At 63.5% G+C, this 55,691-nt stretch carries 52 protein-coding genes and 1 other RNA gene (1 of these 53 running past the window's edge); 28 read left to right on the forward strand and 25 right to left on the reverse strand.

The features are described 5' to 3' along the window. The first annotated feature begins 239 nt into the window (after window positions 1–239). Together edd and eda are read left to right on the forward strand one after the other, a co-directional pair. Entirely contained in the window at window positions 240–2,111 is a 1,872-nt protein-coding gene (gene edd / locus P3T23_RS18580) for a phosphogluconate dehydratase (protein WP_429317617.1), read from the forward strand. A gap of 2 nt (window positions 2,112–2,113) precedes the next feature. Next, window positions 2,114–2,755 (forward strand): bifunctional 4-hydroxy-2-oxoglutarate aldolase/2-dehydro-3-deoxy-phosphogluconate aldolase, encoded by a 642-nt coding sequence (gene eda, locus P3T23_RS18585; protein ID WP_429317618.1) that lies wholly within the window; start codon window positions 2,114–2,116, stop codon window positions 2,753–2,755. 209 nt (window positions 2,756–2,964) lie between these two features. On the opposite strand, the gene P3T23_RS18590 is transcribed toward eda, so the two are convergent. Then, a complete protein-coding gene (locus P3T23_RS18590; RefSeq protein ID WP_429317619.1) occupies window positions 2,965–4,698 on the reverse strand; it encodes a methyl-accepting chemotaxis protein in 1,734 nt (577 codons plus the stop codon). Window positions 4,699–5,443: 745 nt separating this feature from the next. Between P3T23_RS18590 and P3T23_RS18595 the strand changes: the two genes are divergently transcribed. Next, window positions 5,444–6,811 carry a GntP family permease gene (locus P3T23_RS18595; protein WP_429317620.1) on the forward strand — a complete coding sequence of 456 codons (1,368 nt, stop codon included), beginning with the start codon at window positions 5,444–5,446 and terminating at the stop codon, window positions 6,809–6,811. A gap of 10 nt (window positions 6,812–6,821) precedes the next feature. Beyond that, a complete protein-coding gene (locus tag P3T23_RS18600; RefSeq protein ID WP_429317621.1) occupies window positions 6,822–7,316 on the forward strand; it encodes a gluconokinase in 495 nt (164 codons plus the stop codon). Between the two features lie 92 nt (window positions 7,317–7,408). On the opposite strand, the gene purB is transcribed toward P3T23_RS18600, so the two are convergent. Next, entirely contained in the window at window positions 7,409–8,797 is a 1,389-nt protein-coding gene (gene purB / locus P3T23_RS18605) for an adenylosuccinate lyase (RefSeq protein WP_429317622.1), read from the reverse strand. 157 nt (window positions 8,798–8,954) lie between these two features. Here purB and P3T23_RS18610 point away from each other — a divergent pair, with 157 nt between their 5' ends. The 6 genes from P3T23_RS18610 to P3T23_RS18635 all read left to right on the forward strand — a co-directional run bounded on the left by P3T23_RS18610 (window position 8,955) and on the right by P3T23_RS18635 (window position 14,728). After that, window positions 8,955–9,911, forward strand: coding sequence for a LysR family transcriptional regulator (locus tag P3T23_RS18610; RefSeq protein WP_429317623.1), 957 nt, complete (start codon window positions 8,955–8,957; stop codon window positions 9,909–9,911). A gap of 183 nt (window positions 9,912–10,094) precedes the next feature. Then, window positions 10,095–11,399, forward strand: coding sequence for a Glu/Leu/Phe/Val family dehydrogenase (locus P3T23_RS18615; RefSeq protein WP_429317624.1), 1,305 nt, complete (start codon window positions 10,095–10,097; stop codon window positions 11,397–11,399). Window positions 11,400–11,604: 205 nt separating this feature from the next. Next, window positions 11,605–12,498: a glutamate/aspartate ABC transporter substrate-binding protein gene (locus tag P3T23_RS18620; RefSeq protein ID WP_429317625.1), complete on the forward strand. Its 894-nt coding sequence runs from the start codon at window positions 11,605–11,607 to the stop codon at window positions 12,496–12,498. Between the two features lie 90 nt (window positions 12,499–12,588). Continuing rightward, window positions 12,589–13,329, forward strand: coding sequence for an amino acid ABC transporter permease (locus P3T23_RS18625; RefSeq protein ID WP_429317626.1), 741 nt, complete (start codon window positions 12,589–12,591; stop codon window positions 13,327–13,329). Beyond that, window positions 13,329–14,006 carry a glutamate/aspartate ABC transporter permease GltK gene (gene gltK, locus P3T23_RS18630; protein ID WP_429317627.1) on the forward strand — a complete coding sequence of 226 codons (678 nt, stop codon included), beginning with the start codon at window positions 13,329–13,331 and terminating at the stop codon, window positions 14,004–14,006. The genes P3T23_RS18625 and gltK overlap by 1 nt, the downstream gene beginning before the upstream one ends. Beyond that, a complete protein-coding gene (locus tag P3T23_RS18635) occupies window positions 14,003–14,728 on the forward strand; it encodes an amino acid ABC transporter ATP-binding protein (RefSeq protein WP_429317628.1) in 726 nt (241 codons plus the stop codon). The genes gltK and P3T23_RS18635 overlap by 4 nt, the downstream gene beginning before the upstream one ends. 89 nt (window positions 14,729–14,817) lie before the next feature. On the opposite strand, the gene P3T23_RS18640 is transcribed toward P3T23_RS18635, so the two are convergent. Beyond that, window positions 14,818–15,729 (reverse strand): class II glutamine amidotransferase, encoded by a 912-nt coding sequence (locus P3T23_RS18640; RefSeq protein WP_429317629.1) that lies wholly within the window; start codon window positions 15,727–15,729, stop codon window positions 14,818–14,820. 180 nt (window positions 15,730–15,909) lie between these two features. Between P3T23_RS18640 and pyrC the strand changes: the two genes are divergently transcribed. The 3 genes from pyrC (at window position 15,910) to rnpB (ending at window position 18,373) form a co-directional block, all read left to right on the forward strand. Beyond that, entirely contained in the window at window positions 15,910–16,971 is a 1,062-nt protein-coding gene (gene pyrC / locus P3T23_RS18645) for a dihydroorotase (protein WP_429317630.1), read from the forward strand. Window positions 16,972–16,977: 6 nt separating this feature from the next. Next, entirely contained in the window at window positions 16,978–17,889 is a 912-nt protein-coding gene (locus P3T23_RS18650) for a DUF3025 domain-containing protein (protein ID WP_429317631.1), read from the forward strand. A gap of 69 nt (window positions 17,890–17,958) precedes the next feature. After that, an RNA gene (rnpB, locus tag P3T23_RS18655) (RNase P RNA component class A) lies at window positions 17,959–18,373 on the forward strand. Between the two features lie 85 nt (window positions 18,374–18,458). On the opposite strand, the gene P3T23_RS18660 is transcribed toward rnpB, so the two are convergent. Next, window positions 18,459–18,881 carry an OsmC family protein gene (locus tag P3T23_RS18660; protein WP_429317632.1) on the reverse strand — a complete coding sequence of 141 codons (423 nt, stop codon included), beginning with the start codon at window positions 18,879–18,881 and terminating at the stop codon, window positions 18,459–18,461. Between the two features lie 607 nt (window positions 18,882–19,488). On the opposite strand from P3T23_RS18660, the gene rplM reads away from it, so the two are divergent. From rplM to erpA, 3 genes are all read left to right on the forward strand, one after another. Next, window positions 19,489–19,917, forward strand: a complete 429-nt coding sequence (rplM, locus tag P3T23_RS18665) for a 50S ribosomal protein L13 (protein ID WP_075158980.1) — start codon at window positions 19,489–19,491, stop codon at window positions 19,915–19,917. Window positions 19,918–19,928: 11 nt separating this feature from the next. Further along, window positions 19,929–20,321 (forward strand): 30S ribosomal protein S9, encoded by a 393-nt coding sequence (gene rpsI, locus P3T23_RS18670; protein ID WP_133660959.1) that lies wholly within the window; start codon window positions 19,929–19,931, stop codon window positions 20,319–20,321. A 237-nt stretch (window positions 20,322–20,558) separates the two neighbouring features. Next, window positions 20,559–20,924: an iron-sulfur cluster insertion protein ErpA gene (gene erpA, locus P3T23_RS18675; RefSeq protein ID WP_429317633.1), complete on the forward strand. Its 366-nt coding sequence runs from the start codon at window positions 20,559–20,561 to the stop codon at window positions 20,922–20,924. 111 nt (window positions 20,925–21,035) lie between these two features. On the opposite strand, the gene P3T23_RS18680 is transcribed toward erpA, so the two are convergent. Continuing rightward, entirely contained in the window at window positions 21,036–22,169 is a 1,134-nt protein-coding gene (locus tag P3T23_RS18680; RefSeq protein ID WP_429317634.1) for an anhydro-N-acetylmuramic acid kinase, read from the reverse strand. Between the two features lie 186 nt (window positions 22,170–22,355). Between P3T23_RS18680 and tyrS the strand changes: the two genes are divergently transcribed. From tyrS to P3T23_RS18695, 3 genes are all read left to right on the forward strand, one after another. Next, the gene (tyrS, locus tag P3T23_RS18685) at window positions 22,356–23,603 is read left to right on the forward strand and encodes a tyrosine--tRNA ligase (protein ID WP_429317635.1); all 1,248 of its coding nucleotides are present in this window, start codon (window positions 22,356–22,358) and stop codon (window positions 23,601–23,603) included. A gap of 55 nt (window positions 23,604–23,658) precedes the next feature. Continuing rightward, window positions 23,659–24,117 (forward strand): D-aminoacyl-tRNA deacylase, encoded by a 459-nt coding sequence (dtd, locus tag P3T23_RS18690; RefSeq protein ID WP_429317636.1) that lies wholly within the window; start codon window positions 23,659–23,661, stop codon window positions 24,115–24,117. Window positions 24,118–24,187: 70 nt separating this feature from the next. Further along, window positions 24,188–24,859, forward strand: coding sequence for a histidine phosphatase family protein (locus P3T23_RS18695; RefSeq protein WP_429317637.1), 672 nt, complete (start codon window positions 24,188–24,190; stop codon window positions 24,857–24,859). A 52-nt stretch (window positions 24,860–24,911) separates the two neighbouring features. On the opposite strand, the gene P3T23_RS18700 is transcribed toward P3T23_RS18695, so the two are convergent. From P3T23_RS18700 to ruvA, 3 genes are all read right to left on the reverse strand, one after another. Then, a complete protein-coding gene (locus P3T23_RS18700) occupies window positions 24,912–25,844 on the reverse strand; it encodes an oxygenase MpaB family protein (protein WP_429317638.1) in 933 nt (310 codons plus the stop codon). Window positions 25,845–25,893: 49 nt separating this feature from the next. Further along, entirely contained in the window at window positions 25,894–26,958 is a 1,065-nt protein-coding gene (gene ruvB / locus P3T23_RS18705) for a Holliday junction branch migration DNA helicase RuvB (RefSeq protein ID WP_429317639.1), read from the reverse strand. Window positions 26,959–27,078: 120 nt separating this feature from the next. Further along, on the reverse strand, window positions 27,079–27,660 hold the full coding sequence (gene ruvA, locus P3T23_RS18710; RefSeq protein ID WP_429317640.1) for a Holliday junction branch migration protein RuvA: 582 nt from the start codon (window positions 27,658–27,660) through the stop codon (window positions 27,079–27,081). 180 nt (window positions 27,661–27,840) lie between these two features. Between ruvA and P3T23_RS18715 the strand changes: the two genes are divergently transcribed. Beyond that, window positions 27,841–28,485, forward strand: coding sequence for a LysE family translocator (locus P3T23_RS18715; protein WP_429317641.1), 645 nt, complete (start codon window positions 27,841–27,843; stop codon window positions 28,483–28,485). 87 nt (window positions 28,486–28,572) lie between these two features. On the opposite strand, the gene ruvC is transcribed toward P3T23_RS18715, so the two are convergent. Then, on the reverse strand, window positions 28,573–29,115 hold the full coding sequence (gene ruvC / locus P3T23_RS18720; protein WP_429317642.1) for a crossover junction endodeoxyribonuclease RuvC: 543 nt from the start codon (window positions 29,113–29,115) through the stop codon (window positions 28,573–28,575). A gap of 118 nt (window positions 29,116–29,233) precedes the next feature. Between ruvC and P3T23_RS18725 the strand changes: the two genes are divergently transcribed. Continuing rightward, the gene (locus P3T23_RS18725) at window positions 29,234–29,473 is read left to right on the forward strand and encodes a hypothetical protein (protein WP_429317643.1); all 240 of its coding nucleotides are present in this window, start codon (window positions 29,234–29,236) and stop codon (window positions 29,471–29,473) included. A 147-nt stretch (window positions 29,474–29,620) separates the two neighbouring features. On the opposite strand, the gene purH is transcribed toward P3T23_RS18725, so the two are convergent. The 5 genes from purH to P3T23_RS18750 all read right to left on the reverse strand — a co-directional run bounded on the left by purH (window position 29,621) and on the right by P3T23_RS18750 (window position 35,386). Continuing rightward, complete coding sequence (gene purH, locus P3T23_RS18730) at window positions 29,621–31,186, reverse strand: bifunctional phosphoribosylaminoimidazolecarboxamide formyltransferase/IMP cyclohydrolase (protein ID WP_429317644.1); 1,566 nt, start codon at window positions 31,184–31,186, stop codon at window positions 29,621–29,623. Between the two features lie 60 nt (window positions 31,187–31,246). Then, entirely contained in the window at window positions 31,247–31,480 is a 234-nt protein-coding gene (locus tag P3T23_RS18735; protein WP_133660946.1) for a Fis family transcriptional regulator, read from the reverse strand. After that, window positions 31,477–32,544 carry a tRNA dihydrouridine synthase DusB gene (dusB, locus tag P3T23_RS18740; RefSeq protein WP_429317645.1) on the reverse strand — a complete coding sequence of 356 codons (1,068 nt, stop codon included), beginning with the start codon at window positions 32,542–32,544 and terminating at the stop codon, window positions 31,477–31,479. The genes P3T23_RS18735 and dusB overlap by 4 nt, the downstream gene beginning before the upstream one ends. A gap of 198 nt (window positions 32,545–32,742) precedes the next feature. Beyond that, window positions 32,743–33,960 carry a UbiH/UbiF/VisC/COQ6 family ubiquinone biosynthesis hydroxylase gene (locus P3T23_RS18745; protein WP_429317646.1) on the reverse strand — a complete coding sequence of 406 codons (1,218 nt, stop codon included), beginning with the start codon at window positions 33,958–33,960 and terminating at the stop codon, window positions 32,743–32,745. 16 nt (window positions 33,961–33,976) lie between these two features. Further along, complete coding sequence (locus tag P3T23_RS18750) at window positions 33,977–35,386, reverse strand: aminopeptidase P N-terminal domain-containing protein (protein ID WP_429317647.1); 1,410 nt, start codon at window positions 35,384–35,386, stop codon at window positions 33,977–33,979. A gap of 217 nt (window positions 35,387–35,603) precedes the next feature. On the opposite strand from P3T23_RS18750, the gene P3T23_RS18755 reads away from it, so the two are divergent. Next, window positions 35,604–36,215: a glutathione S-transferase C-terminal domain-containing protein gene (locus P3T23_RS18755; RefSeq protein ID WP_429317648.1), complete on the forward strand. Its 612-nt coding sequence runs from the start codon at window positions 35,604–35,606 to the stop codon at window positions 36,213–36,215. Here P3T23_RS18755 and P3T23_RS18760 read toward each other — a convergent pair. Together P3T23_RS18760 and P3T23_RS18765 are read right to left on the reverse strand one after the other, a co-directional pair. Further along, on the reverse strand, window positions 36,207–37,595 hold the full coding sequence (locus tag P3T23_RS18760) for a sensor histidine kinase (protein ID WP_429317649.1): 1,389 nt from the start codon (window positions 37,593–37,595) through the stop codon (window positions 36,207–36,209). The genes P3T23_RS18755 and P3T23_RS18760 overlap by 9 nt on opposite strands. Beyond that, window positions 37,585–38,262, reverse strand: a complete 678-nt coding sequence (locus P3T23_RS18765) for a response regulator (RefSeq protein WP_429317650.1) — start codon at window positions 38,260–38,262, stop codon at window positions 37,585–37,587. Before P3T23_RS18765 ends, P3T23_RS18760 begins: the two co-directional genes overlap by 11 nt. 232 nt (window positions 38,263–38,494) lie before the next feature. On the opposite strand from P3T23_RS18765, the gene P3T23_RS18770 reads away from it, so the two are divergent. From P3T23_RS18770 to P3T23_RS18780, 3 genes are read left to right on the forward strand one after another with little or no spacing between them, the layout of a single operon-like run. Further along, the gene (locus P3T23_RS18770; protein WP_429317651.1) at window positions 38,495–39,517 is read left to right on the forward strand and encodes an ABC transporter substrate-binding protein; all 1,023 of its coding nucleotides are present in this window, start codon (window positions 38,495–38,497) and stop codon (window positions 39,515–39,517) included. 48 nt (window positions 39,518–39,565) lie between these two features. Further along, window positions 39,566–40,360, forward strand: a complete 795-nt coding sequence (locus P3T23_RS18775; RefSeq protein WP_429317652.1) for an ABC transporter ATP-binding protein — start codon at window positions 39,566–39,568, stop codon at window positions 40,358–40,360. 25 nt (window positions 40,361–40,385) lie between these two features. After that, complete coding sequence (locus P3T23_RS18780) at window positions 40,386–41,246, forward strand: ABC transporter permease (protein ID WP_429317653.1); 861 nt, start codon at window positions 40,386–40,388, stop codon at window positions 41,244–41,246. A 116-nt stretch (window positions 41,247–41,362) separates the two neighbouring features. Here the strand turns inward: P3T23_RS18780 and P3T23_RS18785 are convergent, their stop codons facing one another. From P3T23_RS18785 to P3T23_RS18795, 3 genes are all read right to left on the reverse strand, one after another. After that, the gene (locus tag P3T23_RS18785; protein ID WP_429317654.1) at window positions 41,363–42,973 is read right to left on the reverse strand and encodes an FMN-binding glutamate synthase family protein; all 1,611 of its coding nucleotides are present in this window, start codon (window positions 42,971–42,973) and stop codon (window positions 41,363–41,365) included. Window positions 42,974–43,168: 195 nt separating this feature from the next. Further along, window positions 43,169–44,341 (reverse strand): tRNA 2-thiouridine(34) synthase MnmA, encoded by a 1,173-nt coding sequence (mnmA, locus tag P3T23_RS18790; RefSeq protein ID WP_429317655.1) that lies wholly within the window; start codon window positions 44,339–44,341, stop codon window positions 43,169–43,171. 10 nt (window positions 44,342–44,351) lie between these two features. Continuing rightward, a complete protein-coding gene (locus P3T23_RS18795) occupies window positions 44,352–44,849 on the reverse strand; it encodes an NUDIX hydrolase (protein WP_429317656.1) in 498 nt (165 codons plus the stop codon). A 269-nt stretch (window positions 44,850–45,118) separates the two neighbouring features. Here P3T23_RS18795 and P3T23_RS18800 point away from each other — a divergent pair, with 269 nt between their 5' ends. From P3T23_RS18800 to P3T23_RS18810, 3 genes are all read left to right on the forward strand, one after another. Beyond that, the gene (locus tag P3T23_RS18800; protein ID WP_429317657.1) at window positions 45,119–46,270 is read left to right on the forward strand and encodes a Re/Si-specific NAD(P)(+) transhydrogenase subunit alpha; all 1,152 of its coding nucleotides are present in this window, start codon (window positions 45,119–45,121) and stop codon (window positions 46,268–46,270) included. Window positions 46,271–46,336: 66 nt separating this feature from the next. Next, window positions 46,337–46,663: an NAD(P) transhydrogenase subunit alpha gene (locus P3T23_RS18805; protein ID WP_133660933.1), complete on the forward strand. Its 327-nt coding sequence runs from the start codon at window positions 46,337–46,339 to the stop codon at window positions 46,661–46,663. Then, on the forward strand, window positions 46,664–48,118 hold the full coding sequence (locus tag P3T23_RS18810; RefSeq protein ID WP_429317658.1) for an NAD(P)(+) transhydrogenase (Re/Si-specific) subunit beta: 1,455 nt from the start codon (window positions 46,664–46,666) through the stop codon (window positions 48,116–48,118). It abuts the gene before it with no gap. Between the two features lie 61 nt (window positions 48,119–48,179). Here the strand turns inward: P3T23_RS18810 and P3T23_RS18815 are convergent, their stop codons facing one another. The 6 genes from P3T23_RS18815 to P3T23_RS18840 all read right to left on the reverse strand — a co-directional run. Next, the gene (locus tag P3T23_RS18815) at window positions 48,180–48,866 is read right to left on the reverse strand and encodes a helix-turn-helix transcriptional regulator (RefSeq protein ID WP_429317659.1); all 687 of its coding nucleotides are present in this window, start codon (window positions 48,864–48,866) and stop codon (window positions 48,180–48,182) included. A 116-nt stretch (window positions 48,867–48,982) separates the two neighbouring features. Further along, window positions 48,983–50,275 (reverse strand): THUMP domain-containing class I SAM-dependent RNA methyltransferase, encoded by a 1,293-nt coding sequence (locus tag P3T23_RS18820; RefSeq protein ID WP_429317660.1) that lies wholly within the window; start codon window positions 50,273–50,275, stop codon window positions 48,983–48,985. A 142-nt stretch (window positions 50,276–50,417) separates the two neighbouring features. After that, a complete protein-coding gene (locus P3T23_RS18825) occupies window positions 50,418–52,514 on the reverse strand; it encodes a site-specific recombinase (RefSeq protein ID WP_429317749.1) in 2,097 nt (698 codons plus the stop codon). Between the two features lie 316 nt (window positions 52,515–52,830). Further along, complete coding sequence (locus tag P3T23_RS18830) at window positions 52,831–53,628, reverse strand: PqiC family protein (RefSeq protein WP_429317661.1); 798 nt, start codon at window positions 53,626–53,628, stop codon at window positions 52,831–52,833. Continuing rightward, window positions 53,625–55,244 carry an intermembrane transport protein PqiB gene (locus tag P3T23_RS18835; RefSeq protein ID WP_429317662.1) on the reverse strand — a complete coding sequence of 540 codons (1,620 nt, stop codon included), beginning with the start codon at window positions 55,242–55,244 and terminating at the stop codon, window positions 53,625–53,627. The genes P3T23_RS18830 and P3T23_RS18835 overlap by 4 nt, the downstream gene beginning before the upstream one ends. Then, window positions 55,237–55,691, reverse strand: the 3' portion of a protein-coding gene (locus P3T23_RS18840) for a paraquat-inducible protein A (RefSeq protein WP_429317663.1). 199 nt of this gene lie beyond the right edge of the window; the window shows 455 of its 654 coding nt (coding positions 200–654); its start codon lies off the right edge, out of view — the gene reads right to left on this strand; it ends in the stop codon at window positions 55,237–55,239. The genes P3T23_RS18835 and P3T23_RS18840 overlap by 8 nt, the downstream gene beginning before the upstream one ends.

Here is a 55,691-nt window from a genome sequence, read left to right on the forward strand (position 1 = left end):
GTACAAAAACTACATTGATCGCGGTAGGTATATTCCCTGGGTTTTTGTGTTTACGGTCGGGAAGCCAGCGTAGAGGCGTTACCAGCCAGATTCGAGCAGGATGAGTAGGCGGGGTTCTGGACATTGCAGTCGTGTAGTTTTTCTACTAATATCACGATGTCGGCTGCCAAGGCCGTCCCCCGCGATATCAAATCTGGCGCCGCGCGCGTGCTCGCCCTGCCAGCGACGAAGGAGCTTCGATGGTTTCCCCGCATCCGCAACTCATCAAGGTCACGCAGCGCGTGATCGAACGCAGCAAGCCCACCCGCGCGGCCTATCTGGCGCACATCGACCGTGCGCAGGGCCGGTTTCCGGCGCGCGGCGCGCTGTCGTGCGCGAACCTCGCCCATGGCTTCGCCGGGCTCGAAGGCAAGGAAAAGCTGGCGATCAAGACGATCCGCGAGCCGAACATCGGCATCGTCTCGTCGTACAACGAGATGCTCTCGGCTCATGCGCCGTACAAGAATTTCCCCGACATCATCAAGGCCGCTGCGCGCGAGAACGGCGGCGTCGCGCAATTCGCGGGCGGCGTGCCGGCCATGTGCGATGGCGTGACACAGGGCAACCCGGGTATGGAACTGTCGCTGTTCTCGCGCGAAGTGATCGCGATGAGCACGGCGGTGGCGCTCACGCACAACATGTTCGACGCGGCGCTGTGCCTGGGCGTGTGCGACAAGATCGTGCCGGGCTTGCTGATCGGCGCGCTGCAGTTCGGCCATCTGCCGACGATCTTCGTGCCCGCCGGCCCGATGACGAGCGGCCTGTCGAACGACGACAAGGCGAAGATCCGCCAGCGCTTCGCAACCGGCCAGTGCGAGCGCGACGACCTGCTCGAAGCCGAGGCTGCCGCGTATCACGGCCACGGCACCTGCACGTTCTACGGCACGGCAAACAGCAACCAGATGCTGATGGAAGTGATGGGCCTGCATCTGCCTGGCTCGGCATTCGTGCATCCGCACACGCCGCTGCGCGATGCGCTGACGGCACAGGCGGCGCGCCGCGTGCTCGATCTGACGGCGGAGCGCGGCAACTACACGCCGATCGGCCACGTGATCGACGAGAAAGCCATTGTCAACGGCGTCGCCGCGCTGCTCGCGACCGGCGGCTCGACGAACCATACGCTGCATCTGGTCGCGATCGCCCGCGCGGCCGGCATCGTGATCGACTGGGACGACTTCGACACGCTGTCGCAAGCCGTGCCGCTCCTCGCGAAGATCTATCCGAACGGCAAGGCCGACGTGAATCACTATCACGCAGCCGGTGGCATGGCGTTCCTGATCCGCAACATGCTCGAAGGCGGCCTGCTGCACGAAGACGTGAATACGGTTGCCGGCAAGGGCCTCTCGCACTACACCGAAGAGCCGAAGCTGATCGACGGCAAGCTCACGTGGGTGCCTGGCGCTGCGAACAGCCACGACACTGCCGTGCTGCGCAGCATCAAGGAACCGTTCCAGCCTGATGGCGGCCTTCGCCTGATGCAGGGCAAGCTCGGCCGCGGGGTCATCAAGATTTCGGCGGTTGCGGCGCAGCATCGCAAGGTGAAGGCGCCGGCGATCGTATTCGACTCGCAGGAAGCCGTGCAGGAAGCGTTCGACAACGGCGAGCTGAAGCGCGATTTCGTTGCCGTCGTACGTTTCCAGGGGGCACGCGCAAACGGCATGCCTGAACTGCATCGTTTGACGCCGCTCCTCGGCGTGTTGCAGGATCAGGGTTTCCACGTTGCGCTGGTTACCGATGGACGTATGTCGGGGGCTTCAGGCAAGGTGCCGGCAGTCATCCATATCTCGCCGGAAGCGCTGTTGCAGGGCCCGATCGGCAAGGTGCAGACGGGCGACATGATCGTGATCGATGCGGAAGCCGGTGTGCTCGATATCGAGATCGACGCAGCCGGGTGGGCTGCGCGCACGGTCGCGCAACCCGCGCATCAGGCGGAAAACGAATTCGGCTTCGGCCGCGAGCTATTCGGCGTCTTCCGTGCGGCAGCAGCACCCGCGGAGCAGGGCGCATCGGTATTCGGCCCGATGGTGGGCGAGATTCACACCAGCCACGAGTTGCAGAAACAGGGAGTCTGAACATGACAGCAAGGACAGTAAGCGAAATCGTGCGCCTCGGCCCGGTCATTCCGGTGCTGGCGTTCGATTCGGTCGAGCAGGGCGAAAACGTGTCGCGTGCGCTGCATGCGGGTGGCGTCAAGGTGCTCGAAATCACGCTGCGTACCGAAGCGGGCCTGAAGGCGATCGAACGTGCGAGCCAGCTGGCGGAAGATATCGTCGTAGGCGTCGGCACGATAACGAGGCCGGAGCAGTGCGCGCTGGCGAAGAAGGCAGGCGCGACGTTCGGCGTGTCGCCGGGCCTGACGAAGGAAATGCACCAGGCCGCGCAGGACGCGGGCCTGCCGCTCTTGCCCGGCGTGATGACGCCGACCGACATCATTGCCGCGCTGGAACTCGGCTACGAGATCGTCAAGTTTTTCCCGGCGCAGCAGGCCGGCGGCGTGCCGATGCTGCAGGCGTTCGGCGGGCCGTTCCCGACGCTGAAGTTCTGCCCGACGGGCGGCATTACCGCCGAAACGGCGCCGAATTTCCTCGCGTTGCCGAACGTGGTGTGCGTCGGCGGTTCATGGCTTACGCCGAAGGCGGCGCTCGCCGCGCAGAACTGGGACGAAATCACGCGCCTCGCCCGTGCGGCCAGCCAGCTGGCAGCGCCGGCACATTGATGCGGCGCGTCGCGCGCTGCCTTTGCGCAGGGTTGTGCGTCATCCAGGGCCTGTTCACGCTAATGGCGAACGGACTTGCGAACGTGCTTTTCCGCTCGCAGTGCGCCGTTAGTTAGGCAGCGCCTGTCCCCCAAGGGGACTTCGTTCGGGCCGTTTGGCTCGGCCAAACGGCGCTCCTTGTGGGCCCTGAATCTGAATCTGAATCTGATTTAGAACCTATCCCAGCCATCGCTGCCCGTGGCACTCAACGGAGCGTGCGCTGCTTTCGGCGTCCGCATCAACGGGGCGCGCGCACCTGCACGATTGCCGGCACGCGTGCCATTTTCAGCTGGCGTGGCGACCGCAGCTGTATCGCGCCGGTGCAGCGGGGTGGCCTGGTCGAGCCGGAACTGCGCAACCGCTTCGGTCAGGTGCCGCCCCTGATCTTCGAGCGACTTCGATGCCGCGGTCGCTTCCTCGACCAGCGCCGCGTTCTGCTGGGTCACGGTGTCCATCTGCGTGATCGCCTGATTGACCTGCTCTATGCCGCGGCTCTGTTCGGTCGACGCCGCTGCGATCTCGCCCATGATGTCGGTCACGCGCGCGACCGCCTGGGTCACTTCCGACATCGTCGCGCCCGCCTCGGTCGCCAGTGAAGAGCCAGCCTGGATCTGGTTCACCGATTGGGCGATCAGTTCCTTGATCTCCTTCGCCGCGCTGGACGAACGCTGCGCAAGATTGCGCACTTCGCTGGCGACCACAGCGAACCCACGGCCTTCCTCGCCGGCGCGAGCGGCTTCCACGGCCGCATTCAGTGCAAGGATGTTGGTCTGGAACGCAATACCTTCGATGATCCCCGTGATCTCTGCGATACGGCTCGAGCTTGCGGTGATCTGGCCCATCGTTTCGACCACCTGGCCGACCACATGATTGCCTTTCATGGCCACGTCCGACGCGTTGGCCGACAGCGCCCTGGCCTGCTGAGCGTTCTCCGCGTTCTGCTTCACGGTCGACGTCAATTCCTCCATGCTGGAGGCCGTTTCCTGAAGTGACGACGCCTGCTCTTCTGTGCGGGAAGACAGATCGACATTACCCGACGCAATCTGGCTCGAACCGGTGGCAATGCTGTCGGCCGCTTTGTGAACCCGGCCAATCAGTTCCACGAGGCTTCCCTGCATCTGTCCCATCGAAGCAAGCACGCTGCCTGAAGGCGCCGAAGTTGCCCCTGGTACGCTGCTCAGATCGCCGCCGGCGACGCGCTGCGCCACCCGGCCAAGCTCAGCAGGCTCCGCACCGAGCGCGCGCAGAATGCCGCGGGTGATCAGAGTGCCGGCCAGAGCAGACAGCACAATCGCCGCCAGACAGATTCCAAGCAGCAGATTGCGCTGCACCTCGTACTGTTCATATGACTGCCGGACCAGCAGATCGGCACGATCCCGCGTGTAGCTCTGGTAGTCGTTCGTGGCTTTGATCAGCGCCGCCAGCAACGGCCTGCAATCGTTATTAATCTTTGCGACGGCTTCGTCGCGTTTGCCGGCAACGGCGAGTTCCACGATCGCCCGCGCGACAGGACCATACAAGCCCTCGATCCGGTTGATCTCCTGCACGAGGTTGCGGGCCTGATCAGTGACATCCGGACTGCTCGCCATCATCGCGTTCAGTTTCGCAAGCCGTGCCTCCACGTCCTGCTGCGCCTCGGCCTCGGCGGCCTTTTCGGCGGCGAAGTCCTCCGGCTTCGTCACCAGCGCCATGTTGCGTGCCGCAATGGCACGCCGGTCTACGGCCGTGCGAACAGTCTGGGATAGCTGTGCGCGGGCATTGATTCCGGAAACGAAACTGGAAAAATGGGCATTAGCGCTGTTCAACGCATTCAACGACAGGCCAGACACCACCAGAACAACCGTGGTGAGGCTGGCAAATGCGCCGTACAGCTTTGCCCTAACGGACATCTGCTTGATATTCATACTTTTCGTCCCCGGTCGCCCTGAGTGAAACAAAATGAAAGGTAATGCCTGGCTTTTCTCTCAGAACTGACGACCTCGGTCGACCGCGGCAGTGAATGCCATCTAGGTGATATAACGACCCGACGATGAGGTTTCTTGAGTGACGCAAAGGTTTGTGGGAAATTTAATCTTTTTTGTCTGACGATTTATTTGGCGGTGCTCGATCAGCGCCGACATTGGCCCGGAGTGCTGAGGGTTTGACTCAATGGCCGCGATATCACGACCGGGCGCCTGCGTCGTGGCGTATTCACCAGCGTTCCTGAGTTGGTCAAGGCAATCGACGAATACATCGCTCACCACAATACCCATCCCAAGGCGTTCATCTGGACCAGGAACGCTCGCGATATCCTGCAAAAGATCATTCGCGCGAACAGCCGCCTAAGTTCCAGACGGAATGCAACGCTACACCAGCGCACCAGATGGCGCGCCGCACCCTACGCGTGCAGTAGTCCACGGGTCGACGCGGGTTTCATCGAAGAAGCCTCGCTGAACCGGCCTTCATGGCGGCCTCGGCGAGGCTTCTTTTTTGCGTCCTGGTCACCCTGTCACGCGAGTCATCTACTAAAGTCCAGTACGGACAACGAAAACAGACAGTAAAATCCAGCCGTCCGCGCGGACGGCCGGCTCGACCGGCACCGAGTAAGGTCGCAAATCAGGATGTCGGCCACGTGTTGCATCCATTCGAATAACACCAAGGAGGAGCTTCATGGAAGCTGTCCACGGCAGCATGCTGCTGATTTACGCGGTGATCGCCATCGCGGCGCTGATCCTGATGATCACGCGTTTCAAGGTTTATCCATTTCTCGTTCTGATCATCGTTTCGCTGCTGCTGGGCCTTGCCGTCGGCATGCCGATGAACACGATCGTCAAGTCGTTCGAAACCGGCAACGGCAATACGCTCGGTCACATCGCGATCGTCGTGGGTCTGGGGACCATGCTCGGCAAGATGATGGCCGAATCAGGCGGCGCGGAGCGCGTCGCCACCACCCTCATCAACTGGTTCGGCGAAAAGAACATTCACTGGGCGATGATGTTTGTCGCCATCATCGTCGGCCTGCCGGTATTTTTTGAAGTCGGCTTCGTGCTGCTGATTCCGATTGCGTTCAACGTCGCGAAGCGCACAGGTAAATCGCTGCTGCTGGTGGGGCTGCCGATGGTCGCGGGGCTGTCGGTCGTGCATGGTCTGATTCCGCCGCACCCGGCCGCATTGCTCGCGGTGCAGGCCTATCACGCGGATATCGGCAAGACGATTGCGTATGGTCTGATCGTCGGGGTTCCGACTGCGATTGTCGCCGGTCCGCTGTTCGCGCTGTTGATCCATCGCTCTATCCAGCTGCCGGAGAATAACCCGCTTGCCGCGCAGTTCATCGGTTCGAGCGAGGTACAAGGCGAGAAGAAGCGCGAGCTTCCGAGCTTCGGCATCACGCTCTTCACGATTCTGTTGCCGGTGCTGCTGATGCTGATCGGCAGCTGGGCCGATCTGCTGTTCGCACCGAAGACGTTGCCGAACGACCTGCTGCGATTCGTCGGCACGTCGGACGTCGCGCTGCTGATCTCGGTGCTGGTCAGCTTCTGGACCTTCGGCGCGAAGCGCGGCTTCAATCGCGAGCAGATCCAGAAGTTCTGCGGCGAGTGTCTGGCGCCGATCGCCGGCATCACGCTGATCGTCGGTGCGGGCGGCGGCTTTGGCCGCGTGCTGCTGGATAGCGGCATCTCGAAGCAGATCGTCGATACGGCGACTGCGGCCCATCTTTCGCCGCTTCTGCTCGGCTGGTTTGTCGCTGCGCTGATCCGCCTCGCAACGGGTTCGGCGACGGTCGCCATGACGACGGCCTGCGGCATCGTTGCGCCGATTGCAGCCGCGGCGGGTACGCAGGTGAAGCCGGAACTGCTGGTGCTCGCGACAGGCTCCGGTTCGCTGATCTTCTCGCACGTGAACGACGGCGGCTTCTGGCTGATCAAGGAATATTTCGGCATGACCGTGGTGCAGACGTTCAAGACGTGGTCGCTGTGCGAAACGATCATTTCGGTGATGGGCTTGGGTTTGACCTTCGCGCTGGCGGCGGTCCTGTAAGGAGTATCTGATGATTCTGATAGCGATGGGTGTGTCGGGCGCGGGCAAGACGCTGATTGGCGAAATGCTGGCGGAGAAGCTGAAGTGCGACTTTACCGATGGCGACGCGTTTCACAGCGAAGCCAACAAGGAAAAAATGCATCACGGCATTCCCTTGACAGACGAGGACCGCTGGCCGTGGCTGCGAACGATTCGCGCGGCGATCGAGAAAGAACAGCAGGCCGGGCGCACGGCGGTGTTTACGTGCTCATCGCTGAAGCGTTCGTATCGCGACATCCTGCGCGCGGGCGACAGGGATGTGTGCTTCGTCTACCTGAAAGGGTCGCGCGAAGTGCTGCATGAGCGGCTGCAGACGCGCACCGGGCATTTCTTCGATCCGTCGCTCCTGCAAAGCCAGCTCGACACGCTCGAAGAGCCGGCTGCGGACGAAGCGATCACCGTCAGTATCGAACTGTCGCCGGAAGAAATCGTCGATGACGTGCTGAAGCAGATTCAGGCGCGTTGATTGACGCCTGTGTCTTCGGGCAGCACAGCACGCAAAAAAAGGCGCTCCACGGAGCGCCTTTTCTATTCCGGCATGAAGCGGAGAACCGCGCTTTATGCGATCCGCTTCGCCAGTTCCACCGCCTTGCCGACGTACGAGGCGGGGGTCATCGCGAGCAGGCGCTCCTTCGCGTCGGCCGGAATGGCGAGGCCTTTGATGAAAGCCTGCAGGCCTTCACGGGTAATGCCCTTGCCGCGCGTCAGTTCCTTCAGCTGTTCGTAGGGGTTCTCGATGCCGTAACGGCGCATGACGGTTTGCACCGGCTCAGCCAGCACTTCCCAGCAGTTGTCGAGATCTTCGTTCAGACGCTGCGCGTTCACTTCGAGCTTGTCGAGGCCGCGGATCAGCGAGTCATACGCGAGCAGCGAATAGCCGAACGCGACGCCGATGTTGCGCAGCACCGTCGAGTCCGTCAGGTCGCGCTGCCAGCGCGAGATCGGCAGCTTGTCGGCGAGGTGACGCAGCGTTGCGTTGGCGAGGCCGAGGTTGCCTTCCGAGTTCTCGAAGTCGATCGGGTTGACCTTGTGCGGCATCGTCGACGAACCGATTTCACCGGCCTTCGTCCGCTGTTTGAAGTAGCCGACCGAGATGTAGCCCCACACGTCGCGGTCGAGGTCGAGCAGGATCGTGTTCGCGCGCGACACGGCATCGAACAGCTCGGCCATATAGTCGTGCGGTTCGATCTGGATCGTGTACGGATTGAACGTGAGCTTCAGACGCTGTTGGACCACTTCGCGCGAGAACGCTTCCCAGTCGAATTCCGGATACGCCGAAAGGTGGGCGTTGAAGTTGCCGACCGCACCGTTCATCTTGCCGAGCAGTTCGACCTTCGCGATGCGTTCGATCGCGCGTTCGAGGCGCGCCGCGACGTTGGCGATTTCCTTGCCGAGCGTCGTCGGGCTGGCCGGCTGGCCGTGCGTGCGCGACAGCATCGGCTGCGCAGCCTGCGCGTGGGCGAGTGCGACGAGGCGCGCGTGCACCGAGCGCAGCGCCGGAATGATCACGTGTTCGCGCGCGCCGGCCAGCATCAGGCCGTGCGACGTGTTGTTGATGTCTTCAGACGTGCAGGCGAAATGGATGAATTCGCTCGCACGTTCGAGTTCCGGCTGACCCTTCACCGATTCCTTGAGCCAGTATTCGACCGCCTTCACGTCATGGTTCGTGACGCGTTCGATGTCCTTGATACGTGCCGCGTCGTGCGCGGTGAAGCGCTCGACGAGTTGCAGCAGGAACTGCTCCGACGCATCGGAAAAACGCGGCACCTCGGCGAAACCGGCGCGCGACAGGGCGATCAGCCAATGAATTTCGACCATCACGCGATGGCGCATGAAGGCGGCTTCCGAGAGCCAGTCGCGCAGCGCTTCGGTTTTCGCGGCATAGCGGCCGTCGAGCGGAGAGAGCGCGGTCAGGGCGAAGAGGGTGTCGGGGCGGGTGTCGGACATGATGGGGGCGGGGACGGAAGGTGAGGATCAGAAAGCGGAGTAACCCGGAATTTTACCACTGGCGCGCAGGGGTGCCTTTCGAAGGGCACGACCCAACGCTACGCCGCTAGAATGCTGAGTTCTTTTTCCTCTTTCGCCGCTCACCGGCAGAGTCCGCATGGAACTGAAATGGCTCGAAGACTTCGTCTCGCTGGCGGAAACCCGCAGTTTCAGCCGCTCGGCTGAGTTGCGGCACGTGACGCAACCCGCCTTTTCGCGCCGGATCCAGGCGCTCGAGGCGTGGCTGGGCACGGAACTGATCGATCGTTCGGTCTATCCGACGCGCCTGACTTCCGCCGGACAGGTGTTCTACGAGCAGGCGCTCGCGATGCTGTCGCAGTTCCACGAAGCGCGCACGCTGTTGCGCGGCCACACCGCGACGCCCGCCGCGACGATCGAATTCGCGGTGCCGCATACCTTGTCGCTGACATATTTTCCGAAGTGGTTGCAGCGTATCGAGGCCAGGCTGGGCTCCGTGCACACGCGGCTGCGCGCACTGAACGTGCACGATGCGGTGCTTTCGCTGGTGGAAGGTGGCTGCGATCTGGTGATGGGTTATCACCATCCGAGTCATCCGGTGGCGCTCGATCCGGCGCGCTACGACATGCTGACGCTCGGCGTCGAGGAAATCAGTCCGTTCTCGGCGCCGGGCCGCGCCGGGCGGCCCCGGCACACGCTACCCGGCACGCCCGACGCCCCCGCGCCCTATCTGTCGTACACGCCGAACGCGTACCTCGGGCGCATGACCGAGGTGATCATCGCGAATGCGCCGGCCCGCCTGTACCTTGATCGTGTCTACGAAACGGACATGGCCGAAGGATTGAAAGCAATGGCGCTCGCTGGCCACGGGCTTGCCTTCCTGCCGCATAGCGCGGTCGAGGACGCCGTCGCGGAAGGTCATCTGATCCGCCTCGATCGCGCATCGCGGGGCGTCCCACAGGGGCAGTTCTCGCTGACGATGGAGATTCGCCTGTACCGGGACAAGCTCGCGGCGCAGGGCGACGATCCTCGCCAGGTGCTGGTGCGGCAGCTGTGGGACATCGTCACAGCGGAGCTTGCGCAGGGATCGCAGTAAGTCGCCGCGTTGCGTCCGGCCAGGCGCCTGCTTCCTGCAGGTGGCTACCACGCATCCATGCGACACACTTTTTCGTTTTTTAAACGTTATGCAAGAAAAACATAACGGGATGATCAAACGGCATTGGATTTAGCCTGAGCGTTTTTCGACAATGGCGTCATTCCGATCGACGCCGGAGCGTTCATGTCATCTCAACCGCAGTCCGCAGCATCCTCGCAATCCATCCCGTCCTACCTGCATAGCGACGATCTTGGCCCCTGGGGCAACTATCTTCGTCAGGTCGACCGCGTAGCGCCCTATCTCGGTTCGCTGTCGCGCTGGCTCGAAACCCTGAAGCGGCCAAAGCGGATTCTGATCGTCGATGTGCCTATCGAACTCGATAACGGCACGGTCGCTCACTTCGAAGGCTATCGCGTGCAGCACAACGTTTCGCGTGGTCCGGGCAAGGGCGGTGTGCGTTATCACCAGGACGTGACACTGTCGGAAGTGATGGCGCTGTCCGCGTGGATGTCGGTCAAGAACGCGGCGGTCAACGTGCCGTACGGCGGCGCGAAAGGCGGCATCCGTCTCGATCCGCGCAAGCTTTCGCGTGGCGAACTGGAGCGCGTGACGCGCCGCTACACCAGCGAAATCGGCATCATCATCGGGCCGAACACCGATATCCCCGCGCCGGACGTGAACACGAACGAGCAGATCATGGCGTGGATGATGGACACGTACTCGATGAACCAGGGCCAGACGGCCACGGGTGTCGTGACCGGCAAGCCGATCACGCTCGGCGGTTCGCTCGGCCGTCGTGAAGCGACGGGCCGCGGCGTGTTCGTGGTCGGTTGCGAAGCGGCACGCCGGATCGGCTTCGACATCGAAGGCGCACGTATCGCCGTGCAGGGCTTCGGCAACGTCGGCGGGATCGCGGCGCGCCTGTTCCAGGAGGCGGGCGCGAAGGTCGTCGCCGTGCAGGATCACACGGGAACGCTTTACAGGTCGTCGGGCATCGACGCCGGGGCGCTCCTCGAACACGTCGCGAAGACGGGCGGCGTGGGCGGTTACCCCGAAGCCGACACGATCGCAAACGAAGATTTCTGGGGCATCGAGTCGGACATCCTGATTCCGGCCGCGCTCGAAAACCAGATCACCGAGAAGAACGCGTCGAAAATCCGTACGAAGATCATCGTCGAAGGCGCGAACGGCCCGACCACGACCGCGGCCGACGACATCCTCCATGACAAGGGCATCCTCGTGATTCCGGACGTGGTCGCGAATGCGGGCGGCGTCACGGTGTCGTACTTCGAATGGGTGCAGGATTTCTCGAGCTTCTTCTGGACCGAAGACGAGATCAACCAGCGCCTCGAGCGCGTGATGCGCGAAGCATTTGCGGCGGTGTGGCAGGTGTCGAGCGAACAGAACGTTTCGGTGCGTACGGCTGCGTTCATCGTCGCATGTAAGCGGATCCTGCAGGCGCGGGAAATGCGCGGCCTGTACCCCTGAGCGACAGGTTTTCAGGCTGTAAATCGCACCAGGTGACATCATGAAAGCGGGCGGCATTGAAAGATGCCGCCCGCTTTCGCCTGCGTGCGGCGTAAAAGGGTGTTGGGTGCACGCATCAGATACGCTAAAACATGGTTAACAGGCATTACTTTCAGAATGGTTACCTTGTTAAACTGGCGCCGGTTCTTGCCAAGGAGTTCACAACATGAAGATTAAAAAAGCTGCGCTGCTTCTCGCGACACTGGGTCTGTTTGCCGTTGGCGCGCACGCGCAGGACGCGGGCACCCTGAAGAAAATCAAGGATACGGGCGTGATTTCGCTGGGGCACCGCGAATCGTCGATTCCTTTTTCTTACTATGATGACAAGCAGAATGTCGTCGGCTATTCGCAGGAGTTCGCGCTGAAGGTGGTGGATGCCATCAAGCAGAAGCTCAACATGCCGGATCTGAAGGTCAAGCTGACGCCGGTGACGTCGCAAAACCGCATTCCGCTGGTTCAGAATGGCACGATCGATCTCGAGTGCGGATCGACGACGAACAACGCCGAGCGCCAGCAACAGGTGGCGTTCTCGAACACGATTTTCGTGATCGGCACCCGTCTGATGACGAAGAAAGATTCGGGCATCAAGGACTGGACGGACCTGAAGGGCAAGACCGTCGTAACCACGGCCGGCACCACGTCCGAGCGCCTGCTTCGCAAGATGAACCAGGACAAGAACATGGGCATGAACATCATCAGCGCGAAGGACCACGGCGAGTCGTTCCTGACGCTGTCGACGGGCCGTGCCGCCGCGTTCATGATGGACGATGCGCTGCTCGCCGGCGAACGCGCCAAATCGAACAATCCGGGCGACTTCGTGATCGTGGCCAGCCCACAGTCGCATGAAGCGTACGGTTGTATGCTGCGCAAGAACGATCCCGAGTTCAAGAAGGTCGTCGACGCTGCCATCGCGAAGGTCCAGACCTCGGGCGAAGCCGACGCGATCTACAAGAAGTGGTTTGAATCGCCGATTCCGCCGAAGGGTCTCAACCTGAACTTCCCGGAAAGCGATGACATCAAGGCGCTCTTCAAGAGCCCGAACGACAAGGCAATCGACTGATCGTCGCTGCTTCGCGCGTCAATTCAACGCGTCAGACGAAACGGAAGGGGCCACGCGCTTCTTCCGTTTCTTTTTGCTGGAGTCTTCGTCATGTCTTATCACTGGAACTGGGGCATTCTGCTGAGTCCGGTTTCGACCGGCGAGCCGACCACCTATCTGGGCTGGCTGTTGTCCGGCTTCTGGGTGACGATCACGGTGTCGCTGTCGGCCTGGGTGATCGCGCTTGTCGTTGGATCGTTCTTTGGCGTGCTGCGCACGGTGCCGAACAAATGGCTCTCGGGCGCGGGCACGGTCTATGTCGCGATTTTTCGCAACATTCCGCTGATCGTTCAGTTTTTCATCTGGTATCTCGTGATACCGGAACTGCTGCCGGTGTCCATCGGCACCTGGTACAAGCAGTTGCCGCCGAATGCGCAGTTCTTCTCGTCGTCGATCGTGTGCCTTGGGCTTTTCACCGCCGCGCGTGTGTGCGAGCAGGTGCGCTCGGGCATCAACGCACTGCCGCGTGGCCAGCGTGCGGCGGGTCTCGCGATGGGCTTCACGCAATGGCAGACGTACCGCTATGTGCTGTTACCTGTCGCGTACCGGATCATCGTGCCGCCGCTCACGTCCGAGTTTCTGAACATCTTCAAGAACTCGGCGGTCGCGTCGACAATCGGGCTGCTCGATCTGTCCGCCCAGGCGCGTCAGCTTGTCGACTACACGTCGCAGGCATATGAGTCGTTTATCGCGGTGACGCTCGCCTATGTGATCATCAACCTCGTCGTGATGCAGCTGATGCGTGTGATCGAACGCAAAACGCGGCTGCCTGGCTACATCGGAGGCAAGTGATGCATCATTTCGACTGGAGCAGTATTCCGGGCGCAATGCCCACGCTTTGGACCGGCGTCATTGTCACCTTCAAGATCACGCTGATCGCAATCGTCATCGGTATCGTGTGGGGTACCGTGCTCGCGATGATGCGGCTGTCGTCGTTCAAGCCGTTCCAGTGGTTCGCGAATGGCTACGTCACGGTTTTCCGCTCGATCCCGCTCGTGATGGTGCTGCTGTGGTTCTTCCTGATCGTGCCGCAGGTGCTGCAGAACGTGCTTGGACTGTCGCCGGACATCGATATCCGTCTGGCGTCGGCGATGGTCGCTTTCTCGCTCTTCGAGGCAGCTTACTATTCGGAAATCATCCGCGCCGGGATTCAGTCGGTGCCGCGCGGGCAGGTGAATGCGGCCTTCGCGCTCGGCATGGGTTATGGCCAGGCAATGCGCCTCGTCGTGCTGCCGCAGGCGTTTCGCGCGATGGTGCCGCTGCTGTTGACGCAGGCCATCGTGCTCTTTCAGGATACGTCGCTTGTCTACGTGATCAGCCTCGCGGATTTCTTCCGTACGGCCACGAATATTGGCGATCGTGACGGCACCAACGTCGAGATGGTACTGTTCGCGGGCGCGTGCTATTTCGTGATTTGTGTGCTCGCGTCGAGCCTTGTCAAAGGTCTTCAGAAAAAGGTCGCAAGATGATCTCCATCAAGAATGTTTCGAAGTGGTATGGACAGTTTCAGGTACTGACCGACTGCTCGACGGAAGTGAAAAAAGGCGAAGTGGTGGTGGTGTGCGGCCCGTCGGGTTCGGGCAAGTCCACGCTCATCAAGACGGTGAACGGCCTTGAGCCGTTCCAGAAGGGCGAGATCACGATCGACGGTCAATCGCTCACCGACAAAAAGACGAATCTGTCGAAGCTGCGCGCCAAGGTCGGCATGGTGTTCCAGCACTTCGAGCTGTTCCCGCATCTGTCGATTACCGAGAACCTGACGCTCGCGCAGATCAAGGTGCTCGGCCGTTCGAAAGACGAAGCCAATGCGAAGGGCCTGAAGCTGCTCGATCGCGTTGGCCTGCGTGCGCATGCGGACAAGTATCCGGGGCAGCTGTCGGGTGGTCAGCAACAGCGGGTGGCGATTGCGCGTGCGTTGTCGATGGACCCGATCGCGATGCTGTTCGACGAACCCACTTCCGCGCTCGATCCCGAGATGATCAACGAGGTACTCGACGTGATGGTCGAACTCGCGCAGGAAGGCATGACGATGATGTGCGTCACGCACGAAATGGGTTTTGCGAAGAAGGTCGCGCATCGCGTGATCTTCATGGACAAAGGTCTGATCGTTGAGGACGACCGCAAGGAAGAGTTCTTCGCGAATCCGAAGTCGGATCGTGCGAAGGATTTTCTGGCGAAGATCCTGCACTGAGTCTTGCGGGCGCTCGCGCTGGAAGTCGCAGCATTACAAAGCCGCTTCGGACGAAGCGGCTTTTTTATTGGCGGCGCGCGTGTTGCGTGTCAGGATTCGTAGGCTGCTGTGTCGTCCGCTTCGAGGTCGACCGTGTCATCGGCTGTCTGGCGAATGGTGGTCGCCGAGGCGGACGGATCGCTGGCGGGATCGCGCAACTTTTCGAGCACCGCCGGCGGCACCGGCACGTTCGCGCGGCCGATCACTTCACCGTGCTGGAACATCAGCAGGTCGCCGGGTTCGAACGCCGTCCAGACTTCGTTGTCCGTGAGCGGCTGCGTGGCGATCACCGCGACGCGGTCTTCCGGCGTGGTGTACTTCGCGAAATCGATCGATACGTCCGCATCGACCAGGTGCGCGGTCGAAAACGGCCAGCGCCGCACGAGATAGTGCAGGCGCGTCGAGCAGTGCGCGAACAGTGCCTGCCCGTTGGACATCAGGAAGTTGAACACGCCGAAATGCGTGATCTCTCGCGTCAAGGTCTCGAGCGCGGCGAACAGTTCGTCGAGCGGTGGCTGCGTGCCCGGGAACGCCTTGCGCAAGCCTTGCAGCAGCGCGCAGAACGCGAGTTCGCTATCCGTTGTGCCCACCGGTTGATAGACGCCCGTGAGGAACGGCTGGTAGTTCTGCAGGTCGCCGTTGTGCGCGAAGATCCAGTGACGGCCCCACAGTTCGCGCATGAACGGGTGGCAGTTCTCCAGCAGGATATGACCTTGCGTCGCCTTGCGGATATGCGCGATCGTGTTCTTCGACTTGATTGGATAGCGCTTCACCATCTCGGCAATCGGCGAAGTGGCTGACGATTGGTGGTCGATGAAGAGGCGGCAGGCCTTGTCCTCGAAGAAGGCGATGCCCCAACCGTCCGCGTGGTGATCGGTGACGCCGCCGCGCGCCGCGAAGCCGGTGAACGAGAACGTGACGTCCGTCGGCGCGGCGCAGTTCATTCCGAGTAGTTGGCACATGGTGCGGAAAGCCGGGCGGGTGAACGGGGTGACCCGTTACAATGATGATTTTCCAAGCATATCACCGGGTCAGAAGCGGCAAACAATCAAATTGACGGGTATTCAGGCCGCAACGTTGCGGTTTGCCCACATCGATTGAACTGCGCCATAGCGCCACTTTCGCCCGGTATTCCTCTCGCCATGACTGCTTCCAACGTTTCTCCGGATACCCTGACACTCGCCCGCCCCGACGACTGGCACCTTCACGTGCGTGATGGCGAGATGATGGCCGCGGTACTGCCGCACACCGCGCGTCAGTTCGGCCGCGCGATCATCATGCCGAACCTGAAGCCGCCCGTCACCACGACGGCCCAGGCACAGGCGTATCGCCAGCGAATCATCGCCGCGATTCCGGCGGGCGTGAACTTCGAACCGCTGATGACGCTGTACCTCACGGACAACACGCCGGCTGACGAAATCCGCCGCGCGCGCGAAAGCGGCTTCGTGCATGGCGTGAAACTGTATCCGGCGGGTGCGACGACCAACTCGGACGCTGGCGTCACGGACATCATGAAATGTGCGAAGACGCTTGAAGCGATGCAGGAAGCGGGCATGCCGCTTCTTGTGCATGGCGAGGTGACGGATTCGTCGATCGATCTGTTCGATCGCGAGAAGGTGTTCATCGATCGTGTGATGACGCCGGTGCGTCGCGCTTTCCCGGCGCTCAAGGTGGTGTTCGAACACATTACGACGAAGGATGCCGTCGACTACATCCGCGAAGCCGGCGCGCCCCCCGGCCTGCTCGGCGCGACGATTACGGCGCACCATCTGCTGTACAACCGCAACGCGATTTTCCAGGGCGGCATTCGCCCGCACTACTACTGTCTGCCGGTGCTGAAGCGCGAGACCCATCGCGTGGCGCTCGTCGAGGCGGCGACATCGGGCAATCCGCGATTTTTCCTCGGCACGGACAGCGCGCCGCATCCGAAAGGATTGAAGGAGCACGCGTGCGGCTGCGCGGGCTGTTATACGGCGCTGCACGCGCTGGAGCTGTACGCGGAAGCGTTCGACAAGGCTGGCGCGCTCGACAGGCTTGAAGGGTTCGCGAGTTTCTTCGGCGCGGACTTTTATGGTCTGCCGCGCAGCGGGGAGAAGGTGACGTTGCGTCGCGAACAATGGACGTTGCCGGCCGAGGTCGCTGTCGGCGATACGCCGGTGGTGCCGCTGCGCGGCGGCGAGCCGATTGGCTGGCGTCTTGTCTGAGGCGCGATGTGCTCTGAAGACGGGCGGGCAGCCACCGCCGAAGGTGTCATGTGCAATGTGCCTTCGGCCGGTACCGCGCCAGCGGGGGCGGAGGCACGTGGCCAGGTGGTCAAGCCGGGTTTCGAGCATATCGACTGGTCGACGCCGTGGTTTGCGCAGTTCGCCGCGCGCGGCGTGCGCTGGCAACAGGCGGCACTCGCCAGCGGGGCTGCGCTGCTTGCTGGAATGAACGAGGACGCGCGGCATTCCAGCCAGACGACGGGCCTTGGCGAGCGCCTCGCTTTCATTGCGCAGGAGGACCTGCCGGCTGGCTCGGCCTACGAGGCGCATATCGCATCGACCGGCTGTGTGCCGACCCGCCATAACCTGCATGACTTCTTTAACGCGCTCGTCTGGTTTCAGTTTCCGCGGATCAAGGCGGCGCTGAATGCGCGCCAGTCGGCGGCGATCGACGCACTGGGCGTCGGCCCGACGCGCGGGGCCACGCGTGACGCGCTGACGCTCTTCGACGAGAACGCCGTGCTGTTCGCCTGCGCCGATCCCGCGCTGAACGCGGCGCTGCGCGCGTTCGACTGGCAGACGCTGTTTGTCGCCGGTCGCGCGGCATGGGGTTCGGCGTGCGAAGTCCGGTGCTTCGGTCACGCATTGCTGGAAAAACTGATCACGCCATACAAGGCATGCACGGCGCACGCGTGGATCGTCGATGTGCCGCCAGCGTACTTCACATGGCCGGTCGCCGGGCGCGACGAGTGGCTCGACGCCGCGGTGAGCCTGGCGCTGTCAACGGCCGATCAACTGGGCGGGCGCGTCTTTGCGCCGCTTCCTGTTCTCGGCATTCCGGGCTGGTGGCCGGCAAACAAAGCGCCATCTTTCTATGACGACGTTGCGGTATTCCGCCGGGGCCGACGCGCTCGCTGATTCGCCACACCGCTATTTGTGCGCCTCGCACCGGCGGTTCGGCACGCCGGTGTTAGAATCCCCGCCAGCGAAGCAGGCCAGGCAGTCGCGGCCTCCGCGGCTTTAAGCCAACGAGGGCGAGGAAAGTCCGGACTCCACAGGGCAGGGTGATGGCTAACGGCCATCCGTGGTGACACGCGGAACAGGGCAACAGAAAGCAAACCGCCGATGGCCCGGCGCAAGCCGGGATCAGGTAAGGGTGAAACGGTGCGGTAAGAGCGCACCGCGGCTGCGGCGACGCAGACCGGCACGGTAACCTCCACCCGGAGCAATTCCAAGTAGGCAGGCGCGCATCTTCGAGATGCAGGACGGGGCCCCCGTCTCGTCTGCGGGTAGGAAGCTTGAGCGCGCCAGCAATGGCGTGCCTAGAGGAATGGCTGCCACGCGCGTCGCGTCTTCGGACGTGGCGCGTGCACAGAATCCGGCTTATCGGCCTGCTTTGCCACCTGAACAAAAAACGCCGGCGTCGAATCTCGACGCCGGCGTTTTGCATTGCGGCATGACCACTACTGCGGGCCCGTCGTGCGGAATCAGACCGCGACGATATCGAACGAGTGGGTCAACTCGGCCGTTTTGGCGATCATGATCGAAGCCGAGCAGTACTTGTCGTGCGACAGGTTGATCGCGCGTTCGACTGTCGCCGGATTCAGGTTCTTGCCCGTCACCGTAAAGTGGAAGTGGATTTTCGTGAAGACCTTCGGGTCTTCGCTGGCGCGTTCCGCCTTCAGCGTGACCGAGCAGCCGGCGATCTCCTGACGGCTTTTCTTCAGGATCATCACGACGTCGTAGGCCGTGCAGCCGCCCGTGCCCAGCAGAACCATTTCCATTGGACGCGGCGCGAGATTGCGGCCACCACCCTCCGGTGCTCCGTCCATCATGGCCAGATGGCCGCTGCCCGTTTCGGCGGCGAAAGCCATCCCGTCCTGCCCCATCCAGCTTACCTTGCATTCCATGCCTGTACTCCAGCGCGTGTCGCTTGAATTCGAGATGGGCATTGTAGCCCGGCGATTCAAGGTCCGCCCGAAGGGACGGCGACACTGCATGATGCTCGCTAAAACCTTGCGTGTTGCGCTGCGGCATGTCTGGTCGGCGTCGGATGCCCCTCTCGAAACCAGGGGTTTTGTTCTACTCGCCGAGCTCGCGAGTCCACGAAAAGGCCAAGATTTCGGTTGATTTATAAGGGTTTTTGCCTATTCAGGTGCCGGATGTTGTCGTTTTGCATCATGAAAACGGATTTCACCATGCAAATAATCTTGCGTTGCACAAGGTGGCCTCATATAATCGCATTCATTGGTTGACGCAGTTCGTCTACCTCAGCATGTCTCCTCCACCCTCCTCCTTTGGTGGATTAAGCCCGAGCCGCGAGTTCGGGCTTTTTTTCGCCGTCTGTCTTTCCTTTTCGCCGGATGTTTTGACTTGGCGCGGCAATTTCCTTTATAATTCAGGGCTTTTCCGCATATGCCCGCGGGAGAAGAACAGGGAGAGCCTGCACAGCGCCTCGATGCGCGACACCTAAGCAGGAAAAAAACACAGGGCAAAGCATTTTTATTTGGATCGATCATGAAGACGTTTTCCGCAAAAGCCCATGAGGTGACGCGCGAATGGTACGTGATTGACGCGACGGATAAGGTTCTCGGCCGTGTCGCCAGCGAAGTGGCACGCCGTCTTCGCGGCAAGCACAAGCCTGAGTTCACCCCGCACGTCGACACCGGTGATTTCATCATCGTTATCAACGCCGGCAAGCTGAAGGTCACGGGCAACAAGACCACAGACAAGAAGTATTATCGCCACTCGGGCTACCCGGGCGGTATCTATGAGACGACGTTCGGCAAGATGCAGGAACGCTTCCCGGGCCGTGCGCTCGAGAAGGCGGTCAAAGGCATGCTGCCGAAGGGCCCGCTCGGCTACGCGATGATCAAGAAGCTGAAGGTCTACGCCGAAGCAACGCATCCGCATTCGGCGCAACAGCCGAAAGCGCTCGAGATCTAAGGGGAGCCCACATGATCGGTAACTGGAACTACGGTACGGGCCGCCGCAAGAGCGCCGTCGCTCGTGTCTTCATCAAAGCAGGCAAGGGCGACATCGTTGTGAACGGCAAGCCCATCGCCGACTACTTCTCGCGCGAAACCTCGCTGATGATCGTGCGCCAGCCGCTGGAACTCACGAACCACGCTGTAACGTTCGACATCAAGGTGAACGTCTCGGGCGGCGGTGAAACGGGTCAGGCCGGTGCGGTTCGCCACGGCATCACCCGCGCGCTGATGGACTACGACGCAACGCTGAAGCCGGCTCTGTCGAACGCTGGCTTCGTGACGCGTGATGCACGTGAAGTCGAACGTAAGAAGGTCGGCTTCCACAAGGCACGCCGCAGGAAGCAATTCTCGAAGCGTTAATCGCTTCGGGCTGGTTTCGCTTATGGGGCAACCCGGGCGAAATCGCTGCAAAAAAGCCGCCAACGCATCTGCGAAGGCGGCTTTTTTCATTGGACAAAGTGCTCGGGCGCTCGCTCCACGCCCTCGTTGCGAAGGCGGACAAATATCGCTACAAGAACCCATTGATTTTATGGGGGTTCAGCACGATATCGAGATCAGCCCTACAATAGCGTCTAGAAGCTTTTTTGGAGAGTTCGAATGAACGCAGTCACCGACACCCCCGTGACCGAGATGCCGGGCCCCTTCGTTTTCACCGACGCAGCGGCTGACAAGGTCAAGCAACTGATCGACGAAGAAGGCAACCCGGAGCTGAAGCTGCGCGTTTTCGTGCAGGGCGGCGGCTGCTCGGGCTTTCAGTACGGTTTTACGTTCGACGAAGCCGTCAATGAAGACGACACCGTGATGAACAAGAGCGGCGTCCAGCTGCTGATCGACTCGATGAGCTACCAGTATCTGGTGGGCGCTGAGATCGACTACAAGGATGACATCAACGGTGCCCAGTTCGTGATCAAGAATCCGAACGCCACGACCACCTGCGGTTGCGGTTCGTCGTTCTCGGTCTGATTATCGACTGACGAAGCGGTTTGTCGAAAAAAACGGGGCTGAAAAGCCCCGTTTTTCATTTTTTGGCGAGCCTTCGCGTCCGCGAACGAACGCTGGCGGCGCGGCGGGCGGTCAGCGCGGATAGATCGCGCCCAGCACACGTTCTCCTGCCGCCCCGGTCACCGCCGGCAGGTTACCCGGCTGGCGCTCGACGCAGCGCATCGCCAGCCACGCGAAAGCAAGCGGCTCGACCTGATGCGGGGGCACGCCAAGCGCTTCGGTAGTCATCACCGGCACACCGCTGCATCCGCTTTCCTCGAATGTCGCCTGAAGGGCCTTCAGCAACTCGGGATTGCGGGCGCCGCCGCCGCACACGTACACGGCCCGACTGTCTGGCGCGTGGCGTTCGATCTCGCGGGCGACCGTGATTGCGGTCAGTGCGGTGAGCGTCGCCTGCACGTCCGCAGCACTGACCGACGTGAATGGCGCGAGCCTCGCGTCCAGCCATTCGGCATTGAACAGGTCGCGACCGGTGCTTTTGGGCGGCTGCTGCTCGAAGAACGGTTCATCCAGAAGCGCATGCAGCAATGGCCGGTGCACCTGGCCGCTGGCGGCGAGATGGCCGCCTTCGTCGTAAGGCTTGCCCAGGTGCCGCTGTGCCCACTCGTCGAGCAGCGCATTGGCAGGCCCGCAATCGAAGCCACGTACGCCGCCCGCAGCGCCGAGAATCGTGATGTTGCTGATTCCGCCCAGGTTGCAGACCACGCGGGTTTCCCCTTTTTTACCGAACACGGTTGCGTGGAAGGCCGGAACGAGCGGCGCACCCTGGCCGCCGGCGGCGACGTCGCGCGAGCGGAAGTCGGCGATCACGTCGATGTGCATCATTTCCGCGAGTAGCGCAGGGTTATTGATCTGTCGCGTATAGCCTTTTTCGGGCCGGTGCCGCACGGTCTGGCCGTGCACGCCGATCGCGCGCACCGCCGTCGCGGACAGGTTGCCGCCGCGCAACAGTTCATGGCAGCACACGGTATAGCGGGCGGCGAGTGCGTTCGCCGCCAGCGCCTCGCGCTCGATCTCATTGTCGCCGGGTTGTTGCAGGGCAAACAGCGCGTCCCGCAAGCCCTCCGAAAAGCCGACGAACGCTTCCGAGCGCACCACGGGCGGCTTGCCCTTCGGGAATTCAACCGCGATGCCGTCGACGCCATCCATGCTGGTGCCCGACATCAATCCGAAATACACGCCGCCGTCTGTCGTCTCTCGCGCCACGTTCTGCTCCTTCTATCGTTGCGAACCGTTTTAACAGATTATCAGCGCGACAGGCCGTGCGGATAGGCACACGGCCTGGAAAGATCGGCTTTGCGGGGTGAATCACGTAAAATCCGGTGTCCGTCCCGGCGCTGGCCGCCCGCGCCAACTATGGGACAATCTCTCTTTTCGACGTCACGTTCCAGCATGAGCACCGAGTCCACTTCCAAGCCCAGTCCCGCCTTTCCGATCACCGACGAAGTGCGTCACGCGCTCGGTGTCACGAAACGCGGCGTCGACGAGTTGCTGATCGAGGACGAGTTCGCGCAGAAGCTCGCGCGCAGCGCGGCCACCGGCAAGCCGCTGCGCATCAAGCTGGGCCTCGACCCGACCGCGCCGGACATCCATATCGGCCACACGGTCGTGCTGAACAAGATGCGCCAGTTGCAGAACCTCGGGCACACGGTAATCTTCCTGATCGGCGATTTCACGTCGCTGATCGGAGATCCGTCGGGCCGTAACGCGACGCGTCCGCCGCTCACGCGCGAACAGATCGAATCGAACGCGAAAACCTATTTCGATCAGGCCGCGCTCGTGCTCGACCGTGAGAAGACCGAGATCCGCTACAACAGCGAATGGTCGATGCCGCTCGGCGCCGACGGGATGATCAAGCTCGCTTCGCGCTACACGGTCGCGCGAATCCTCGAGCGCGAGGATTTCACCCGGCGCTTTCAGGGCGGTGTACCGATTTCGATCCACGAATTCCTGTATCCGCTGATGCAGGGTTACGACTCGGTCGCGCTGAACGCGGACCTCGAACTGGGCGGCACGGACCAGAAGTTCAATCTGCTGGTCGGCCGTGAGCTGCAGAAGCAGTATGGCCAGGAACAGCAGTGCATCCTGACGATGCCGCTGCTCGAAGGTCTCGATGGCGTCGAGAAGATGTCGAAGTCGAAGAACAACTACATCGGCATCAGCGAAAAACCGACCGACATGTTCGGCAAGCTGATGAGCATCTCCGATGTGCTCATGTGGCGTTACTTCGAACTGCTGTCGTTCCGTCCGATGGACGAGATCGCCGGCTTCAGACGCGAAGCGGAAGCGGGCCGCAATCCACGCGATTTCAAGGTGATGCTGGCGCAGGAAATCGTCGAACGTTTCCATTCGGCCGTCGACGCCGAGCGCGCGCTCGAAGACTTCAATCATCGCGCGAAGGGTGGCGTGCCGGACGACATTCCGTCGCTAACGCTTGCGGGCGCGCCGCTGGCGGTCGGGCAACTGCTGAAGCAGGCCGGACTCGTGCCGTCGACGAGCGAGGCGCTGCGCAATATCGAGCAGGGTGGCGTCAAGATCGACGGCGCGACGGTGTCCGATAAGGGTTTGAAGATCGAAGCCGGCGAGTTCGTCGTGCAGGTTGGCAAGCGCCGCTTTGCGCGCGTGACGTTGACGGCTTGACCGGCTTGATGCGCATGGTGGCCGCCCCGTTTGTCGCGCTTAAGGAGCACGTCGCTTGATCGCGCTGATTCAACGGGTGCGGCGCGCCGAAGTGCGTGTCGACGATCGCGTGACGGGGGCGATTGAGGCAGGTCTGCTCGCGCTTGTCTGCGCGGAGCGCGGCGACACCGATGCCGTCGCCGACAAGCTGCTCGCCAGGTTGCTCGGCTATCGTGTGTTTAGCGACGCGGCGGGCAAGATGAACCTGTCCTTGCAGAACATCGACGGCGCGGGTCGGGCGGGTGGTTTGCTGCTCGTCTCGCAATTCACGCTGGCCGCCGATACGAACAGTGGTCTGCGTCCGAGCTTCACGCCGGCTGCGCCGCCCGATGAGGGACGGCGCCTTTTTGACTATTTCGTCGCAGCCGCACGGGCAAAGCATCCAGTCGTAGAGACGGGCGAATTCGGCGCGGATATGCAGGTGTCGCTCGTCAATGACGGCCCAGTCACGTTCTGGCTTCAGACACGTCCCTGAAGCCTTTCGTTGTCCGCCGTCGCATTTTGCGACAATGGCGGCTCCGTATCCGATCCAGGCATGCTTTCCTATGTCCACCCAGGTCATCTTCATCCGGCACGGCGAGACCGACTGGAATCGCATCAAACGCATCCAGGGCCACATCGATATACCCCTCGCGACAAGCGGCGTCGAGCAGGCGCAGAAACTCGCGCAACGGCTTGAAGGTGAAGTGAAGCAGGGCGCGCGGCTGGATGCGATCTATTCGAGCGACCTGATACGCGCGCAGCAGACCGCGCAGCCCATAGCGAGTGCGCTCGGCTTGCCACTTCAGCTACGTAAAGGCTTGCGTGAGCGGCAATACGGTGCTTTCCAGGGCCACGACAGCGACGAGATTGCCGGGCGCTTTCCCGATGAATATGCCCATTGGCAAACACGTGACCCGGGTTTCGCGCCACCGGACGGCGAATCGCAGCGCGCGTTCTATCATCGCGTACTGCACGCGATCGAACCGATCATCGCCGCGCACCGCGGAGGGCGCATCGCGTGCGTTGCGCACGGTGGCGTGCTTGATTGCGTGTACCGGTTTGCGAACGGTTTGTCGCTCGAAGCACCGCGTACCTATTCGTTGCTCAATACGAGCATGAATGTGGTGGACTTCGACGGCGCTGCGGCGACGGTTGTTACGTGGGCTGACGTTGAGCACCTGGGTGGCCACAGTCAGGACGATAACCTTAGGAAAGTGGCCCAGCCCGGGCGGTGATCAGAGCGCCAGAGGGTTCTGTGCAGGGCGCGCGCCGGGTGATGGCTGTGCGTCAGGCGCGCGTCGCTGCGACGCGTCTACGAGCCCGCTTCGATACGCCGTTCACCAGCGCCCAGCGCATCAGGGGCGCAACAAGCCTCACACCTGGACGTACGAGCGCCCGCCTCACACGGGAAAACGTATCGAAGCCCAACATCGCCTGCGCCCACTCCGGGAGCAGATCGACACCGGCGTTGAGTATCAGCGTGCCCGCCGGCCGCATTGTGGCACCTGGCGGCCGCGCGCTCATCAGCACATTCACGACTTCACGCGTGCGCGAGCTGGCTTCCAGCTCAGGCCGCATCGCGACCAGATAAGCTTCTATTTCGGCCCGCGAACGGGGAATCTCGACGGCCCCGAGCATTTCGGCGATTCGGGCCGTTTCGGCAAAGTACTGATCCTGCGCTTCGACAGGCAGCGCGGGATTCACGTAGCGCATATGCGCGGTCATAAAGCTGGACACTTCCGCGACGTGCACCCATGTCAGCAACGCGGGGTCGCTCGCACGGTAGGGCCGGCCATCGGGCGCGGTGCCTGCGACCCCGGAATGGATCTGCTTCACGCGCTCGATCAGGGCGAGTGCGTCGCGACGGTTGCCATACGTCGTGCCCGAGATGAACGTCGCGGTACGACGCAGCCGTCCGAGGATATCGGTGCGGAACGAGGAGTGATCCCAGACACCGGCCAGCGCGAGCGGATGCAGCGCCTGAAGCAGCAGCGCGCTAATACCGCCCGTCATCATCGACGTGAAGTCGGAGTGGACTTTCCAGCAGACGGCATCGGGGCCGAAGAGGCCGGGGTCACCGGGTGGCGAGGAGTAATCGAGCGACGGGCCGCTGCCGCTCGTCAGGTGCGTCACGCCCGCAGCCAGCCTCGAACGCAAACGTTTCGCGACAAGCTGCGCGAACCCCGTTTGATCGCCTTTCGGACTGGCTTGATCGGACATCGCCTGGCTCTTCCTGTGCTGGTGCCTGATGCAATGTTTGGCGCGGGGGTCAGGGCTCGCCCGAATCCCACAGGTTGCGTACCGGACTCGACGTATCCGGTGCAGCAAGACCGAAATGCCGATACGTCAGCAGCGTGGCGACCCGGCCGCGTGGTGTGCGCTGCAGGAAGCCCTGCTGGATCAGATACGGTTCGAGGACGTCTTCGATCGTATCGCGCTCTTCGCCGATTGCCGCGGCCAGGTTGTCGACGCCGACCGGGCCGCCGTCGAACTTGTGCAGGATCGCTTCGAGCAGCTTGCGGTCCATCAAATCGAAGCCGACCGGGTCGACGTCGAGCATGGCGAGCGCGGCATCGGCGACTTTCGCCGTGATGTTGCCGTCTGCCTTCACTTCGGCGAAATCGCGGACGCGCCGCAGCAGGCGGTTCGCAATCCGCGGTGTGCCGCGCGAACGTTTCGCGATTTCGAACGCGCCGTCGGGATGAATCTGCGCGCCGAGCAGCGACGCCGAGCGGCGGACGATGCGTGCCAGCTCCTCCGCGTTATAAAACTCGAGTCGCGCGACGATGCCGAAACGGTCGCGCAACGGATTCGTGAGCATCCCGGCGCGCGTGGTCGCGCCGACAAGCGTGAACGGTTGCAAATCGAGCTTGACGCTGCGAGCGGCCGGACCCTCGCCGATCATGATGTCGATCTGATAATCCTCGAGCGCCGGATACAGGATTTCCTCGACCACCGGAGACAGGCGGTGGATCTCGTCGATGAACAGCACGTCGTTCGCTTCGAGATTGGTGAGGAGCGCCGCGAGATCGCCTGCGCGTTCGAGCACCGGCCCGGATGTCTGTCGCAGATTGACCCCCATCTCGCGCGCGATGATATGCGCGAGCGTGGTCTTGCCGAGGCCCGGCGGCCCGAACAGCAGCACGTGGTCCAGCGATTCGGACCGGCGTTTGGCCGCTTCGATGAAAATTTCGAGCTGGCCGCGCACCTTTTCCTGCCCGACGTACTCGTCGAGCTGGCGCGGGCGCAATGCGCGCTCGAACGCTTCTTCGTGCGTCGATACGGGCGTGGCCGCGATGATGCGCTCGGCGGCGAGTTTGTCGGTTTCGATCATGGGCACATTGTACCGCGCGGCGCTCGCCGTTAAAGCTGGCCGAACGGCCAGGGTGCGCGAGGCGCTCCCGTATGTGAAGCTCTACCCGTCGCCGCGTGCAGGCCAGCCTGTCAGGTCCGCTCAGGTCTTGGACAACGCCTTCAGCGCGATCTTGATGCCTTCGGACACACCGGTGCCAGCCGGCACGTTCTTGACGGCTGCCAACGCTTCTTTTTCGGAGTAACCCAATGCGAGCAATGCGTTCAGAATATCGCTGGCGTGATCGGATGCCGACGCCGCGCCGGCCATTGCGCCGAGATCGGCGCCCAGTTTGCCCTTCAGTTCAAGAAGCAGCCGCTCAGCCGTTTTCTTGCCGATGCCCGGCACCCGCGTCAGGCGCGCGGAGTCCTGCAGCGTGACGGTCTGCGACAGTTCGTGCACGCTCATTCCGGATAGCACTGCGAGCGCCATGCGCGCGCCGATGCCCGTGATCTTCAGCAGTTCGCGGAAGGTCGAGCGTTCCTGCGGGGTGCCGAAACCGTACAGGAGATGCGCGTCCTCGCGCACGATCATCTGCGTGAGGAGCACCACCTTTTCGCCGGTCGACGGCAGGTTGTAGAAGGTACTCATCGGGACGTCGACTTCGTAGCCGACGCCGTTGCAGTCGATGAGCAGGTGCGGCGGATTCTTTTCCAGCAGGACGCCGGCAATGCGACCGATCATGGCAGGTTCGAGGATGAAATAAACGGCGAGTGTAGCGCAGGGCGCCGCGGCACGGCGCAGTTGCAGGGCAAAAGACGCGGGGGCCGAGCTCGTGCGGCGCAAGCGTGCGAATTGACCGGTCCGGAAGGGTTCAATAAACTGAGATCCCTTTTGCGGCAATGTCGACAAAAGGACTTTCCCATGCTTAGCCTCACCACGCTCGCGCTCTTTTCAGGCGCATGTCTCGCGCTCACCGCCACACCCGGCCCCGATATGTTGTTGATTGCGTCTCGCAGCGTCAGTCAGGGACGTGCAGCGGGCTTTGCGTCGCTGGCGGGCATTCTCGCCGGCACGTACTGTCATGCGCTTGCAGCGGCGTTCGGTCTGTCGCAGCTGTTTCTGGCGGTGCCCGTGGCGTATGACGTCGTGCGGTTCGCGGGTGCGGGTTATCTGCTTTTTCTCGCGTGGAAGACGTTCCGGGCCGAGGGAACGGTGTTGTCGCCGAGTGCCGGGATGCGTCGTTATCCGACGGGCAGAATCTTCCGGCAGGGGCTGTTGACCAACCTGCTCAATCCTAAGGTGGCGCTGTTCGTCCTCGCGCTGTTTCCGCAGTTCGTGCGCCCTGAAGCCGGATCGATCGTCGCGCAGATTCTGCTGCTGGCGACCGTGCTCAACCTGATCGGTCTTTGCGTCAACGGCGCGGTGATCTTGATGGCGAGCCGGCTGAGTGACAGGCTGAGTGGCAGACTCACGTCGGGCCGTCGGCCGTCGAGGGTACCGCAGTATCTACTCGCATCAGTCTTCGCGGGACTTGCGTGCCGGTTGGCCCTGGCAAGCCGGAACTGAGTACAAAACGGCGCGAGGCAGAGCAGCGGGCTCTTTCGACAGTGATCGAGCAGGCGGCGGGACGTGCCCCACCGCCTGCGCGGAGCCCTAGCCCACCAGCCGCCCGCGCCGCACGCGCAGCCCTTTCTTCGCGAGGCCTGGTGCGATGCCGCCCAGCGTGCCGAGCGTGCCGCCGCTGTGTGCATGACAGATTGCCATACCGAGTGCGTCAGCTGCGTCGGTGCCGGGTACGCCGGACAGATTCAGGAGACGCGCAACCATCTGCTGCATCTGCTCCTTGGATGCGCGGCCATAGCCGACCACGGCCTGCTTCAACTGCAGCGCCGTGTATTCGGCGACCGGCACGCCACCCGCGACCAGTCCACAGATTGCGGCGCCGCGCGCCTGACCGAGCAGAAGCGTCGATTGCGGATTGACGTTGACGAACACTTTTTCGATGGCGGACTGATCGGGCGCATGCTGACGGATAAGTGTCGAAATCCCCTCGAAGATCGTGCCGAGCCGCGATGGGAGATCGGCATCGGCAGTCTTGATGACGCCGCTTGCGACATAGCTGAGTTGATGACCGGTCTGGTCGATCACGCCGAAGCCGGTAACACGCAAACCAGGGTCGATGCCGAGAATTCTCATGAGGTGCGATGCGGACGAAGTGCCTGCGATACTACAACGAACGGGCCGCACAGCGGGCGGCTCGGGGCTGCATCGCGGGAATAAATGCCTCATGCGGGCCTGGGGGAGGCGGGCGCAGGTGGAAACCTATCGAAATCTCAGCGGCGACTCGGGCGTAGTGGCATACAACATCGGCGATGACTTCGTCGCGGTCCGATTCAGATCGGGCGATGTCTACTGGTACACCTATGCCAGCACGGGAGCGCAGCATGTCGACACGATGAAGATACTGGCGCGCCGCGGGCAGGGCCTCAGCACATATATCAGTTCACATCCCGATGTGAGAGACGGTTACGCCCGGAAAGAACCCGACGAATAAACACCACGCCAAGAAAAACGGCCCGACAGGAAAACCTGTCGGGCCGTTTCAATCAACCATTAGACCGGGAAGCAACCGGCTGAACCTGGGTGACGGCAGAACGGGCAGAACGGGCAGAACGGCAGCGCCCCAGTCAGCGAGCTTGAATCAGTGACGGAAGTGACGCACGCCCGTCAGCACCATCGCGATGTTGTGCTCGTCGGCGGCGGCGACCACTTCGTCGTCGCGCACCGAACCGCCTGGCTGGATCACGCAGGTAGCGCCAGCGGCTACGACCACGTCCAGGCCGTCGCGGAAGGGGAAGAACGCGTCCGACGCCACGGCCGAGCCGTTCAGCGACAGGCCGGCGTTCTGTGCCTTGATGCTCGCAATCCGCGCCGAGTCCACGCGGCTCATCTGCCCTGCGCCGACGCCGAGCGTCATGCCGTTTCCGCAGAACACGATCGCGTTCGACTTCACGTACTTCGCAACGCGCCAGGCGAAGAGCAGATCGTCCATTTCCTTCGGCGTCGGATGACGCTTCGTGACAACGCGCAGCTCGCGCGGCTGCACGTTGCGCGAATCGAGCGACTGCACCAGCAGACCGCCGCCCACGCGCTTCAGGTCGAACGCGTTATGGCCATCGCCGAGCGCGATTTCAAGCAGACGCACATTCTGCTTCACGGCAAACACCTGGCGCGCCGCCGCGCTGAACGACGGCGCGATCAGCACTTCGACGAACTGCTTCGACACGGCCTGCGCCGTCGCTTCGTCAACTTCGCGGTTGAACGCGATGATGCCGCCGAACGCCGAGGTCGGATCCGTCTGGAACGCCTTCACGTATGCTTCGTTCGCGTCCGCGCCCACGGCCACGCCGCAAGGGTTCGCGTGCTTGATGATCACGCAGGCCGGCACGTCGAACGTCTTCACGCATTCCCATGCCGCATCGGAATCGGCGATGTTGTTGTACGACAGTTCCTTGCCCTGCAGCTGGCTGTAGTTCGCGAGCGCGCCAGCCGGCACCGTGAGGTCGCGATAGAACGCGGCGCTCTGGTGCGGGTTTTCGCCGTAGCGCAGGTCCTGGACCTTGTCGAACGCGAGGTTGAAGGTCGCCGGATAGGTGTTGCGCGATTCGTGCCTGAGTTCGTCGGTCAGGCTCGTCAGGTAGTTCGTGATCGCGCCGTCGTATTGCGCGGTGTGCGCGAACACCTTGGTTGCGAGACGGAAGTTGGTCTTGTAGCCGACCGAATTGTTGTTCGCACGCATTTCGTCGAGCACGACAGAGTAGTCGGCCGGATCGACCACCACGGTCACGTCGCGATGGTTCTTCGCCGCGGAGCGCAGCATCGTCGGGCCGCCGATGTCGATGTTCTCGATCGCGTCTTCGAGCGAGCACTCTTCCTTCGACACCGTCTGCACGAACGGGTACAGGTTCACGACCAGCAGGTCGATCGTCGGGATGCCGTGCTTCTCAAGCGCAGCCATGTGTTCAGGCAGGTCGCGGCGCGCGAGGATGCCGCCGTGCACCTTCGGGTGCAGCGTTTTCACGCGCCCGTCGAGCATTTCCGGGAAGCCCGTGTAGTCGGCGACTTCGGTAACGGACAGGCCCGCGTCCGCGAGCAGTTTCGCGGTGCCGCCAGTCGACAGGATCTTGACGCCGAGGTCCGACAGCGATTTGGCAAAATCGACGATGCCGGACTTGTCGGAAACGGAGATGAGCGCTTGCTTGATCATGATGAGAAAGCCGGGAGGGACTTGAGGGGCGCAGGAAGTAATAAACCCGTAGTAAATCCGCTACAGCAGACCGTGCTGTTGCAGCTTCTTGCGCAGCGTATTGCGGTTGATGCCGAGATACTCGGCGGCCAGCGACTGATTACCGCCTGCCTGCTCGAGCACCACCTCGAGCATCGGTTTTTCGACGCACGATACGACCATGTCGTAGATGTCGTGCGGGTTGGAGCCGTCGAGATCCTGGAAGTACATGTCCAGGCTATCGCGGACGCATTGTTCGATGTTGTGCTTGCTCATGCTGCCAGTCGGTCGTTATTGTCCGGCTCGCCGTCATTGTCTTGGGCATCTTCTTCAACGTAAACAAGGCGGTCGGAAAGCGCCTTTTGCGCGTCGAAGAATTCGTTGACGGCGAGCAGTTGTTCGCGCGTGGTGTCCAGCGTATTCATGCGATGCCGGAACACGTTGGCGCCAGAAAGGCCGCGAGTGTACCAGCCGATGTGTTTGCGCGCAGTGCGGACTCCGGTGAATTCGCCGTAGAACGCGTAATGATCTTCGAGGTGTTCGTTCATCACCTGCTGGATCTCATCGATACGCGGCGGCGGCAGTAGTTCGCCTGTCTGCAGGAAATGCTCGATCTCGCGGAAGAGCCACGGGCGCCCCTGCGCCGCGCGGCCGATCATGATCGCATCGGCGCCGGTGAGGGCGAGCACCTCGCGTGCCTTTTGCGGCGTCGTGATGTCGCCGTTCGCGACGACCGGAATGCGCACCGCGGCCTTGACGGCAGCGATGGTCTCGTATTCGGCGTCGCCGTGATACAGGTCCGCACGCGTGCGGCCGTGCACGGTCAGCATCGAAATGCCGGCGTCTTCAGCCAGACGCGCAACGGTAAGCGCATTCCTGTTGTCGCGATTCCAGCCGGTGCGGATCTTCAGCGTGACGGGCACGGCATCCGGGCCGATGCCCACCGCGCTGACCACTGCCTCGACGATGCGCTGCACGAGCGGCTCGTTCTGCAAGAGCGCGGAGCCCGCGGCGACGTTGCACACCTTCTTGGCCGGACAGCCCATGTTGATGTCGATGATCTGTGCGCCGTTCGCCACGTTGTAACGCGCGGCTTCGGCCATCATCGCCGGATCGGCGCCGGCGATCTGCACGGAAATCGGCTCGACTTCGCCTGCGTGATTCGCGCGGCGCATGGTCTTCTCGCTTTTCCACAACTGCGCGTTCGACGCGACCATCTCCGACACGGCATAGCCCGCGCCCAGCCGCTTGCACAGCTGGCGGAACGGCCGGTCCGTGACGCCGGCCATCGGGGCGACGAACAGGTTGTTGCGCAGATTGTGGGAGCCGAGAGTAGGCATGGCAAGAGAGGCGGCCGACCGGTCGATAGCGGATCGAAACGGTCGCGGAATGCGAGGGAAAACCGCCATTTTACCGTTAACGGCAACCCGAAAGATCACTTGCGTCTGACGTAACCCTTTAAATCTTCTATGAAAGCCCGCTCGGTCATAGACCTTCGGCGGCTCGCGAGCCGGTTGGCGCGTGACCCGCCGAAGGGGTCAGCGACGCTGTCCGAACATCATTTGCCGCGCAAGAGCGGTCTTCACGGGCGGCACGAATTCCAGCGCGGTGAGCGCGAGCCCGCGCAGCGTGGCGAGCGGCGGGAAGTCGATGGTAAAGAGGCGCGCGAGGGTGTCCGTGGCGCCGATCGTCAGGCGCCGGTCCAGCGCGCGGCGCGCGGCGAAGGCTGCGAGCGCGACCGGCGTCGCGCCGTGCTGGGCCAGTGCGTCGACGAGCGCGTGGGCGTCGCGCAAGCCGAGATTCAGGCCCTGACCGGCTACCGGATGCAGCGTCTGCGCAGCGTTGCCGATCGCGACGACGCGGCCCTTGACGAGCGTATCGACCGCATTGAGCCCGAGCGGAAAGGATGCGCGGCCTTTGATCTGCGTAAAACGGCCCATCCGGTTGCCGAAGGCGGCGCCGAGTTCGGCGAGAAAGGCGTCATCGGAGAGTTGCGCGCGGCGCGCGGCTTCTTCGGGCGAGCAGCACCAGACGAGCGCGTAGTCCGCGCCGCGCACGCCGCCCGTCGGCAGCAGCGCGATCGGGCCTTCGGACGCGAAGCGCTCCCATGCGACGTGCGGTTGCGGGGCCGACAGCGTGACCGTGCCGACGAGGGCGGTCTGGCCGTAGTCGCGCGTGGCGCCCGTGCCGCTACGCTGCTCGTGATAGAGACCGCCTTCGGCGTTCACGAGGATCCGCGTGCGCAGATTGCGCGCGACGTGCGCGCTTTCGATCGGCAGCGTGACGCCGTCGTCTGCCTGCACTGGCTGCAGTGCGGCGGTCGAGCGAAACCAGTGCACGGGCGTCGCGTGCACCGCTTCCGCCAGCGTATGCACGATCGAGCCGTAGCGCAGCACGTAGCCGAGCGCAGGCAGGCCGTGCTCCGTGTGGTCGATCAGCGTGCGGCCGAAATGGCCGCGCTGCGAGACATGAATCCGCTGGATCGCCGTGGCGTCGCCGGGCCAGCGAAGCGGCTCGAGAATCATCCGGCTGCCTTGCGATACGGCGATCGCGCGTGGATCGGATACAGCATCTTCCGGCTCGCGTGCATCGACGAGCGCCACCGAAAGCGCCTGCGTCGCGCTGCGTTTCGCCAGCCAGCCGGCCAGCGCGAGGCCGACCGGCCCTGCGCCGACGATTGTCACGTCGAAGTCGAACGGCGCTTCAGCCTGCGTGTGCTGTGGCGTGTCCGTCGACGGTTGGGCTACTTCATTCATCTGGTCTCGATTCCCTTCACTCACACGCGGCGCCCGCTGACGCGCGCGCAGCCTGCATCAGCGCTTCGATTTCGTCGACCTTGACCGGCACATCGCGCGTCATCAGTTCACAGCCGGTTGCGGTGACGATCGCGTCGTCCTCGATGCGGATACCGATGTTCCAGTAGCGCTCGGGGACGTCGTCCGCAGCGCGGACGTAGAGGCCAGGTTCGATCGTCAGCGTCATCGACGGCTTCAGCGTGCGCCAGGGGATGGCGCCCTGTTCGTCGCGCGGCGCGGAGCGCTCGCGGTAGTCGCCGCAATCGTGCACGTCCATGCCGAGCCAGTGGCCGGTGCGGTGCATGTAGAAGCGCGCATAGGCACGTTCGGCGATCACATCGTCGACCGAAGCGAAGCGCTGACGGTCGATGATGCCGGTATCCAGCAGCCCCTGCGCCAGCACGCGCACGGCTGCCTGATGCGGCGCCTCGAAGTCGACGCCGGCACGCGTCGCATCGATGGCCGCCTGCTGCGCAGCCAGCACGATGTCGTAAAGCTCGCGCTGCGCCGGGGTGAAGCGGCCGCTGGCGGGGAAGGTCCGGGTGATGTCGGACGCGTAGCCGTCGAGTTCGCACGCGGCGTCGATGAGGATCAGATCGCCGTCCCGCGCGATCGCGTTGCCCGCCGGATAGTGGAGCACGCAGGCATTGGCGCCCGCCGCGACGATCGAGCCGTACGCCGGACCCTGCGCGCCATGCTTGCGGAACGTGTAGAGCAGTTCCGCTTCGAGTTCGTATTCGCGCACACCGGGACGGCAGGCCGCCATCGCCCGACGATGCGCCTTTGCCGAGATCTGGCCTGCGCGGCGCATGATCGCGAGTTCGTGGGCGTCCTTGATGAGGCGCATCTCGTCGAGCACCGGCAGCAGATCGTGGATCGCGCCGGGCGCCGTGACGCCGCTTCTGCCCTGTGCGCGCACCGCCTCGACCCAGCCGCGCACCTGGCCGTCCAGTTCAGCGGATGCGCCGAATGCGTAGTGCAGCGCGGGCTTGTCGGCGATCAGGTGCGGCAGGTGCGCGTCGATTTCGTCGAAGGTGAACGCGGCGTCGAAGCCGAACGCCTCGCGCGCGCCCTCGGGACCGAAGCGGAAGCCTTCCCACGTTTCGCGCTCGACGTTCTTCGCCCGGCAGAACAGGATCGAGCGCGGTTCGCCCGATGCCGCGCTGGCGTCGAGCACGAGCAGCGCTTCGGGTTCCGTGAAGCCTGTCAGGTAGTAGAAGTAGCTGTCGTGCCGGTACGGATAGTCGGCGTCGCGGTTGCGCAGCACTTCCGGCGCAGTGGGGACGATGGCGACGCCGCCGCCTGCTTCCCGCAACGCGGTGAGGACGCGTTCGCGGCGCTGGCGGTAGACGTCGACGGCGATGGTGAGTTCGGTCGGCTGGTTCATCGTGCGATTGTAGCGCTCACAGCCTTCGATGCGCGGCCGGGCCGGCCGGCGGCGCAGCTGTTAGCCATCCGGCCAGCTAGCCGTCGAGGAGCGCTTGCCGCAATGTTGCAATCCGTCCACAGCTCCGTTCGGCGCGCATCACAAGACGCCAGGACGTCGTCTGGATGAATGCAAACCAACGTATACTTCCGCCGAAATCCAAACAGGGCAGTGTGTCATGAAACTCATCGGTTCTTTCCCCAGTCCGTTTGTCCGCAAGGCGCGGATCGTGCTCGCCGAAAAGAAGATCGACTACAGGCTGGTACTCGAGAACGTCTGGGCGCCGGAAACCACGATTCATACGTTCAATCCGCTCGGCAAGGTGCCGTGCCTCGTCATGGAAGACGGCGAGGCCGTGTTCGATTCGCGCGTGATCTGCGAATACGTCGATACGCTGTCACCGGTCGGCAAGCTGATTCCGCAGTCGGGGCGCGAGCGCGTCGAGGTGCGCTGCTGGGAAGCGCTCGCCGACGGAATCCTGGATGCGGCCGTGCTGATCCGCCTCGAAGGAACGCAGCGTCCGGCCGACCATCGCAGCGAAGCATGGGTTGCGCGCCAGCAGCGCAAGATCCACGACGGTCTCGTGGCGATGTCGCAGGGTCTTGGCAGCAAGAACTGGTGTGCGGGGAATCACTACACGCTTGCCGATATCGCGCTCGGCTGTGCACTCGGCTATCTGGACTTCCGCATGCCGCAGCTGAACTGGCGCGAAGCGTATCCGAATCTCGACAAGCACTTCCAGAAGCTGTCGCAGCGCCAGTCGTTCATCGATACGGTGCCGTCAGACTGACCTGCCGGGGCGGGCTGAGGCGAGCGTCACCGTCGCCGTGACGCCGCGGCCGCCTGCGCCTGGCTCCAGCGTGATCTCGCCCCGGTGCGCCACGACGATCTCGCGCACGATAGCGAGCCCGAGACCGGTGCCTTCGGTGTCCGCCGACGCGCGATAGAACGGCTCGAACACACGGCTGCGTGCTTCGGCCGGAATGCCCGGGCCGTCGTCCGACACGGTCAGCGTGACGGTTGCGCCGTCGTTTTTGACGGCGACGGTGACGTGCCCGCCCGCAGGCGTGTAGCGAATCGCGTTTTCGGCGAGATTCGCGACGAGCGCCGACAGCAGTCCCGGGTGCCCGGTTACGGGCGCGGGGCCGGCCAGTTCGGCGCCCAGATCGATCTCGCGCGTCTGCGCGAGCAGCGCCAGATCCTCGACGACGTCCATCGCCAGCGCGGCGAGATCCACCGGTTCATTCGCGAGTTGCGTGTAGTCAGCCGCCTCGGCCTGCGCGAGCAGGAGCAGCTTGTTGGTGAGCCCGACCATCGACTGGTTGCTCCGGTGCATCGCCGCGAGCGCCTCCGCCAGCTCCGGCCCGATACCGCCGTGCTGTCGCGCGAACTGCAACTGCGTGCCGAGCAGGGTCAGGGGCGTGCGCAACTGATGGGCGGCATCCGCGATGAAGCGTCGCTGCGCGGCGACCTGCACACCCAGCCGTGCGATGCATTGATTGATCGCTTCGACGATGGGCCGCAATTCCGTATGCAGCCGCTCGACCCGAATCGGCTCGAGCTGCATCGGGTCGCGGTCGGCCACGTCGTCCTTCACTTTCAGGAGCGGCCGCAGCTCGAACGTGAGCCCGATGCACACGAGCGCCACCGCCAGCACGATCATCTCGATCTGCCGCACCAGCTGCGGTCGCCAGAGCTGCTCCGCCATTGCATCGCGCGAGCGCACGGTCTTGCCGACCGATACCAGCACGCGCCGCGTCGCGCCGTTGTCGTACATCTGCCGCACGACGCCGACCGCGCGCGCGGGCTGGCCATGCAGGCTGGCGTCGTAGTACTCAGGTTCGTCGGATGGCTGGCTTGCGCTGCGTGGGAAATCCGGGGTGCCGGCAAGCAGCCGGCCGTCGTCGACGGTCACGCTGTAGAACACCTGATCGCGATACGGCGAGACGAACACTTCGAGCGCGGCGGGCGGCACATCGACGGTGAGCGAGCCGTCCACCCATTCCACTTCGCCCGCGATCATCCGCGCCGACGAGACCAGCTTGTTGTCCTGCACCAGATCCGCTGTGCGCCGGGCGTTGTCGAACTCCGCCTTGCCGGTGACGAAGACGTACAGCGCAAGCGGTACGAGCAGCCACCACAACAGGCGCACGCGCAGGCTATTGGTCATCTTCTTTCTTGCGCAGCAGATAACCGAGCCCGCGCAGCGTGACGATCGCCGCCGAGCTGCCATCGAGCTTCTTGCGCAGCCTTGAGATGTAGATTTCCACGGCGTCTTCGCTTGGTTCGTCGGCGAGCGTGAAGATCGCGTCTACCAGAGCCGGTTTCGAGACCGTCTTGCCGAGCCGCAGGATCAGCGTTTCCAGCACCGTCCGCTCGCGGGGCGTAACGTTCAGCGGCGCGCCTTTGAGCGTGAACTGACGCGTGTCGATATCGAACGCCAGATCGCCGCACACCACTTCGCCCGCTTTCGACGGCGACTGCCTGCGAATCAGCACCTTGATGCGCGCAACGAGTTCGCGTACTTCGAACGGTTTCACCAGATAGTCGTCGGCACCGGCGCCGAGCAGTTCGACCTTTTCATCGATCGAGCCGCTCGCGGTCAGGATCAGCACGGGCGTCGCGTCGCCGCGCTGGCGCAGGCGGCGCAGCACGTTCTTGCCTGACAGCTTCGGCAGGTTCAGATCGAGCAGCACGACATCGTAGTGATTCATGCGCAGCAGATGGTCGGCGGCATCGCCGTCCTGGACCGAGTCGAGTGCGAACGACTCCTGTTCGAGCATCTTCGCGAGCCAGTGCGCGAGCGTCGGATTGTCTTCGATCAGCAGGAGCTTCATGGTGGGGAGGGCCGTCAATCAGGCCGTCGATTGTGCCGTAAAACGTGGGCTTTGCGCGCTTTCAGCCGTGCTTGCCGGACAGAAAGCAGGACTGCGCCATGACCACGGGTTAACACCCATGATTTGCCAACGGCCCCGAAAGCTTGCAGAAGGCTTGGAATTTCTATAATCCGCCACATTCATCCAGAAAGCGCCGCAGCATAGCGGCGACCCAACCTCAGGAGACTGCTTGATGCGTACCTTGCGCCAGATTGCCGCTGTGTCGGGTGTTGCGTTTGCTCTCGCGGCCGCTTCGGCTGCCGCTCATGCCGAAAAACTCACGATCATGGTCGGCGGCGCCACCAAGATCATCTATCTGCCGGCCAAACTGACCGAACAGCTCGGCTATTTCAAGGACGAAGGGCTCGACGTCGAGATCCTGTCGCAACCGGCCGGCGTCGACGCGGAAAACGAACTGCTCGCGGGCGCGGTGCAGGGCGTGGTCGGCTTCTACGATCACACGATCGACCTGCAGAGCAAGGGCAAGGAAGTGCAGGCGCTGGTGATCTTCGGTCAGGTGCCGGGCGAAGTCGAAATGGTGTCGACGAAAGCCGCCGACACGCTGAAGACCATGGCCGACGTGAAGGGCAAGACGCTTGGCGTGACCGGTCTCGGTTCGTCGACGAGCTTCCTCACGCAATACCTTGCGCAGCGCGCGGGCGTGCCGTCGACGCAGTACACGCTGCTGCCGGTCGGCGCGGACAACAGCTTTATCGCCGCGATCAAGCAGAACCGCATCGACGCCGGCATGACGACGGAGCCGACCGTCTCGCAACTGCTGAAGACCGGCGACGCGAAGGTGCTGGTCGACATGCGCACCCTCGAAGGCACGCGGGCTGCGCTCGGCGGCACCTATCCGGCGTCGAGCTTCTACGTGCAGCGCGCGTGGGCCGAGTCGCACAAGGATGAAGCCGCGAAGCTGTCGCGCGCGTTCGCGAAGACGCTCAACTTCATCGCGACGCACAGCGCCGAAGACATCGCCGCGAAGATGCCGAAGGACTACTACGGCAACAACAAGGACCTGTACGTGGCCGCGCTGAAGTCGTCGCTGCCGATGTTCACGAAGGACGGCAAGATGCCCGCCGATGGTCCTGACACGGTGCTGAAGGTGCTGTCCGCATTCAATCCTTCGGTGAAGGGCAAGCACATCGACCTCGCCAAGACCTGGACGAACGACTACGTGTCTTCCCCGGCCGTCAGCACGGCGTCGAAGTAAGGCAACGGACCAATCCACACAATCACGCAAGGAATGAGGCAGCAGGCGATGAATCAACCTTTGTCACGCGGCACACCGGCTATCGAGCTACGCAACGTGTCGTGCCGTTTCATTTCCCCGGACGGCAAGGCGACGATCGCGTTGCGCGATTTCAGCATGTCAGTGGCGAGAGGCGAATTCGTCGCCGTCGTCGGACCGACGGGCTGCGGCAAGTCGACGACGCTCAGCATGATCACGGGCCTCCTCAAGCCGACCACCGGCGAAGTGCGCGTAATGGGTGCGCCGGTGGATGGCATCGATCCGCGCATCGGCTTCGTGTTTCAGGCGGACGCCGTGTTTCCGTGGCGTTCGGTGCTCGATAACGTCGCGGCGGGTCCGCTGTATCGCGGGCGCTCGAAATCGGCGGCGTACGACGAGGCCGATGAATGGCTGCGCCGTGTCGGTCTCGACAAGTTCGGCAAGCACTATCCGCATCAACTGTCGGGCGGGATGCGCAAGCGCGTCGCGCTGGCGCAGACCTTCATCAACAAGCCGGAAATCCTGCTGATGGACGAGCCGTTCTCCGCGCTCGACATGCAGACCCGCACGCTGATGCAGGATGAGCTGCTGCAACTGTGGTCAGGCACGGGCTCGGTCGTGTTCGTCACGCACGATCTCGAAGAAGCGATTGCGCTCGCCGACCGGGTGTTCGTGCTGACTGCGCGGCCCGCGACGCTGAAGAAGGTGTATGAGATCGACCTGCCGCGTCCGCGCGTCACCTCGGAGATCCGCTACGACCCGCGCTTCATCGAGATCTCACGCGATATCTGGCACGACCTGCGCGAAGAAGTGCAGATCGGTTAATCAAGCAAAGCGGAGCACATCAGGCATGTCCACCCCTCAACAAACGATGCCGTCGGGCATCGATCCCACGTCGCTCGCGCAGGTCGAGCGCGTCGCGCAAAAGCGTATCCGTCAGCGTCAGGCGCTGGTGATTTCGCTGCGCATTCTCGTGCTCATCGTCGTGCTCGGCGGCTGGGAACTGTCCGCGCGGCTCAAGTGGATCGATCCGTTCTTTTTCTCGATGCCCTCGGCGATCTTCAATCAGATCATCGACTGGTTCGTGAACGGCACCTCGCAAGGGCCGCTTCTCACGCAGGTCTGGGTGACGCTCGAAGAGACCGGTCTCGGTTTCATCATCGGCTCGGTGGCCGGCGTGTTTTGCGGCATCGTGCTTGGTCGCAACAAGCTGCTGTCCGACGTGTTCAGCCTCTACATCAAGATCGCCAACTCGATTCCGCGCGTCGTGCTCGGCTCGATATTCGTGATTGCACTGGGTCTCGGGATGGCGTCGAAGGTGGCGCTCGCGGTCGTGATGGTGTTCTTCGTCGTGTTTGCCAACGCGTTCCAGGGCGTGCGTGAAGCCGACCGCTACATGATCGCGAACGCGCAGATTCTGGGGGCATCGCGCCGTCAGGTGACGACATCGGTGGTGATTCCGTCGGCGCTCAGCTGGATTCTGGCCAGCCTGCACGTGAGCTTTGGCTTCGCGCTGGTCGGTGCGGTGGTCGGCGAGTTCCTGGGTTCGAAGCAGGGCATCGGGCTGCTGATCTCGACGGCGCAAGGCGCGTTCAACGCGAGCGGCGTATTCGCGGCGATGATCGTGCTCGCGGTGGTGGCGCTGGCGGCAGACTACCTGTTGACGGCTGTCGAGCAGCGCCTGCTGAAGTGGCGGCCGACTGGCGCATGATTTGTGCCTCAGGCGTAAGCGACGCCTGATTCCGTAGTGGCAAAGAAAAAGCGCCTGCATGTGAACTGCAGGCGCTTTTTTTCGTTTGGCATGGCGTCGCGACATCGCTTGCCGGATTACACCGCAGCAGGCTCCAGCTTCGCCGCGAACGAATCGCTTCGCGCGACCGGCCACCACTTTTCGTACAGCGAGTAACGATAGTTGCCGTTCAACAGATCGTTCGGCTCCAGATACTTCAGCAGCTCCGACATCAGCCGCACTTCATGCGAGGACACGCGCCGCACGATGTGATGTGCGCGCAGCTCCGACGGATGATGCAGGCCCGCGGCCTGAATGATTTCCTTCAGCGCATGCAACGTGTTGTGATGGAAGCTGAACACGCGATCCGACTTGTCAGGCACCACGAGCGCGCGCTGGCGCACCGGATCCTGTGTCGCGACACCGGTCGGGCAGCGGCCGGTGTGACAGGTCTGCGCCTGGATGCAGCCCACGGCGAACATGAAGCCGCGCGCCGCATTGACCCAGTCGGCGCCGATCGCGAGTGTTTTGGTGATATCGAACGCGGTGATCATCTTGCCGCTTGCTCCCACGCGAATCCTGTCGCGCAGGCCGACGCCGACGAGCGTGTTGTGCACGAGCAGCAGACCTTCCTGCAACGGCACGCCGACGTGATCGGTGAATTCGAGCGGCGCCGCACCGGTGCCGCCTTCCGCCCCGTCGACTACGATGAAGTCAGGCAGGATGCCCGTTTCCAGCATGGCCTTGGCGATGCCGAAGAATTCCCACGGATGGCCGATGCACAGCTTGAAGCCGGTCGGCTTGCCGCCCGACAGCGTGCGCAGCCGTTCGACGAATTCGAGCAGGCCGCGCGGCGTCGAGAATTCGGAGTGCGTCGCGGGCGAGATGCAGTCGCGGCCCATCGGCACGCCGCGCGTCTCGGCGATTTCCGGCGTGATCTTCGCGGCCGGCAGCACGCCGCCGTGGCCCGGCTTCGCGCCTTGCGACAGCTTGATTTCGATCATCTTCACCTGCGGCTCCTGCGCCTGCTTCGCGAATTTTTCCGCGTTGAAGGTGCCGTCGTCGTTGCGGCAGCCGAAGTAGCCCGAAGCGATTTCCCAGATGATGTCGCCGCCGTGCTCGCGGTGATACTTCGACATCGAGCCTTCGCCGGTGTCGTGCGCGAAGTTGCCTTTCTTTGCGCCCAGGTTGAGCGCCATGATCGCGTTCGCCGACAGCGAACCGAAGCTCATCGCCGACACGTTGAAGATCGACATCGAATAAGGCTGCGCGCGCCCGGGTCCGACGACGATGCGGAAGTCGTGTCCGTCGAGCGTGGTCGGGGCGAGCGAGTGGCTGATCCATTCGTGCGCGACCGCTTTCACGTCGAGCTCGGTGCCGTAGGGGCGGCTGTCGACGTCGTTCTTCGCGCGCTGATAGACGATGCTGCGCTGGGCGCGCGAGAACGGTTTCTCGTCGGTATCGTTTTCGACGAAGTACTGACGGATCTCCGGCCGGATGAATTCGAACAGGAACCGGAAGTGACCCCACAGCGGGTAGTTACGCAGGATCGCGTGCCGCTCCTGGGTCAGGTCGAAGACGCCGAGCGCGACCAGCGCGAGCGGCACGATGCTCCAGAACCACGAGAGGTGATGCAGCGCGGCGAGCGCCACGGACGCGACCAGCAGCAGGACCGCGCACCACACGGCCAGATAACGTCGAGAGAACATGGAGACTCCATTGCAGTGAAGATCACCGCAGCGGGATGGGCCGCGCCTGAAACGCGAGCTTTGGCGCAGACGGGATCCGCCGCGGGGTGAGATTGACAGCTGTCTGTCGATGCGTCGGGGTAAATCGGACCGCTGGTGCAGCAAGGACGTCCCGCCACTGCGCGTGACGGCGTGATGGGGGGCCGCCTTGCCGCGTCAGGCACGGCGCGCCGTGAGGAGCGCTGCCGTCTGTGGCTGGCGCGCCACGGGTTGCGCAGTCGCGGCGTGCTCGATGATGCCGCCGCCGAGACACACGTCGCCATCGTAGAGCACCGCAGATTGCCCGGGTGTGACAGCCCACTGGGCAGCGTCGAAATCGAGGCCGAAATAGCACGGACCGGCGAGGCCGCCCACGAGGTCCATCGTAGTGAACGTGCACGCCGCATCGGCCTGGCGATAGCGCGTCTTCGCGCCGCACGCGAAGCCTTCCGTGGGCGGTTCACCCGCGACCCAGCTGGTATTGCCTGCACTCAGCGAATGACTGAGCAGCCACGGATGATCGTGCCCCTGCACGACATAAAGCGTGTTCGACGGGATGTCCTTGCCTGCGACGAACCACGGCTCGCCGCTGCCTTCCTTGCTGCCGCCAAGCCCGATGCCCTTGCGCTGGCCGAACGTATAGAACGCGAGCCCGATGTGCTCGCCGATGACCTTGCCGTCGGGTGTCTTCATCGGGCCGGGCTGGGTCGGCAGATAGCGGTTCAGGAAATCGCGGAACGGCCGTTCGCCGATGAAACAGATGCCGGTGGAGTCCTTCTTTTTCGCGTTCGGCAGGCCGATCTGCTCAGCGATTTCACGCACTTTCGTCTTCGGAATCTCGCCGAGCGGGAAGAGCGTCTTCGACAGTTGCGCCTGGTTCAGCCGATGCAGAAAATACGACTGGTCCTTCGTGTGGTCTTTGGCCTTCAGAAGCTCGAAACGGCCGCTCTGGCCGTTCTGGCGCACGCGCGCATAGTGGCCCGTCGCGATGGTTTCCGCGCCGAGCGACATCGCGTGATCGAGGAACGCCTTGAACTTGATCTCGGCATTGCACAGCACGTCCGGATTCGGCGTGCGGCCGGCAGAGTATTCGCGCAGGAATTCGGCGAACACGCGGTCCTTGTATTCGGCTGCGAAGTTGACCGCCTCGACGTCGATGCCGATCAGGTCGGCCACCGACACCACGTCGATCCAGTCCTGCCGGGTCGAACAGTATTCGCTGTCGTCGTCGTCTTCCCAGTTCTTCATGAAAAGACCGACGACGTCGTATCCCTGTTCCTTGAGGAGCCACGCGGTCACCGACGAATCCACGCCGCCCGACATGCCCACTACGACTTTCTGCTTGCTCATTGTCTTCCTGCTACTTCTGGTTGCTACCTGATCGGGGTGGCCCGACCGAGTGCGTGTGCACGAAGTCGAGCGGGAAACGCCGGCCTGCGAGGTAATCGTCGATACATTGCATCACGAGCGGCGTGCGGTGCCGCTCCTGGCAGGCACGCAGTTCGTCGGCGCTCATCCACAGCGTGCGGACGATATCGGGATCGAGCGCGCGGTCTTGCGCCGGTTCGCGGCTCGCGCCGCAAAACGTGAAGCGCAGATAGGTGACGCCCTCGGACTGCGGACGGCCGAAATGCGCCATGTAGACGCCGACGAGCGCCTCGGGCGCGAACGGATGCGCCGTTTCTTCGAGGGTTTCGCGGATCACCGCCTCGACGAGCGTTTCGCCCGCCTCCAGATGGCCGGCGGGCTGATTCAGCCGCGCTCCGTCGGACGTATGTTCCTCGACCACGAGAAAGCGCCCGTCGCGCTCGACGATGGCGGCCACCGTGACATGCGGAGCCCAAGTTTCCGGTTTCATGGGACGGCATTTTACCGTCTATGGGGCACGGCTGCCGGGAGGCGGACAGGCGGCGGGAAAACCGCCGGCAAGCCGGTCTAGCCGGTCGCTCTCCCAAATCCGGCTGGCCCGGCCATTCGGGCTTTCTGTAACCCGGATCGTCCCTAATTCCGATTCGCCCCCCGGTTTCGGTTAAAGTGGGGCAGTTAGCCGTTGTTGCAAATCGCAAGCCGGCGTGCCTCGTCGGCAGATCTGTGTGAAATAACAGGAAGGTCGAGGAGGATTCAACGATGCACATCGGAGTGCCAGCCGAGACGCGCGCCTACGAAACCCGCGTTGCCGCGACGCCCGAGACGGTCAAAAAGTACGTGTCCCAAGGCCACCGGGTCACGGTCCAGAGCGGCGCCGGCACCGGCGCCAGCTTCCCCGACGACGCTTTTGCGGCCGCCGGGGCGGAACTTGTCGACGCGCAAACCGCGTTCGGCGCCGATCTCGTCCTCAAAGTCCAGTCGCCGACTGCTGCCGAACTGCCGCTCCTCAAGCGCGGCGCGGTGCTGGTCGGCATGCTCGAACCTTTCAATGCCGACAATGCCGCGCAGCTCGCTGCTGCCGGCGTGACCGCATTCGCGCTGGAAGCCGCGCCGCGGACCACCCGGGCGCAAAGCCTGGATGTGCTGTCGTCGCAGGCCAACATCGCCGGTTACAAGGCCGTGCTGCTGGCCTCGACGCTCTACCCGCGCTTCATGCCGATGCTGATGACGGCCGCCGGCACCGTGAAGGCGGCGCGGGTGCTGATTCTGGGCGCGGGCGTCGCGGGTTTGCAGGCGATCGCGACGGCCAAACGCCTTGGCGCGGTGATCGAGGCGTCCGACGTGCGGCCGGCCGTGAAAGAGCAGATCGAATCGCTCGGCGCGAAATTCCTCGATGTGCCCTATGAAACCGACGAGGAGCGCGACGCGGCGCAAGGCGTCGGCGGCTATGCGCGGCCGATGCCGCCTTCGTGGCTTGCCCGTCAGTCGGCGCTGGTGCACGAACGGGCCAAACAGGCCGACATCGTGATCACGACGGCGCTGATTCCCGGCCGCCCGGCGCCGACGCTGATTTCCACCGAAACCGTGCAGTCGATGAAACCGGGCTCCGTGCTCATCGACCTGGCGGCGGGACGTGGGCCGGAAGTGGACGGTGCAGGCGGCCGGCGTGGCGGCAACTGTCCGCTGACCGAAGCCGACCAGGTCGTCACGAGGCATGGCGTGCAGATCGCCGGCTATACGAACCTGGCGTCGATGGTCCCGGCCGACGCGTCGTCGCTCTACGCGCGCAACCTGCTCGACTTCCTGAAGCTGATCATCACGAAGGAAGGCGCACTCAACATCGATCTTGCGGACGATATCGTCGCGGCCACGCTGCTGGCCCGCGACGGCGAAGTCACGCGCAAGGCTTAGCACTACGTGCATGGGACCAGAGTAAGGCGCTAAAGCGCCAACTTTGGTCGACAAAGGAGATTGGCGATGGAAGTCATCAACCACACAGTGATCAACCTGATCATTTTCGTGCTGGCAATCTACGTCGGCTACCACGTCGTCTGGAACGTCACACCGGCGTTGCATACGCCGCTGATGGCAGTGACCAACGCGATCTCGGCGATCGTGATCGTCGGCGCGATGCTGGCGGCGGGACTGACGCTCGGTGGCGCCGGGAAGTTCTTCGGCGCCATTGCCGTGGCGCTCGCGGCGGTCAACGTGTTCGGCGGGTTTCTCGTGACAAGGCGAATGCTGGAGATGTTCAGGAAGAAAGAGCCGAAGAAATTGCCGGCGGCAGGCAAGGAGGGTGCATAAATGAGCCTGAACCTCGTCACGCTGCTGTACCTCGTTGCGTCGGTGTGCTTCATCCAGGCGCTCAAGGGGCTGTCAAATCCAAAAAGCGCGCGCGCCGGGAATGTGTTCGGCATGGTCGGCATGACCATCGCGATCCTCACGACTATCTCGCTGATCGTAAAGCAGGCGGCCGGACTCGGCTCGAACCTCGAGCTCGGGCTGGTGTTGCTGGGCGCGGGCGTGATCGTCGGCGGTGCGGTCGGGGCTTTCGTGGCCGCCCGCGTCGAGATGACGAAGATGCCCGAACTGGTGGCGGCCATGCACTCGCTGATCGGTCTGGCGGCCGTGTGTATCGCGTATGCGGTGGTGTCGGAACCGGCGGCGTTCGGGCTCGGCGTCGAGGATGCGCCGTACGAAGGCTTCCTGCCCTACGGCAACCGGGTGGAACTGTTCATCGGCACGTTCGTCGGGGCGATCACCTTTAGCGGCTCGGTGATCGCGTTCGGCAAGCTGTCCGGGAAATACAAGTTCCGGCTCTTCCAGGGCGCGCCGGTCGTGTATGCCGGCCAGCATCTGATCAACCTTTTGCTTGCGCTGGGGATGCTCGGCTTCGGCATCATCTTTTTCCTGACGCAGGCGTGGTTGCCGTTCATCATCATGACGCTGATCGCGTTCGCGCTGGGCGTGCTGATCATCATCCCGATCGGCGGTGCGGACATGCCGGTGGTCGTGTCGATGCTCAATTCGTACTCGGGCTGGGCGGCGGCGGGCATCGGCTTCTCGCTGAACAATCCGATGCTGATCATCGCGGGGTCACTGGTGGGGTCGTCGGGTGCGATCCTGTCGTACATCATGTGCCGCGCGATGAACCGGTCGTTCTTCAACGTGCTGCTGGGCGGCTTTGGCAGCGAAGGCGGTGCGGCAGCGGCGGGTGGTGCGCAGGAGCAGCGGCCGGTGAAGTCAGGGTCGGCTGAGGATGCCTCGTTCATGCTCGGCAATGCGGAAACCATCGTGATCGTGCCGGGGTATGGTCTTGCCGTCGCACGCGCGCAGCACGCACTGAAGGAGCTGACCGACAAGCTCGTCGAGAAGGGCATCGATGTGCGGTATGCGATCCACCCGGTGGCCGGACGGATGCCGGGACATATGAACGTGCTGCTCGCCGAGGCCGAGGTGCCGTACGACATGGTCTACGAGATGGACGACATCAACAACGAGTTCGGCCAGACCGATGTGGTGCTGGTGCTCGGTGCAAACGATGTGGTGAATCCGGCGGCGAAGAACGATCCGAAGTCGCCGATCGCGGGCATGCCGATCATCGAGGCGTATAAGGCGCGGACTGTGATCGTCAACAAGCGGTCGATGGCGGCGGGGTATGCCGGTCTCGACAACGATCTGTTCTACATGGACAAGACCATGATGGTCTTCGGCGATGCGAAGAAGGTGATCGAGGATATGGTGAAGTCGGTGGAATGATGGCGCTGCCCATTTCGCGTCGGTCCGCTGGGCCGGCGCGAAAGTGGCTGACACGAGGCATTCAACGGGACTCAGCCCTCACGTGCCGAAGGAAATCCGCAAGCCTGCGTCCTTCCATATCGGGAAACGCCTCGCACAACTCGACCTCCCGCATGCGCTCGACGTCGAAATTGCGAAACCCCTCCCGCAGTTCGCACCACGCGCCGACCGTCCACCGTGCGCCCCAGTACACGAGGCCGAGCGGCCACACGCGCCGCTCCGTGTGCGCGTCGTTCCGGTCGTTATAGGCGAAGCTCACGACACGGCGCCCGTCGATCGCCCGGTGCAGCGCATCGACCTTCTCCTGGAACTCACCCTTGACGTGAAACGACGGCGCGAAGAAGGGCGCACGTTCGAGCGTTGCGCGCTTGTCGGCGGGCATCGCCGAGGCGATCTTCGCCAGCGCGCCGCGAGCACCCGAGGCAAAGCTCGCACCGCCCCACGTTTCGAGCATGCGGGCACCGGCGGCAAGCGCGGTGAGTTCGTCGGCGGTAAACGTGAGCGGCGGCAGGGTTGCGGTCCGGCTCAGCCGGTAGCCGATTCCTGCTTCACCTTCGATCGGCACGCCCGACAACTGCAGATCACGCACGTCGCGATAAACCGTTCGTGGCGAGACGTTCAGCCATTCGGCCAGTTGCCGCGCGGTGGTCAGCCGCCGGCCGCGCAGCAGTTCGGCAATCTGGAAGAGACGATCGGCGCGACGCGACATCGTGGGTGTCTGGCGTAAGTCGAGCGGGGCAGGGGCGATGGATGAATGGAAAATGCGCAGGAAGATTGAACGGGCAAGGCAGGGCGCGGGACGGGACTGATGCCCGTCGACGCGAATCAGCCCTGCGTATCGGCGGCGGGGCGCTGCCGGACGCTGCCTGCGATCAGATCGAAACGGAACAGACGGCATTCGAGCGCGCCGTTGAAGAGCGGCGTCTTGGCCGATTCCCTGAGGCGCAACTGGCCTGGCAGTTTGCGGTCCGACGTGAGAATGAACGCATGCCAGCCCGTGAAGCGTTGCTTGAGCGCGTCGCCCAACGACTGGAAGAACTCGCTGTCCGGCGTATCGGTATGGACGCGTTTGAACCCTTCGTCATCACGGCCTTCGCGGCTTTCGCGGCCTGTGTTGCGGATCTCGCCGCGCGGACCGCGGCCACGCACTTCGATCCGCTCGCCATACGGCGGATTGGCGACGAGGATACCGGGCGTTGTGGCCGGCGGCGTCATGCCGCGGGCGTCCACCTGCTTGAGCGGCACAGCCGGCAGGCCGGCGCGTTCGAAGTTTGCGCGGGCCTTGTCAAGCATGTCGCCGGAAATGTCGCTGCCGAAAATCTGCAGATCGGTGCGCGACGCGCGCGCGGCGCGTTTTGCATCGATGGCCCCCACTTTCAGCGACTGCCAGACTTTGACGTCGTATTGCTTCAGCTTCTCGAAGCCGAAACGACGGTCGACGCCGGGCGCGATGTTCAGCGCAATCTGCGCGGCTTCGGCGAGAAAGGTGCCGCTGCCGCACATCGGATCGTAGAGCGGCGTGCCGGGTGTCCAGCCGGTGAGGGACAGGATGCCTGCCGCGAGGTTTTCGCGCAGCGGCGCCGCGCCCTTGTCGAGCCGCCAGCCGCGCTTGAAGAGCGGATCGCCTGACGTGTCGAGGTAGAGCGTGCAGTCAGTGGCGGTGAGGAATGCGAATACGCGCACGTCGGGGACAGCCGTATCGATGCTCGGCCGTGCACCGCTGACTTCGCGCAGACGATCGCAGATCGCGTCCTTCACGCGCAGCGTCGTGAATTCGAGGCTGCGAAGCGGCGATTTGATCGCAGTGACGTCGACACGCAGCGTTTCGTTCGCGGAGAACCACTGTTCCCAGCGCTGCTCGACTGCGAGCGCGTAGATATCCTGTTCGGTCCGGTACGGACGCTGGGCGATTTTGAGCAGCACGCGGCTCGCGATGCGCGAATGCAGGTTGGCCGCCATGCCGGCGGCCCATCCCCCGCGGAAATGCACGCCGCCGGGGACTTGCGCGCCGGCTTCGAACGGTGCGCCGTTCAGATGGCGCGCGCCGATTCCGGCGAGTTCGGACGCCAGGGCGGCTTCAAGGCCGCGTGGGCAGGGGACGAAAAAATCGAAGGACATTGAGGTTGCCGGAAGGCTGGAGGGTAAGGCGGTATTGTACGCGGTCGGCGCCTGTACTCCGGGCTGCGCATGCGTGCCGTAACGCTCGCTGTGCCGTGGCGGCGCACGCGCGGCGACGGTCGCTGTTCCTCAGCCCCTGCGATCAGCCATCGCGGCGCCTCCCGACCGGCCAGACGAGCGCCGTCGGACGGCTGAATACGCGACGCCACACCGCGTGATGCAAGGACCGGACGTGAGTGCGCCGCAAGTCGCGCGAGCGCACGGCCATATGGAACGCGAGTGCAAAACTCACCGCGACGTTCAGCACCGCCATGCTGCATACACCGGCGACCGCCCACCACAGCTCCGCTGAACGTAGCGGTGCCTTGCCCAGCACGCCGAGCGCCACGCCGATCGAACCGGCGCTCAGTGTCACGTGCCGTACCTCGAAGCCGAAGGCGAAGAAGGCGGCGAGAAGGGCCGGGACCAGCCCCAGCATCAGCCCGAGCGAGATGTTGCCGGCCACACCCGCAATATTCGAGCGGCAGAACCGGGCCAGCCGGCCAGCGCCGGCCGCACCGAGCGTGAGACGCAGGCGGCGGTTGTACGCGAGCGCGTCGCCGACCCGATGCAGCACAAACCAGTTGTCCGCCCAGCCCGCGAGCAGGCTCGACGACCACAGCAGCACACCGGTCAGCGCAGCGTAGAGCGGCGTAGGCCCGAGCAGCGAGAACGAGCGCAGCGTGGCATGCGCCTTCTCCGGCGAAATGATGTCCGCATGGAACACCGGGCGCCACAGCAGTTGCACGCCGAGGCACACCGGCAAGACCACCAGCACATTGCCAAGCACCGCTGCCGCCTGCGTGCGGATCAAGGCGATCACCGACGTGACGAACTCGTCCACGCCGTGTGGCGTGCCCGCTGAGTCGAGTTCGCGGGCGAGCGTCGGCGCGGTCATGGCGGGCTGCTTGGTCGCGAGCGAGAAGTGCAGGAAGTGCATCAGCAGAAAGCTCGAGGCGTAGTTGATGCCAGCCAGCAGCCCTTCGAGCATCGAATACAGATGCGCACCGGTAATCGCAAATTTCACGCACACGGTAACCACGGTGACGAGGCCGCCGCCCGCGGCCATGCGCAGCATCTTCAGATACTCTTCACGATCGCGCGCGATGTAGTGCTCGCCTGTGTCGGCGCTGTATTCGACGACCTTGCGGGCGAGCAGCGAGAAATTGCCGCGCAGCAGGTGCGAGATGCTTTGACTTGCCTGGTTCGCCTGCACGAGTTCTGCGAGGAGGCGCGCGGCGGCGCGCAGGTCATCGGGCGCCATCCATGTGTCCAGCAGATGTTCCGCGCGGGCGATGCGCATCCGCATGCGCTCCACCTGGAACACGATGTCGACACTGACGCCGTTGCGGTAGAGGTGGCTGAACACATCGTCGATGGCGACGCGGCACTGGTCCAGCAGTAAGCGCAGATAGTTGACCTCATGGAGCAGCCGGCCCGGCTCCGCGCCTTCTTCGACCGCCTGATGCGCGGTCTCGACCGCAAGCATCGCCCGCGTGAGCCGGTAGAAAGGCTGCGATTCGGTCGCGGTGCGCGCGTCGGCGTCGCCAAGGCGGGTGCGCACCGTCTGCGACAGGCCCGTCGAGCTGATCTGGCAGGTCAGGTTATGCAGCGCCGCAAGCAGATCGAGCGAGAACGCGCTGGTTGGCCGCTGATCATCGGCGGCGCCGTAGTCGAACAGATCCCGGATGCGTTCGAGCAGGTCGACCGGCAACTTGCCGATCCAGTCGACATCGTCTTTCGAGGTGAACATCAGCCGGAACAGCGCACCCAGTTCGCGACGGTTAGGCGCCGGCGGAATCAGGGACGACTGGAAGCGCTCCGTCAGCGCCCCGAAAAAGCCGGAATGGACAGGCATACCGGCATCGCACAACAGCGAAATGCCGTCGCTTTCGCGCAGCAGTGCGCGCAGGATGCCCGCCACGTTGGTCTTCCAGGCCGGATTGCGGTCGAGCACATGCAGTGCGTAGCGCAGACGGGTGTGCGCCTGGACCGGACGCGCTTCATGTTCGGCAGATTCGCCGGGCTCCGCCTGCAATGCGCCGCGGCGATGAATCCAGTGGACAAGCTCGATCAGCCATTCGCTGCGCTCGGCGTAGGGCGCCTTGGCGTCGGCGATCGCGAGCAGGGCGTCGAGCTGATGCCCGCTGCTGCGCGAGGCGCGCCACTTCTTGATCACGGTTGTGAGGTAACGAAACATGTTCTTCCAGAGGGATGCCGGGCGCGTTGCTACGAGCGCGATGCGATCAGGATCGCCGGACGGCGCGAGCAAGGCAAGCTGGCCTGACGGCCGATGGTAGACGATCGCGTCCCATGCCATGTGGCAACGGGCGACGAGGCAGACGCATCGTCCAATGACGGAATCTGGCGCTGCGTGGCGAGCGGCTGCACGTGCCCATACACGCCGCTAACCCAAAAGCGCAAGGGCGCAGTAAGGGCAGTAAGGGCAGTAAGCGTGGCGAAACCCGGGAACGCACGCCAGCGAAACGCGCGCTTCCCGGAGAGCCGTGCAAACCTCAACCGTTTCCGTTACCGGACGAAGCAGCGGCCGGTTCGACCGGCGATGGACACGGCAGCATGGCAGCCGGCGCAGTCGTCGCAACGGACGACGCGCCCTTCGCCGGCGCGGCCATCCGCACCTGCGGTGCGGCGGCCAGCGCCTCTACGCCGGCGGCGATTTGCTGCGAGATCGCCTGCACCGCGCGACGGTGGCCGTCGGCGAGCGCATCGTACCCGCCCGCCACCGGCTGGTTGACGACGCTGCGGCAGGTCAACACCGCCTGCGTGCGCATGGCGCGCACGCTCCACACGGCGTCGATCAGCGCGTGCGACCCGGGCCACGACTCGAAGCGCTGGACCGTGACCTTGACGCGGTAGACCGGGACGCCATCCGGATGCGGCGTGCCGTACACGTCGATCGCGCCCAGCCGGGCAGAGAGATACGACGACAACGCACGCCGGATCTCGTCACCCGGCAGCGACGCCCACCGTTCCTGTTCGAGCACCTGGACCTGGGCCGCCCCGGTCTGCACGACCAGCTGGTTTTTCGCGACCTGAGGCGGTACGTCGACGGGCGGCACTTCGATCAGCATCGCCGGGCTTGCCGCGGTGCGCGTGGCGGCCGCTGTGTTGTCCGCTGTGTCGTCCGCATTGAGAGTATAGAAGTGGCTCGGCGGCGACGAGCAGGCCGCCGTCAAACCCACCCCGGCAACGAGACCGACCAGGGCGAATGCGCGGGCAGCCGCGCGCATGGGAGTGCGCAGAGCGGCGCGTGCCAGCCCGCGCGCCGGATGAGGGAGGCGGGCGAACATCATGGTTTGTCTCCTGATTTACCGCGCAGCAACGATTCCGGATGGCGTTCGAGGTAGTCGGACAGCGCGTTCAACGATTGCAGCGTGCGCGTCAGTTCCTGCAGCGCCTGATGAACATCCGATTGCAGCGGCGAATCCTGCTGCAGCGTCGCTTCGGCCGATCCGAACGTCTGCTTCGCCGCCGCCAGCGTGTCGCGTGCCTGCGGCACCACTTCGGAGTCGAGTCGCGTGAAGAGCTTGTCGGCGTTCTTCAGCGCGCTGTTCAGGTTGTTGCCGATCTGGTCGAACGGCACCTGATCGAGCTTCTTCGCGATGTCGGCCACCTGCAGCTGCAGTTCGTCGAGCGTGTTCGGAATCGTCGGCAACTCGAGCGGGTTGCTCGTGACATCCACCGTGGCGGCCGGGGCCTTGGGGAAGATGTCGAGCGCGACGTACAGCTGGCTCGTGATCAGGTTGCCCGTGCGCAACTGGCCGCGCAGCCCGTGCTTGACGAGGCGTTCGAGCAGTTCGCGTCCGGCGACCACATCCTCTTTGCGCACCGTCTCGCGGAAACGCTTGCCGAGGCGGTCCGGATACAGGTTCATCGTCACCGGCATCGTGAAGTTGCGTTCCTTGGGATCGTAGTCGATCGCGATGCCGGTCACCTGGCCCAGCACGATGCCGCGGAAGTCGACCGGCGCGCCGACCGACAGCCCGCGCAGCGACTGGTTGAAGTTCATCACCACTTGCAACGGCTCGCCGTCCGGGGCGCGCATCGCATCGGCTTCGTCCGTGGCGAGGCGGAAGAGCGTGTTGTTCTGCGCCTGCGTGCCGACCGGCTGCCCCGGCGGCGACTGGAACGCGAGGCCGCCGACGATCACCGTCGCGAGCGACTGCGTGTTCAGCTTGAAGCCGCTCGAATCGAGCCGGACGTCGACCCCGCTCGCATTCCACCAGCGCGAATTGATGCCCACGTACTGGTCATACGGCGCGCTGACGAACACTTGGATCGTCACGCCGGTGCCGTCCTTGTCGAGCGAAAAGCCGACGACCTGGCCGACCTGCACGCGCCGGTAATAGACGGGAGAGCCGATGTCGATCGAACCGAGCGAATCGCCGCGCAGCGTGTACTGGTGGCCTTTCTGGTCGCCTGTGATCGGCGGCGGCGTTTCGAGGCCAACGAAGTCTTTCTGCGTTTCGTCGGTGCGCCCGGCGTCCACGCCGATGTACGCGCCCGACAGCAAGGTACTGAGCCCCGACACGCCGCTTGCGCCGATGCGCGGCTTCACGACCCAGAAGCGCGTGCCCTTGACGGCGAAGTCTTCGGCTTCCTTCGTCAGCTGGACTTCGACGATCACATGCGACAGGTTCTTCGCCAGCGTGATCGTTTTCACGGAGCCGACGTCGACATCCTTGTACTTGACCTTGGTCTTGCCGGGCTCGAGGCCCTCTGCGCTCACGAAGCTGATCGTGATCGTCGGTCCTTTGTCGGCCACCGACTTGATGACGAGCGCCACCCCGATCAGCGCGGCGACCAGCGGAATCACCCAGACGAGCGACGGCAGCCAGCTACGGCGCGGGCGCTCGATGTCGGGATCGGGCAGATCGGGCGGCAGGGTCGGTCCTTGCGGGCTAGTCATGTTTCGATTCCTGAGGTTTTTCTGTCTTGCCTTCGTCCACGTAATCCCAGATCAGGCGGGGATCGAACTGCATCGAAGCCACCATCGTGAGTACCACCACCGAGCCAAACGCCAGCGCCCCCGGTCCGGCCGTGATGACTGCGAGCGATTGGAAACGCACCAGCGCGACGGTCAACGTCACGACGAACACATCGAGCATTGACCAGCGGCCGATGCGCTCGACGATCCGGAAGAGCTTGATGCGCTGTTCAGGACGCCAGCTGGAGCGGCGTTGCGCGGTCACGGTGAGCAGCGCGAGCACGCTCAGCTTGAGCATCGGCACCAGGATACTCGCGATAAACACGATCACGGCAAGCGGCCAGTCGCCTGAGGTCCAGAAGTAGACGACGCCGCTCATGATCGTGTCGTCCTCGGCGCCTACCAGCGAGGCGGTGTGCATCACCGGCA

Source organism: Paraburkholderia sp. GAS448 (assembly GCF_050435685.1).
GTDB lineage: Bacteria > Pseudomonadota > Gammaproteobacteria > Burkholderiales > Burkholderiaceae > Paraburkholderia.

Coding starts and splice junctions, on each gene's coding strand:
- edd (WP_429317617.1), top strand. CDS start 240: ATGGTTTCCCCGCATCCGCAACTCATCAAGGTCACGCAGCGCGTGATC.
- eda (WP_429317618.1), top strand. CDS start 2,114: ATGACAGCAAGGACAGTAAGCGAAATCGTGCGCCTCGGCCCGGTCATT.
- P3T23_RS18590 (WP_429317619.1), bottom strand. CDS start 4,698: ATGAATATCAAGCAGATGTCCGTTAGGGCAAAGCTGTACGGCGCATTT.
- P3T23_RS18595 (WP_429317620.1), top strand. CDS start 5,444: ATGGAAGCTGTCCACGGCAGCATGCTGCTGATTTACGCGGTGATCGCC.
- P3T23_RS18600 (WP_429317621.1), top strand. CDS start 6,822: ATGATTCTGATAGCGATGGGTGTGTCGGGCGCGGGCAAGACGCTGATT.
- purB (WP_429317622.1), bottom strand. CDS start 8,797: ATGTCCGACACCCGCCCCGACACCCTCTTCGCCCTGACCGCGCTCTCT.
- P3T23_RS18610 (WP_429317623.1), top strand. CDS start 8,955: ATGGAACTGAAATGGCTCGAAGACTTCGTCTCGCTGGCGGAAACCCGC.
- P3T23_RS18615 (WP_429317624.1), top strand. CDS start 10,095: ATGTCATCTCAACCGCAGTCCGCAGCATCCTCGCAATCCATCCCGTCC.
- P3T23_RS18620 (WP_429317625.1), top strand. CDS start 11,605: ATGAAGATTAAAAAAGCTGCGCTGCTTCTCGCGACACTGGGTCTGTTT.
- P3T23_RS18625 (WP_429317626.1), top strand. CDS start 12,589: ATGTCTTATCACTGGAACTGGGGCATTCTGCTGAGTCCGGTTTCGACC.
- gltK (WP_429317627.1), top strand. CDS start 13,329: ATGCATCATTTCGACTGGAGCAGTATTCCGGGCGCAATGCCCACGCTT.
- P3T23_RS18635 (WP_429317628.1), top strand. CDS start 14,003: ATGATCTCCATCAAGAATGTTTCGAAGTGGTATGGACAGTTTCAGGTA.
- P3T23_RS18640 (WP_429317629.1), bottom strand. CDS start 15,729: ATGTGCCAACTACTCGGAATGAACTGCGCCGCGCCGACGGACGTCACG.
- pyrC (WP_429317630.1), top strand. CDS start 15,910: ATGACTGCTTCCAACGTTTCTCCGGATACCCTGACACTCGCCCGCCCC.
- P3T23_RS18650 (WP_429317631.1), top strand. CDS start 16,978: ATGTGCTCTGAAGACGGGCGGGCAGCCACCGCCGAAGGTGTCATGTGC.
- P3T23_RS18660 (WP_429317632.1), bottom strand. CDS start 18,881: ATGGAATGCAAGGTAAGCTGGATGGGGCAGGACGGGATGGCTTTCGCC.
- rplM (WP_075158980.1), top strand. CDS start 19,489: ATGAAGACGTTTTCCGCAAAAGCCCATGAGGTGACGCGCGAATGGTAC.
- rpsI (WP_133660959.1), top strand. CDS start 19,929: ATGATCGGTAACTGGAACTACGGTACGGGCCGCCGCAAGAGCGCCGTC.
- erpA (WP_429317633.1), top strand. CDS start 20,559: ATGAACGCAGTCACCGACACCCCCGTGACCGAGATGCCGGGCCCCTTC.
- tyrS (WP_429317635.1), top strand. CDS start 22,356: ATGAGCACCGAGTCCACTTCCAAGCCCAGTCCCGCCTTTCCGATCACC.
- P3T23_RS18695 (WP_429317637.1), top strand. CDS start 24,188: ATGTCCACCCAGGTCATCTTCATCCGGCACGGCGAGACCGACTGGAAT.
- P3T23_RS18700 (WP_429317638.1), bottom strand. CDS start 25,844: ATGTCCGATCAAGCCAGTCCGAAAGGCGATCAAACGGGGTTCGCGCAG.
- ruvB (WP_429317639.1), bottom strand. CDS start 26,958: ATGATCGAAACCGACAAACTCGCCGCCGAGCGCATCATCGCGGCCACG.
- ruvA (WP_429317640.1), bottom strand. CDS start 27,660: ATGATCGGTCGCATTGCCGGCGTCCTGCTGGAAAAGAATCCGCCGCAC.
- P3T23_RS18715 (WP_429317641.1), top strand. CDS start 27,841: ATGCTTAGCCTCACCACGCTCGCGCTCTTTTCAGGCGCATGTCTCGCG.
- ruvC (WP_429317642.1), bottom strand. CDS start 29,115: ATGAGAATTCTCGGCATCGACCCTGGTTTGCGTGTTACCGGCTTCGGC.
- purH (WP_429317644.1), bottom strand. CDS start 31,186: ATGATCAAGCAAGCGCTCATCTCCGTTTCCGACAAGTCCGGCATCGTC.
- P3T23_RS18735 (WP_133660946.1), bottom strand. CDS start 31,480: ATGAGCAAGCACAACATCGAACAATGCGTCCGCGATAGCCTGGACATG.
- dusB (WP_429317645.1), bottom strand. CDS start 32,544: ATGCCTACTCTCGGCTCCCACAATCTGCGCAACAACCTGTTCGTCGCC.
- P3T23_RS18745 (WP_429317646.1), bottom strand. CDS start 33,960: ATGAATGAAGTAGCCCAACCGTCGACGGACACGCCACAGCACACGCAG.
- P3T23_RS18750 (WP_429317647.1), bottom strand. CDS start 35,386: ATGAACCAGCCGACCGAACTCACCATCGCCGTCGACGTCTACCGCCAG.
- P3T23_RS18755 (WP_429317648.1), top strand. CDS start 35,604: ATGAAACTCATCGGTTCTTTCCCCAGTCCGTTTGTCCGCAAGGCGCGG.
- P3T23_RS18760 (WP_429317649.1), bottom strand. CDS start 37,595: ATGACCAATAGCCTGCGCGTGCGCCTGTTGTGGTGGCTGCTCGTACCG.
- P3T23_RS18765 (WP_429317650.1), bottom strand. CDS start 38,262: ATGAAGCTCCTGCTGATCGAAGACAATCCGACGCTCGCGCACTGGCTC.
- P3T23_RS18770 (WP_429317651.1), top strand. CDS start 38,495: ATGCGTACCTTGCGCCAGATTGCCGCTGTGTCGGGTGTTGCGTTTGCT.
- P3T23_RS18775 (WP_429317652.1), top strand. CDS start 39,566: ATGAATCAACCTTTGTCACGCGGCACACCGGCTATCGAGCTACGCAAC.
- P3T23_RS18780 (WP_429317653.1), top strand. CDS start 40,386: ATGTCCACCCCTCAACAAACGATGCCGTCGGGCATCGATCCCACGTCG.
- P3T23_RS18785 (WP_429317654.1), bottom strand. CDS start 42,973: ATGTTCTCTCGACGTTATCTGGCCGTGTGGTGCGCGGTCCTGCTGCTG.
- mnmA (WP_429317655.1), bottom strand. CDS start 44,341: ATGAGCAAGCAGAAAGTCGTAGTGGGCATGTCGGGCGGCGTGGATTCG.
- P3T23_RS18795 (WP_429317656.1), bottom strand. CDS start 44,849: ATGAAACCGGAAACTTGGGCTCCGCATGTCACGGTGGCCGCCATCGTC.
- P3T23_RS18800 (WP_429317657.1), top strand. CDS start 45,119: ATGCACATCGGAGTGCCAGCCGAGACGCGCGCCTACGAAACCCGCGTT.
- P3T23_RS18805 (WP_133660933.1), top strand. CDS start 46,337: ATGGAAGTCATCAACCACACAGTGATCAACCTGATCATTTTCGTGCTG.
- P3T23_RS18810 (WP_429317658.1), top strand. CDS start 46,664: ATGAGCCTGAACCTCGTCACGCTGCTGTACCTCGTTGCGTCGGTGTGC.
- P3T23_RS18815 (WP_429317659.1), bottom strand. CDS start 48,866: ATGTCGCGTCGCGCCGATCGTCTCTTCCAGATTGCCGAACTGCTGCGC.
- P3T23_RS18820 (WP_429317660.1), bottom strand. CDS start 50,275: ATGTCCTTCGATTTTTTCGTCCCCTGCCCACGCGGCCTTGAAGCCGCC.
- P3T23_RS18825 (WP_429317749.1), bottom strand. CDS start 52,514: ATGTTTCGTTACCTCACAACCGTGATCAAGAAGTGGCGCGCCTCGCGC.
- P3T23_RS18830 (WP_429317661.1), bottom strand. CDS start 53,628: ATGATGTTCGCCCGCCTCCCTCATCCGGCGCGCGGGCTGGCACGCGCC.
- P3T23_RS18835 (WP_429317662.1), bottom strand. CDS start 55,244: ATGACTAGCCCGCAAGGACCGACCCTGCCGCCCGATCTGCCCGATCCC.